We start from the raw sequence: 57,671 nt of genomic DNA, 5'->3' as shown, positions 1-57,671 counted from the left end.
TTTTTCAGCTCGTCACGATCCTGCATCCGCGCGACATCCATTGCGATAGCGTAAACATCCTCCGGCCCGCAACAGTGCGGGTCGCGCAGAGAGGCTCGAATATGTTCGAGCCGACGAATTTCCGGCATGGGTCCGGTTACTTCCTCGCCATAGCTAAACCCCAGCGGGTGATGATGCACCGCCATATCCAGTCCAAAACGTGATGAAGGTTCAGCCATTCTGCACCGTCCTCGCCAGCGGTTGCTGGTTCTCTTCAAACACCTGGACATTGAAGCCTTTTGCCAGCGCCTGATAATCATGCCCTGCCAGCGTCGGCCATACGGCCAGCGCTGAGAGTACCTCGTCTCCGGTGTTGATCAACCGGTGAGCGGTATAACCTGCGATGACATGGACCGAGCCGGTAAAGACCTTTTCCAGACGTACTTCGCCCTGTTCATTTTGCAGCAGCAACAACCCGACGCCGCGTAGCCCAAAATAGACCTCACCTTGTTCGCGATGGGCATGAAAATGACCGCGGGTCATAAAATATTCGTGACCGACACGACCGGGATAAAGGTGGGTTATCCCGGTATAAAGCTCGCCTTCGGCGGGAGACGTGTTCAGCATCTCAACCTCATACACAATGCGTTCCCCGGCCAGTGACTGGCGGGCGCGCTCATCGCTGAATATCCCAGTGAGATCCTGAATGCACGTTGACTTACGCAATAGCGGACCACCGGATAAATCGCCGGTAGTCCATTCCAGCCGCGGCGGCTGGCTAAAAGAAAGGTTCATATGTGTCTCCGGCCCGAGGAGAACAACATCGTCAGAGTAGCAGATTAATCGATTAACTTGCCAGTATGCGGCGAAAAAATGCCGGGTAACAAACCCGGCATTATCACGTCTGTCAGCACGAGAGAGGCTATTTGATTTCCTGCGCGTCGATACGCAGCTCTTTCGGGACTTCGAAGACAATATTCTCTTCGCGGCCTTCAAGCGGGACTGCCTCCCCGCCGCCAAGCTCCTGCAGGCGGGCGATGACGTTTTGCACCAGTATATCCGGCGCCGATGCGCCAGCAGTGACACCCACGCTTTCCGCGTCTTTCACCCAGGCTTCCTGGATGTCGGCGGCATCGTCGATCAAAAACGCCATTTTTCCCATCCGCTGCGCCAGTTCAGCCAGTCGGTTGGAGTTAGAGGAGTTTTTCGACCCGACCACCAGCACCACATCCGCCTGCTCCGCCAGGGCGCGCACCGCTTCCTGACGGTTGGTGGTGGCGTAACAAATGTCGTCCTTGCGAGGACCGACGATTTTCGGGAAACGCTGGCGCAGCGCGTCTATCACGTCCGAGGTATCGTCGACGGACAGCGTGGTCTGAGTCATGAAGGAGAGTTTGCCTTCGTTTTTAACGTCAAGCGTCCAGACATCATCCGGCGACTCGACCAGGTACATGCCCCCTTCCGGGTTGCTGTACTGCCCCATCGTCCCTTCCACTTCCGGGTGCCCCGCGTGACCAATCAGGATCGACTCTTCACCGCGGCGGCTGGCGCGCGCCACTTCCATATGAACCTTAGTGACCAGCGGACAGGTGGCGTCAAAAACGGTCAGATCGCGGCTTTTGGCTTCGTTGCGTACCGCCTGAGATACCCCGTGGGCAGAAAAAATCAGAATCGCGCCGTCCGGCACTTCGCTGATCTGTTCAATAAAGATCGCCCCACGTTCACGCAGGCTGTCGACCACGTAGCGGTTATGCACCACTTCGTGACGAACATAAATGGGCGCGCCGTAGATTGCCAGCGCGTTTTCAACAATGCTGATAGCGCGGTCTACACCTGCGCAAAAACCGCGCGGGTTGGCCAACAGGATCTGCATTTTACGCCTCCAGTGCCGGTTCGACTTCCAGCACTTCAATATCAAAATGAACGGTATGCCCGGCCAGCGGATGGTTGAAATCCACGGTGATCGAGTCGCCGTTGATCTCGCGGATCACGCCAGGCATTTCACTGCCGTCCATTGCGGTAAAGAGCATGATGGCCCCAATCTCAGGTTCGCCCGCGTCCATAAATTCACGACGAGAGAAATACTGGATCAGGTCAGGGGTCGGTACGCCAAACGCGGCATCCGGCTCCAGAGAAAAGGTGGTTTTATCGCCCGCCTTCAGGCCAAGAAGATGCTGCTCCAGTCCTTCAGACAGAGAGCCGTCACCCAGGCGAAAAAGCGCTGGCTTTCCGTTGTTACGGGTTGACTCAGCGGTGGAGCCATCGTCGAGCTTTAAAGTGAAGTGCACCAGCACCGCACTGTTACTCTGTACTGATTTAGACATGCAGGTTGCTCACTTATTGTCTTTCGCCAGGCCCGGTATGCGAAGCGTCACCGGGCCTGCTTAAACAGGCCTCTACCCAAAGGCCGGATACGGCGTTTATGCCGCCGTTTTTTGTCTGGAAGGTATAAATCCTTCCAGCACGATCAGCGCCGCGCCGATACAAATCGCGCTGTCGGCGAGGTTAAACGTGGCGAAATGCCAGTCCCCGACGTAGAAATCGATCATATCGACGACGAAGCCGTGCCACAGGCGATCAAACAAATTACCCAGCGCGCCGCCAATGATTAACGCATAGGCAATGTTATTTAGTTTCTGCGTCGCTTTTGAACGGTACATCATCACCGTCAAAATAAGGCAGATACCTATCGCAATACCGGCAAAGAACCAGCGCTGCCAGCCACCGCTGTCAGCGAGGAAACTGAACGCCGCGCCATAGTTACGCGCATAATGCAGATTAAGCGACGGGAACAGCGCCACCGTATCCCCCAGAGCAAAGTTCTGGAGGATCAGGTATTTGCTGCCCAGATCGATAATCAGCACGACCACCACCAGCCACAGCCAGCGTAGCCCTGTTGAAAAGATCGGTTTACTCATCAGGCGAACTTACGTTTTTCGCCATCACCGGCGACGTTGCTGACACAGCGGCCGCAGATATCTGCATGTTCCGCCACCTTGCCGACATCTGTAGTGTAATGCCAGCAACGCGGGCATTTATCACCTTCGGCTTTACTCAACGCGACTTTCAGTCCTTTAAGCAATTCGCTCTGCTGTGCGTCGGCAGAAGCCTCCGCATAGTCCGCGACTTTCGCGCCCGAGGTCAACAGGACAAATCGTAATTCGTCGCCCAGCGCGGTCAGCATGGCAGCCAGTTCCGGTTCCGCGTACAGGGTCACTGCCGCTTCCAGAGAACCGCCCACTTTCTTGTCCGCGCGCGCCTGCTCGATCACCTTGTTCACTTCGCCACGCACTTTCAGCAGCTCGTCCCAGAAGGCATCGTTCATTGGCTCGGTTTCACCTAAGCCAAACAGACCGTCGTACCACTCGCCGGTAAAGACGTATTTCTCACGCTCGCCCGGCAGGTAGCCCCAGATTTCGTCTGCGGTGAAGGACATGATCGGCGCCATCCAGCGCACCAGCGCTTCTGCGATATGGTACAGCGCGCTCTGGCAACTGCGACGCGCGACGCTGTCTGCCTTCGCGGTGTACTGGCGGTCTTTGATGATGTCGAGATAGAACGAGCCCATTTCAACGGAGCAGAAACGCATCAGACGCTGCACCACTTCATGGAAGTCATAGTCCTCGTAGGCTTTCAGGATGTCGTCCTGCGCGGTTTTCGCACAGCCGACCGCCCAGCGATCCAACACCACCATCTCTTCCGGTTTCACCATGTCTTTCACCGGATCGAACCCGTTCAGGTTCGCCAGCAGGAAACGCGCGGTATTACGGATACGACGATAGCTGTCGGCGGCACGTTTCAGGATCTCGTCCGACACCGCCATTTCGCCGGTGTAGTCGGTAGATGCCACCCACAGACGCAGAATGTCTGCGCCCAGTTTGTTCATCACGTCCTGCGGCGACACGGTGTTGCCGATGGACTTGGACATCTTGCGTCCCTGACCGTCAACGGTGAAGCCGTGGGTCAGAACCTGGCGGTAAGGCGCTTTGCCCTTCATGGCGGTGGAGATCATCAGGGATGACATAAACCAGCCGCGGTGTTGGTCAGACCCTTCCAGATACATGTCGGCAGCGTGACCGGCAAACTCAGGGCGCACGTCAACCACAGAGGCGTGAGTAGACCCGGAGTCAAACCACACGTCCAGGGTATCCGGGACCTTCACGTACTGGTCGGCTTCGTCGCCCAGGATCTCTTTCGGGTCGAGATCCCACCACGCCTGGATGCCGTCAACTTCAACGCGTTTGGCCACCTCTTCCATCAGTTCAACGGCGCGAGGATGCAGCTCTTCGGTATCTTTGTGAACGAACAGCGACATGGGTACGCCCCAGGTACGCTGACGTGAGATACACCAGTCTGGACGGTTAGCCACCATGGATTCGATACGCGCCTGGCCCCAGTCCGGGATCCACTGCACGCCTTTGATCTCTTTCAGCGACTGGGCGCGCAGACCTTTCTGATCCATGCTGACGAACCACTGCGGAGTGGCGCGGAAGATGATCGGCGATTTATGACGCCAGCAGCACGGATAGCTGTGCTGCATTTTCGCCACGTGCAACAGCGCGCCTTTCTCACGCAGTAGCTCAACGATCGTGTCGTTAGCTTTGAAAACGTTAACGCCATCCAGCCCAGGATAAGTCCCAGCCAGATACGCGCCGTCCGGCCCTACCGGGTTGGCGATTTCCAGACCGTATTTCAGGCTGATGGTATAGTCGTCAGGACCGTGACCACCAGCGGTATGTACGGCGCCGGTACCTGCATCCAGCGTTACGTGATCGCCGAGGATAGCCGGGACGTCAAATCCCATAAACGGGTGAGTGAAACGCAGCAGTTCCAGCTCCGCGCCTTTTACGGTGCCGAGGATGCGGTAGTCCGCCACGCCAATGCGCTGCATCACGCTTTCCACCAGATCTTTCGCCAGGATCAGCGCCTGACCGTCGATCTGCACCAACGCATAGTCGAAATCCGGCGCCAGAGAGATCGCGCGGTTGGCTGGCAGCGTCCACGGCGTCGTGGTCCAGATAACCAACGAGATCGGCCCACTGACGCCCGGCAGGCCAAACTTCGCCTGCACTGCATCCTGATCAACCGCACGAAACGCCACGTCGATGGAAGGGGACGTTTTGTCGTAATACTCGACTTCCGCTTCCGCCAGCGCGGAACGGCAGTCTACGCACCAGTGCACCGGCTTGGCGCCTTTATGCAGGTGGCCGTTGCCGATGATTTTACCCAGCGCGCGAATAATGTTGGCTTCGGTTTTGAAGTCCATCGTCAGATACGGATGCGACCAGTCACCCAGCACGCCCAGGCGAATGAAGTCTTTTCGCTGACCGTCAACCTGCGTAGCGGCATATTCACGGCATTTGGCGCGGAATTCGGCGGCGGTGAATTTCTCACCCGGCTTACCGTATTCTTGCTCCACTTTCAGTTCGATCGGCAGACCGTGGCAGTCCCAGCCCGGAACATAAGGCGAGTCGAATCCCGCGAGTCCTTTGGACTTCACGATAATGTCTTTCAGAATCTTGTTAACCGAGTGACCAATATGAATGCTGCCATTCGCATAGGGAGGGCCATCATGCAGAATGAAGGTTTTTTTGCCTTTTTTGGCCGCACGAATGATGCCGTACAGATCATCATCAGTCCAACGCGCCAGCATTCCCGGTTCGCGCTTGGCGAGATCGCCGCGCATCGGGAACCCTGTTTCCGGCAAATTCAGGGTTGATTTATAGTCACTCATCAGATTCTCGGTTCCGTATTTAATACATAGGCATTTAAGCCGGGTATCGCCCAAAAAACTCGCGGGCCGTTAATTCATCTCGCGCAATCTGCGCTTTCAGTTCATCCAGCGAAGCAAACCGCTGCTCGTTGCGTATTTTTTTACGCAGCACTACATCTATATGGCGACCGTAGAGGTCCATTGCAATATCCAGCAAGTGCACTTCTAACTGTTGGCGCACGCCCGACACCGTTGGCCGGGTTCCGATATTCGCCACACCGGGCAATGGCTTTTCGCCAAGCCCCCTCACTTCTACCGCATACACCCCTTTCACCGGGGAGACCTGACGGCGCAGCGGGATATTCGCCGTCGGAAAACCAATGGTGCGCCCAAGTTCATCACCGTGGACAACGCGTCCGGAGAGAGTAAACGGGTGCCCCAGTAAACTTTCCGCCAGCGCCAGATTGTCTTCCGCCAGCGCCTGACGCACGGCGGTGCTGCTGATACGCACGCCGCCTTCACAGAAGGTTTGGGTGCTGGTGACATCAAAGCCATACTCCAGGCCAGCCTTCTGTAATAACAAGAAATCGCCCGCCCGGCCAGCGCCAAAGCGGAAATCATCACCCACAGCCAGAAATTGCACCCCGAGGCGTTTGACCAGCAGATCGCTGATAAACGTCTGCGCGGTAAGCGCGGCGAAACGTCGGTCAAAACGCACGCACAGCACGTAATCGACGCCACATTCCGCCAGGTAACGCAGTTTCTCCCGCAGGCGAGTCAGCCGTGCGGGCGCTTTATCCGTCGCGAATAGCTCAAGCGGCTGCGGCTCAAAGATCATCACCATCACCGGTAAGCCACGTTTGCGCCCTTCTTCCTGCAAACCTTGCAACAGCGCGCGGTGACCACGATGCACGCCGTCGAAATTACCAATAGTCAACACACACCCGTGCGGGGCCTGACTAAGATTATGTATGCCGCGTATCAGCTTCATGTCTGGCTCAAAACAGTGAAAATCGCCAAAGTATACCTTGTACCGCGGTCAAGGTTAACCGGCGATTGATGCGCCAAAACGAAAAGCAGATGGATTTCATCACTATGAGGCAAACTCAGCGCCTAAACTGACAAAGCAATTCAATTTTTATCGTCGAAAAGCTGTATTCACGCCCCGCAAGCTGGTAGAATCCTGCGCCATCACTACGTAACGAGTGCCGCTAGATTAACGGCGCTTATTTGCACAAATCCATTGACAAAAGAAGGCTAAAAGGGCATATTCCTCGGCCTTTGAATTGTCCATATAGAACACATTTGGGAGTTGGACCTTGGCTAATATCAAATCAGCTAAGAAGCGCGCCGTTCAGTCTGAAAAGGCTCGTAAGCACAACGCAAGCCGTCGCTCTATGATGCGTACTTTCATCAAGAAAGTATACGCAGCTATCGAAGCTGGCGACAAAGCTGCTGCACAGAAAGCATTTAACGAAATGCAACCAATCGTGGACCGTCAGGCTGCTAAAGGTCTGATCCACAAAAACAAAGCTGCACGTCATAAAGCTAACCTGACTGCACAGATCAACAAACTGGCTTAATCGTCCGTTCGTTGTCGCTTTGTGAAAAAACCCGCTAACGCGGGTTTTTTTATGTCTGCGATCGGGCGTTTGCCTGTGCCGGATGGCGGCGGCGCGTTATCCGGCCAACGAGGTTTATTTCGCCACAGGCATAAACAACGCCGAATAGTTGCTGTTACAGATGCGCTGCACTGCCGGGTGTTGAATCATGCGCTCGGCAAATATCGCGTGATACTCCTCCATCACGTTCTCCACGCGTCCTATCTCAACGATTGAATCATCTGCATAAAAATCATTTGCATAGAGCGTAGGCGCGACGAAAATCGCGTTGTGCGTGGCACCAAAGGCTTTCATTAACGCCGCGTCGTCAAACTCACCTAAAATCTCGACGTTGAGCCCCTGAGAGTTAAACCAGTTCAGCAATTTGCGTCCCAGCATAGAACGCCGACCAGGCACTAACAGGCGGCGCTCCTCCAGGCAGGCCGGAAATGGCTTTTCCGGCAGCGGATTCGTGCACCAGAAGCTGACGCTGCATTCGCCAATTTTTACCGAAAACAGCCCCTCCTGCTGTGTCGAATCGATCGGGCAGTCGGAAATGATCATGTCCAGCTTATGCTGGCTTAATTGTTCCAGCAGCATTTCATGAGTGGACTCAAAACAGCGCAGATGAATTTGTTCATCTTCCACCACCGCCGCGTCCAGTACGCTGCTGACCAGACGTTTTGACAGCGCATCCGCAACGCCCACATCAAACAGCAGGTTCGACTCTTTGCGGTAGTTAACGATATCCAGCATCTCCTGGCTGAGCGTGAACATTTTATCGGCATAGCGGAATACCAGTTCGCCAAGCTCGCTGGGTTCAAGGCCACGCCCTTTACGCTTGAACAATTTGCCCTGCAAACGCTCCTCGAGCGCTTTGATCTGTCCGGTAATGGTTTGCGGCGTCAGATACAGCGCTTCCGCCGCGCCAACCACGGATCCCTCTTTATAAACGTGCCAGAAATAATAGAGATGGTTGTAATTGATATGGGACATACTCTCTCCCTGAAAAATGTCACAAAAAGGGGAGCTGACTGCGCTCCCCTGCGAATGCTTACGCTCAGGCCGCCGCGCTTAAACGCGCGCGTAGCCAGCTATAGCCAATTACTGCCGACAGCAGCGAACCAATCAGGATCCCCAGCTTCGCCCAGTTAATCAGTTCCGGATCAACGCTGCCAAACGCCAGGCTGGCGATAAAGATCGACATAGTAAAGCCAATGCCGCACAGAATGCCGACCGCCATGATCTGCGGGAAGGTCGTCCCCTGCGGTAATTGCGCCATTTTCAGACGCAGCGCCAGCCAGCAGAACAGACTAATGCCCAGCGGTTTACCTATCAGCAGGCCGGCAATAATGCCCAACGGCAGGATGGAGGTGAGCCCATCGATCGTCACGCCCTGCAGGGAAACCCCCGCGTTGGCGAAAGCAAACAGCGGCAGGATCATGTACGCCACCCACGGGTGCAAAACATGCTCCAGACGCTTCGCCGGAGAACGCCCGTGTTTCTCCTTGAGTGGAATAAAGAACCCGACAATCACCCCCGCTAACGTTGCGTGTACGCCAGACTTGAGCACCGCAGTCCAGAGCACGACGCCCACCAGAATATAAACCCCCGTTCGTCTTACCCCACACAGATTCAGCAGCGCCAGTACCGCAATGGCGCATGCCGCCACGCCCAGAGATACCATCGACAGATCGCTGGTATAGAACAGCGCGATAATCACAATCGCGCCCAGGTCATCAATAATCGCCAGCGCCATGAGGAAAATTTTCAACGCCAGCGGTACACGGCTGCCCAGTAACGCCAGTACGCCCAGCGCAAAAGCAATATCCGTCGCCGCCGGGATCGCCCAGCCCTCACGCGTTACCGGGTCGGCATAGTTAAACGCCAGATAGAGCACAGCCGGAACAATCATCCCACCAATAGCGGCAATAACGGGAAACGCCGCCTGACGCAAGCTGGCAAGGGAGCCTTGCATCAGTTCCCGCTTGACCTCCAGACCAATCAACAGAAAAAACACCGCCATCAGGGCATCGTTAATCCATAACAACATGTTTTTGTTGATTTCAAGCGCGCCAACGCGCAGTTGTACAGGAGTGTCAAGAAAAGCGTGGTACCACCCACTGGTGGCGCCGCTATTCGCCATTATCATGGCCAGCGCAGCGGCGATGATCAGTATGATGCCTCCGGAGGCGTCGCTGCTAAAGAATCGATGCAGATGTTTCACTTTTTATTCTCGCTTTCAGGTGAATACTTCGTAATGACCATCTTACTCCGCATGAATCATCGTTAAAATTAGATTATTTATGATGAATGAATCGGTTTTTACGAGTATAGACCAAAATAAAAAAGCCCGAGATCTCTCAATCTCAGGCTTGTTAAGCGAAATAACCGATGTGTCTTAGCGTGTCAGATCGTCGAAGAACTTTTTCACGCCGTCGAAGAAACTCTTGGAACGTGGGCTGTTATTTTCCCCTGTCGGTCCGCCAAAGCTTTCCTGCAGATCTTTCAGCAGTTGCTTTTGCTTTTCGTTCAGGCCTACCGGCGTTTCCACCACCACGCGACATAACAGATCGCCCTGCGCGCCGCCGCGAACGGACTTCACGCCTTTTCCGCGCATACGGAACAGTTTGCCGGTCTGCGTTTCGCCAGGGATTTTCAGCTTCACACGTCCGTCGAGCGTCGGAACTTCAATCTCGCCGCCGAGCGCCGCCATTGCAAAGTTGATCGGTACTTCACAGTACAGGTTATTCCCTTCACGTTCGAAGATCGGGTGCTGTTTCACCTGGACCTGAACATACAGATCGCCTGCCGGAGCGCCGTGCTCCCCTGCTTCGCCCTCGCCGGAAAGACGAATGCGATCGCCGGTATCCACACCTGCCGGGATTTTAACCGACAGCGTTTTGCTTTTCTCAACGCGACCATGACCGTGACATTTGTTGCACGGGTCTTTGATCAACGTACCCCGTCCCTGACAGTGCGGACAGGTTTGCTGAACGGCAAAAAAGCCCTGACGCATCTGCACCTGGCCGGAGCCGTGACAGGTTGGACATGTCTGCGGCTGAGTGCCCGCTTTTGCCCCGCTACCGTGGCAAACATCACACTCTTCCAGCGTCGGAATACGGATCTCTTTGGTCACGCCACGTACGGCTTCTTCGAGGGTGAGATCCATGTTGTAACGTAAATCGGCCCCACGCGCGGCACGTTGACGGCCCCGGCCACCGCCGAAGATATCGCCAAAAACGTCACCAAAAATATCGCTGAAGTCAGCGCCGCCGCCAAAGCCGCCGCCACCGCCCATTCCACCCTGCTCAAACGCAGCATGCCCGTACTGATCGTAAGCGGCGCGTTTTTGCGCATCGGTCAGCACTTCGTAGGCTTCTTTGATCTCTTTGAACTTGGCTTCGGCCTCTTTATCACCCTGGTTACGGTCCGGGTGATATTTCATGGCCAGGCGCTTGTAGGCCTTTTTGATTTCACGCTCTTCCGCTGATTTGGAAACGCCCAAAATCTCGTAATAGTCTTGCTTAGCCATCTCTTTTTATCTGCCCTTAACATGCGTGCACGGGCGGAGAGGAAACCTCTTCGCCCGTGCCAGTAATTACCCGTTCAAAGGGCGATTATTTTTTGTCTTTCACTTCTTCAAACTCAGCGTCGACAACATCGTCATCTTTCGCATTGTTTGCGGAAGCGTCAGCGGAGCCTGCCTGCTGCTGTGCGTGCTGCTGCTGGGCGATCTCCATCAGTTTCTGGGAAACCTGCGCCAGTTCCTGCATCTTCGCTTCGATAGCCGCTTTGTCTTCACCTTTCAGCGCCGTTTCCAGGCCGCTCAGCGCAGACTCAATGGCCGTCTTATCGTCAGCCGGCAGCTGATCGCCTGCTTCTTCTACCTGCTTACGCGTGCTGTGCAGCAGATGGTCGCCCTGGTTGCGGGTCTGAACCAGCTCTTCGAACTTACGGTCAGATTCTGCGTTCGCTTCTGCTTCGCGAACCATTTTCTGAATCTCTTCCTCGTTCAGGCCAGAAGATGCCTTGATGGTGATCTTCTGCTCTTTACCGCTGTTTTTGTCTTTCGCGGAAACGTGCAGGATACCGTCAGCATCGATATCGAAGGTGACTTCGATCTGCGGCATGCCGCGCGGCGCTGGGTTGATGCCATCCAGGTTGAACTGACCCAGAGATTTGTTATCAGACGCGCGTTTACGCTCACCCTGCAGCACATGGATGGTTACCGCAGACTGGTTGTCTTCTGCAGTAGAGAACACCTGGCTGTGCTTGGTCGGGATGGTGGTGTTTTTGCTGATCAGCGCAGTCATGACGCCGCCCATCGTTTCGATACCCAGCGACAGCGGGGTAACGTCGAGCAACAGAACGTCTTTCACATCCCCGGTCAATACACCGCCCTGAACGGCAGCACCGATAGCCACGGCTTCGTCCGGGTTAACGTCTTTACGCGGTTCTTTACCAAAGAACTCAGCCACTTTCTTCTGCACCATTGGCATACGGGTCTGACCACCAACGAGAATAACGTCGTTGATATCAGATACGGACAGGCCAGCGTCCTGCAGCGCAACTTTCAGCGGCTCGATAGAACGGTTCACCAGATCTTCGACCAGGCTTTCCAGTTTCGCGCGCGTCACTTTGATATTCATGTGTTTCGGACCGGTGGCATCTGCGGTGATATACGGCAGGTTCACATCGGTCTGCTGTGCGGAAGAAAGTTCGATTTTCGCTTTTTCCGCCGCTTCTTTCAGGCGCTGCATGGCCAGCGGGTCATTACGCAGGTCAATGCCCTGATCTTTCTTAAATTCTTCAACCAGATAGTTGATCATACGGCTGTCGAAGTCTTCACCACCCAGGTGGGTATCACCGTTGGTTGCCAGAACTTCGAAGGTTTTTTCGCCGTCAACTTCGTCGATTTCGATAATAGAGATATCGAAGGTACCGCCACCGAGGTCGTAGACCGCGATAGTACGGTTGCCAACTTCTTTATCCAGACCGTAAGCCAGTGCCGCTGCGGTCGGTTCGTTGATGATACGTTTGACTTCCAGACCTGCGATACGGCCAGCATCTTTGGTTGCCTGACGCTGAGCATCGTTAAAGTATGCAGGTACGGTAATAACCGCTTCCGTTACCGGCTCACCCAGGTAATCTTCCGCCGTTTTCTTCATTTTTTTCAGCACTTCGGCAGAGATCTGCGGCGGCGCCATTTTCTGGCCTTTCACATCAAGCCATGCGTCGCCGTTATCGGCGCCGATGATTTTGTACGGCATGATAGAAACATCGCGCTGGACTTCTTCGTCCTGGAAGCGGCGGCCAATCAGGCGTTTGATCGCAAACAGGGTGTTTTGCGGGTTTGTCACTGCCTGACGTTTAGCCGGCTGACCAACCAGAGTTTCACCATCCTGGGTATATGCAATGATAGAAGGCGTGGTGCGATCGCCCTCAGCATTCTCCAGCACGCGTGCCTGAGTGCCGTCCATAATCGCTACACAAGAGTTGGTAGTACCCAGGTCGATACCAATAATTTTACCCATCTAAACGTCTCCACTAAAAATTCGGTCAACATGTGGTTGTGAGTCTGTAATAAGGGCGAAACGTGCGGTTTCAACTACCCCTGAATCGTTTTTTTTCAGACTCGCCATTGCGGTTGACTACTAAGTGGGGTCGTAACCCACTTCATCAAGGGGGGAATGAAAAAAATTTTTGCTTTTGATGAGAAAAAAGCCTCCGACGGAGTTGTGATGTCAATCACGTCAAAAATAACGCCGTTTCCCCTGATGAGATCATAGACAGCCACCTCGCCCCTGATTATTATGCCGCGCCCCGAACGCGGAACCGTTTTTCGGGGAAACTATTTCACCATTCAATCAATGATGATTTTTGAGGATTTATGGGCAACACTAAGTTGGCTAACCCGGCACCGCTGGGCCTGATGGGCTTCGGCATGACCACCATTCTGCTTAACCTGCATAACGCGGGTTTCTTCGCCCTTGACGGTATTATTCTCGCGATGGGAATTTTCTACGGCGGCATCGCGCAAATATTTGCCGGTCTGCTCGAATACAAAAAAGGCAACACTTTCGGCTTAACCGCCTTCACCTCTTACGGCGCCTTCTGGCTGACGCTGGTCGCCATTCTGCTGATGCCGAAAATGGGTCTGACCGACGCGCCGAATGCGCAGTTCCTCGGGGTATTCCTCGGTCTGTGGGGCGTCTTCACGCTGTTTATGTTCTTCGGTACGCTGAAAGGCGCACGCGCGCTGCAGTTCGTCTTCCTGAGCCTGACCGTTCTGTTCGCCCTGCTGGCTGTCGGCAACATCGGCGGCAGCGAAGCGGTGATCCACATCGCAGGTTGGGTCGGTCTGGTATGCGGCGCCAGCGCGATTTACCTGGCGATGGGTGAAGTGCTGAACGAGCAGTTTGGCCGCACCATTTTGCCAATCGGCGACGCGCATTAATCATTTATCCCCCCGCCTGGGGGGATACTCTCACTGCCGTTGTAGCTCTGCCTGTATGTCCGTGTTGTGATAACACCTATCCTGCCGCAACCAAATTCCCAGTCCTAGCCCTACCAGCGACAGCGCCAGCACATACCATGCCGGGGCCATTGGCGATACGTTCATTAGCAACGTCACCGCAATGGGCGTCAGGCCGCCGAAAATGGCGTAGGAAACATTGTACGAAAACGAAATGCCGGTAAAGCGAACCTCCGCAGGGAACGCGCGTACCATTACGTATGGCACAGCGCCGACCACGCCAACGCACAATCCCACCAGCCCGTATAAAAGAAATAATCGCGCCGGGTGTTCACCCGCCAGGTGATAGAAGAGCCCACTGGAACAGGCCAGCAGAACACTGCCGACAATAAAGGTTTTGCTGGCGCCGACGCGATCGACAAGGTAGCCGGAGAGCAGGCAGCCGACGCAGAGCATGATGGTCGCCACGCTGTTGGCCTGGAGCGTCAGGGCGGGAGCCAGTCCATACTGTTTTTGCAGCCAGACCGGCGACATCAGTATGACCACCACAATACCCGCAGAGAGCAGCCAGGTCAGCAGCATTGAGACGATGACGGCTTTCTGATGCCTGACCACCACCGACTTCACCGGTAACTCCTGCGCCAACGCTTTACGCTGTTGCATTTCCAAAAAGACAGGCGTTTCCTGTAACCAGCGGCGCAGGTACATCGCCACCAGGCCAAACACACCGCCGAGCAGGAAAGGAATGCGCCAGCCATAGTCGTGGACCGCCTGGGAAGAAAAATGGGTATTGACCTGTGTTGCCACCACTGAGCCGAGCAGGATACCCACCGTCAGCCCCGCCGTTAGCGTGCCGCAGGCAATGCCGATACGATGTTCCGGCACATGTTCGGCGACAAACACCCACGCGCCCGGCACTTCCCCGCCAATCGCCGCCCCTTGCAGGATGCGCATCAGCAACAATAACAGCGGCGCGGCAATGCCTATCGCGGCATAAGTCGGTAACAGACCTATCGCCAGCGTGGGCACCGCCATCAGCAGGATGCTCAGAGTGAACATTTTCTTGCGCCCGACCAGATCGCCGAAATGCGCCATGATGATGCCGCCTAACGGACGCGCCAGATAGCCTGCGGCAAAAATACCAAAGGTCTGCACCTGACGAAGCCATTCCGGAATGTCTGCCGGGAAAAACAGCTCACCAACAACGGCGGCAAAAAAGACGAAGATAATGAAGTCGTAAAACTCCAGCGCGCCGCCCAGAGCGGCCAGCGTCAGCGTTTTATAGTCCTGACGATTCAAAGATCGGGCATGTTGTGACATAGCAAACCATCATTAAGGCGTGATTGGGCGATCGCGCATCGCCCTTGTAAAGTAAACCTTACTTTAACGTAAATAAATCAACACGCCAGATTTGCCGATGCTTATGTCACAAAAACATATAATTTAGCTATTTGTTTCGCGCCGCGCGCTTTTCGGACGAAATGCTGCTACAACTTCCGATGCTGTTTCGACGTAAGGCCCGTCAAGCAACTGTATACAATACGGTACACTGGCAAAAATACCCGCGACCACCACGCTGCCATCCGCTGCTTTGACCCCTTCCAGCGTCTCTTTAATCGATTTCGGCTGGCCCGGCAAATTGAGGATCAGCGCCTGTTTGCGGATCACCCCAACCTGGCGCGAGAGAATCGCTGTCGGTACAAAGTGGAGGCTAATCTGCCGCATTTGTTCACCGAAACCGGGCATCTCGCGGTCGGCAATGGCCAGCGTCGCGTCCGGCGTGACGTCGCGACGCGCCGGACCGGTACCGCCGGTAGTCAGCACCAGGTGGCAACTCATTTCGTCGACCAGTTCGCACAGCGTCTGCTCAATAATGGCCTGCTCATCGGGAATTAAACGCGTCTGCACGTCAAACGGCGTTGTCAGCGCTTTGCCCAGCCATTCTTCCAGAGCCGGGATGCCTTTATCCTGATAAACACCGCTGGACGCGCGGTCAGAAATCGACACTAAGCCGATGCGTAAGGTATTCATATTCATTCCATTCAACTGATGCATTTAGGGAATGATACACGCAGAGGGGATTTTCAGACAGAGGACGAGAGAGGTCGCGTGACCGGGGATCCGGTCACGCGGAATGATTACAGCAGATCGCCGATCATTTTTTCCAGTTTTTCCTGGTCAACGGCAAACTTACGGATACCGTCCGCCAGTTTGTCCACCGCCATTGGATCCTGGTTGTGCTGCCACAGGAACTCAGACTCGGTAATACGTTCCGGGCGCGCTTTCACTTCGCCAGAGAAGGACAGTTTACGTTCGACAGCGCCTTCGCTTTCAGCCAGTTCTTTCAGCAGCGCAGGAGCGATCGTCAGGCGGTCGCAACCTGCCAGCTCAAGGATTTCGCCGATATTGCGGAAGCTTGCACCCATTACTACCGTCTCGTAGCCGTGCTGTTTGTAGTATTCGTAAATTTCCGTTACGGAAACCACGCCCGGATCTTCTGCCGGAGCATACTCTTTCTTATCGGTATTGGCTTTGTACCAGTCCAGAATACGACCCACAAACGGGGAGATCAGGTAAACACCCGCTTCAGCACAGGCGCGCGCCTGAGCGAAGGAGAACAGCAGCGTCAGGTTACAGTTGATGCCCTCTTTTTCCAACTGCTCAGCGGCACGGATGCCCTGCCAGGTGGAAGCCAGCTTAATCAGAATGCGATCGTTGCTGATGCCCGCATCGTTATAGAGCTTAATGATGCGTTTTGCCTTAGCGATAGACGCTTCGGTGTCGTAGGACAGACGCGCATCCACTTCTGTGGAGATACGGCCCGGAACCAGTTTGAGGATTTCCAGACCGATGTTGACCGCCAGCTTATCGGTAGCGTCAACAATCTGCTGCGCGTGGTCGCTGCTCTGCTGCTTAGCCCAGGCAACAGCGTCATCAATCAACTTGCGGTATTCCGGGATCTGCGCTGCGTTAAGAATGAGAGAAGGGTTGGTTGTGGCATCCTGCGGCTGATACAGCTTCATTGCCGCGATGTCTCCGGTGTCGGCCACCACGGTGGTGAACTGACGAAGGGAGGTCAATTTGTCCGTCATGATAGTGTTTCTCTTTAAACAGCTTGTTAGGGGGATGTAACCGGTCTGCCCTGATGATAACACGACGCAGTGTCAGCGCAACCGCAGACAATGCGGTTATCCCCGTCGCGCCGCCAGGGTCAATTTTCAGCGCTTGTCTTGATGTCACGCGCGATTCGTGCGCTCAACCTCATGTATGATTGATGCCCGCTACCCGTTGTCCAGCAGCGTATATACTATTCGACAATTGGTAACGCTTACACGGGATTGTTAAAGCGTACCGGCAGCAACAAGAGGGATGTTAATGCCTGACTTCTTTTCATTTATCAACGACGTGCTCTGGGGATCGGTCATGATCTACCTGCTCTTTGGAGCAGGCTGCTGGTTTACCTGGCGCACGGGATTCGTTCAATTTCGCTATATCCGCCAGTTTGGCAGAAGTCTGAAAAACAGCGTGAACCCGCAACCGGGCGGGCTAACCTCGTTTCAGGCGTTATGCACCAGTCTTGCCGCGCGGATAGGGAGCGGCAACCTGTCCGGCGTCGCGCTGGCGATCACCGCCGGCGGGCCGGGCGCGGTTTTCTGGATGTGGGTCGCTGCCGTTATCGGCATGGCCACCTCCTTCGCCGAAAGCGCCCTTGCCCAACTGTATAAAGAGCGCGATCGCCACGGCCAGTTTCGCGGCGGTCCGGCGTGGTATATGGCGCGCGGTTTAGGCATGCGTTGGATGGGCGTGCTGTTCGCCCTCTTCTTGCTGATAGCGTATGGGATGATTTTCAATGGCGTGCAGGCAAACGCCGTTTCGCGCGCGCTCCATTTTTCGTTTGATTTCCCGCCCCTGGTCAGCGGCGTGGTCCTCGCCGGCGCCGCGTTGCTGGTCATCATCAGGGGCATCCGGGGCGTGGCGCGAATGATGCAGTGGTTTGTTCCGATGATGGCGCTGCTATGGGTGGTGACCAGCCTGGTGGTCTGTGCAATCAATATCGACCTGATCCCTGACGTGGTACTGTCCATCGTGCAGAGCGCGTTTGGCTGGCAGGAAGCCGCAGGCGGCGCGGCAGGGTACACGCTGAGCCAGGCCCTTACCAGCGGCTTTCAGCGCAGCATGTTTTCTAATGAAGCCGGAATGGGGTCAACGCCGAATGCCGCCGCCGCGGCAGCCTCCTGGCCGCCGCACCCCGCAGCCCAGGGCATCGTACAGATGATCGGCATTTTTATCGACACCCTGGTGGTCTGCAGCGCCACCGCCATGCTGGTTTTGCTGGCTGGCAACGGCACGACCTATGCGCCGATGGAAGGCATACAGTTGATCCAGAAAGCGATGAGCGCGCTGGTTGGCGAGTGGGGTGGCGATTTTGTCGCCATTGTGGTGACGCTGTTTGCCTTTAGTTCGATCGTGGTGAACACCATTTATGCCGAGAACAATCTGTTCTTTCTGCGAATGGATAACCGGCGGGCCATCTGGACATTGCGGTTTGCGGCCTGTTCTACGGTGATCGCCGGGACGCTGATGAGTTTCCCCGTTTTGTGGCAACTTGCCGACATCATCATGGCCTGCATGGCGATAACCAACCTGACCGCGATTCTGCTGCTGTCGCCGGTGGTGCATACCCTCGCCAGCGATTATTTACGCCAGCGTAAACTGGGCGTGCGTCCCGTCTTCGATCCGCTGCGGTACCCGGATATTGAACCGCAGCTGGCGCCGGATGCCTGGGACGATATCCCACGGAACTAATCGCAACTATCGATCAACTCTGTCGCGTTTTTTGCTAAAGTCGCAGAAAATTTCCTGCAAGGACTGGATATGCTGATTCTGATTTCACCTGCAAAAACCCTCGACTATCAAAGCCCGCTGGCGACAACGCGCTTTACGCAACCCGAGCTGCTGGATCACGCCCAGCAGCTTATTCATGAGGCGCGCAAGCTGTCGGCGCCGCAAATCGGCAAGCTGATGGGCATCAGCGATAAACTTGCCGATCTGAATGCCACCCGCTTTCATGACTGGCAGCCCGACTTTACGCCGGAAAACGCCCGCCAGGCTATTCTCGCGTTTAAGGGCGATGTGTATACCGGTTTGCAGGCGGAAACCTTCAGCGACGCGGATTTCGAGTTCGCCCAGCAGCATTTACGTATGCTGTCAGGGTTATACGGCGTCCTGCGCCCATTGGATCTGATGCAGCCGTACCGTCTGGAAATGGGGATTCGTCTGCAAAACGCCAGAGGGAAAGACCTGTATCAGTTTTGGGGCGACGTGATTACCAACAAGCTAAACGACGCGCTGGCGGCACAGGGAGACCGGGTGATTATCAATCTGGCGTCGGACGAATACTTTAAATCGGTGAAACCGCAGAAATTGAATGCTGAATTAATCAAGCCGGTGTTTCTTGATGAGAAGAACGGCAAGTTTAAGGTGATCAGCTTCTACGCCAAAAAAGCGCGCGGCCTGATGAGCCGGTACATTATTGAAAATCGCCTGACGAAACCGGAACAATTGACCGGTTTTAATCGTGAAGGCTATTTCTTTGATGAAGCCGCATCGGGGGATGGCGAATTGGTGTTTAAGCGCCACGAGCAGTAATGGGCGATGGTCTGATGGCGGCACGCCGCCATCAGACATTGCAGATACAGCCGCGATTATCCCCGGCTCATCATCAGCTTACGCAGAGCGGCGAAATCCGCCGGAAGCGAATGGGAAAGCAGCGGCAGATCGGCCCTTTCCGCCAGCGCTTTCGGCAGATCCAACGTTTCGCCCAGGATCGCTTCCACGCTCTCTTTAAATTTCGCCGGATGCGCCGTACCGAGAAACAGACCGTACTCGCCCGGATTCAGGCGATCGCGCAGGGCGCGGTACGCTACCGCCGCGTGCGGCTCCGAGGTATATCCCTTCGCTTTGAGCTCACGCAGGGTCTCTTTGGTGGTTTCATCATCCACTGCGGCATAGCCCAGCTCATTCAGACGCCAGATCTTACGACGGAACAGCTCCTCAACGCGCGGCCAGTTGTTCGGCTGGCTGACATCCATGGCGTTCGACAAAGTCGCCTGCGTCGCTTTCGGCGCCCATTTGCCCTCTTGCAGGAATCTCGGTACGGTATCATTGACGTTGGTCGCCGCGATAAAGCGCTTCACCGGCAGGCCAAGCGACTTCGCCAACAGGCCCGCCGTCAGATCGCCAAAGTTTCCGCTCGGTACAGAGATGACCAACTGATTGCGCGCGTCTTGCGGCAACTGCGCGACGGCTTCAAAGTAATAACAAATCTGCGCCAGCAGACGGCTGATATTGATCGAGTTCGCCGAGTTCAGCCCCAGCGCGACTTTCAGTTCCTCATCATCGAACGCCTGCTTCACCAGCGCCTGACAAGCATCGAAATCGCCATCAATCGCCACGGTTTCAATGTTGCCGCCGAGGGTGCAGAACAGTTTTTCCTGTAGCGGGCTGATCTTGCCGCGCGGATACAGAATAACGACGCGCACGTTCGGCAGACCGTAAAACGCATGGGCCACGGCAGCGCCAGTATCACCTGATGTCGCCGTCAGAATGGTCACCGGCTTGTCGCCGCTGATTTGGGTCAGCATCTGCGCCATAAACCGGCCGCCGAAATCCTTAAACGCCAACGTTGGGCCGTGGAACAGCTCCAGACAGCCGACGTCGCCTTCAACCTGTGTGACCGGCGCCGGGAAGGCAAACGCGGCGCGCACGCGCTCTTCAAGGAGCGCCTGCGGGATCTCATCGCCAATAAAAGCGGAAAGAATCTTCGCGCTCCGGCTGACGAAATCCTGGTTCAGCATGTCATCGACTTCTGTCAGGCTAAATTCCGGCAGGTCGTGCGGAAAAAACAGCCCCTGATTTTTGCCCAGCCCCTGCGTGACGGCCTGCGCGAAGTTAACCTGTTCGTTATGATCTTTAAGATTGTAGAGTTTCATTAATTATCCCAATACCCGTGCGCCTGCCGTGTCCAGCCGGCAAATATGAACAAAGCCTTCCTGATTTTGCAGATAGTTTTTCTCAAGCCAGTCAGCCACCCGCTGTGCGGTATCCGGCTTATCGCACAGCGCGAACAGCGTCGGCCCTGATCCGGAAATCCCGCTCGCCAGCGCGCCGATTTCCGCCACCGCCTGACGCGCCAGGCTGAAGCCCGGCAGTAAACGCTCGCGGTACGGTTCGGCAATCACGTCCTTCATCAGTTTTGCCGCCAGCCCTGGCTGACGGGAATAACAGGCATGAATAAATCCGGCCAGATGACGCCCGTGGGCGATGCAGTCCTGACGACGATATTGCGCAGGCAAAATCGCGCGCGCTTCCGCCGTAGAGACCTTAATGCCCGGATAAGCCAGCACCCACAGCCATTCATCAAAGCCTGGCACCTGCTGGCTGATAATGCCGTTTTCTTCAATCATCAGCTGCATGCCGCCGAGAAAACACGGCGCCACATTATCGTAATGAATACTGCCTGAGATACGGCCTTCCAGCTCGCCCATGATCGCCAGCAGCCGGGTATCGTTCAGCGGCTTTCCGCAGTGCGCGTTCATCGCCACCAGCGCCGCCACCACAGAACAGGCGCTGGAACCTAAACCGGAGCCAATCGGCATATTCTTTTCCAGGGTCATCGCCACCGGGATCGGTTTACCCAACTCCTGGCAGAAACGCTCCCAGCATTGATACACAATGTTTTCGCGTGGCTCGGTCGGCAGTTTGTCGGCGAAATGGCCGCGATTTTGCAGACTGAAGCTTTCCGCCGCGTCAACCGTTACCACGTCGCCTAACAGTGAACCATCAACCGGCGTTACGGCCGCCCCGAGCACATCGAAGCCAACGCTCATATTGGCGCTGGAAGCCGGGGCATACACTTTAACCATCTTAGACTCCTAACTTCCATGAGAGGGTGCGCAGCAGGTCGGCAAATACCCCTGCCGCCGTCACGTCGTTACCGGCGCCGTAACCACGCAGCACCAGCGGCAGCGGCTGGTAATAGTGGCTGTAGAAGGCCAGCGCGTTTTCGCCGTTTTTCACTTTATATAACGGATCGTTGCCATCCACTTCAGCAATTTTCACCCGGCACACGCCGTCTTCTTCGATGTTGCCAACATAGCGTAAGACGTTGCCCGCATCACGCGCTTTTGCCACTCGTGCGGCAAAGGCGTCATCCAGTTGCGGCAGGTTCGCCATAAACGCCGCGACATCGCCGGAATCGTCAAATGTTTCCGGAAGGACTGGCTCAATTACGATGTCAGACAGCTCCAGCTCACGCCCGGTTTCACGGGCGAGGATCAGCAGCTTGCGCGCAACGTCCATCCCGGACAGATCGTCACGCGGATCCGGCTCGGTATAGCCCATTTCGCGCGCCATTTTGGTGGCGTCCGAAAGGCTCATCCCTTCGTCCAGCTTACCGAAAATAAACGACAGCGAACCAGACAGGATGCCGGAAAATTTTTGCAGTTCGTCACCCGCGTTGAGCAGGTTTTGCAGGTTCTCGATTACCGGCAAACCCGCGCCGACGTTAGTGTCGTAAAGGAATTTACGCCGTGACTTCGCCGCCGCGAAACGCAACTGGTGGTAGTAATCCATCGACGAGGTATTCGCCTTTTTGTTCGGCGTAACGACGTGGAAACCTTCACGCAGGAAGTCTGCATACTGATCCGCCACCGCCTGGCTGGAGGTGCAGTCGACAATCACCGGGTTCAGCAGATGGTAGTCTTTCACCAGCCGAATTAAGCGTCCCAGGTTAAACGGCTCTTTCGCTTCCGCCAGCGCCGCCTGCCAGTTTTCCAGGTTCAGACCGTGTACGTTAGTCAACATTGCCCTGGAGTTCGCTACGCCGCAGACGCGCAGATCGATATGCTTGTTCTTAAGCCAGGTTTGCTGTCGCTTAAGCTGCTCCAGCAGTGCGCCGCCGACGCCGCCGACGCCGATGACAAATACTTCAATCACCTGGTCGGTATTGAACAGCATCTGATGGGTCACACGGACGCCCGTAGTGACATCGTCATTGTTCACAACAACCGAAATGGAACGTTCGGAAGACCCTTGAGCGATTGCGACAATATTGATATTGGCGCGAGCCAGCGCGGCGAAGAATTTAGCGGAGATCCCGCGCAGCGTGCGCATGCCATCCCCCACGACCGAAATGATCGCCAGACGTTCTGTGACTGCCAGCGGTTCCAGTAGCCCTTCTTTCAGCTCAAGATAGAACTCGTCCTGCAACGCGCGCTGGGCGCGGGCGCAGTCTGCCTGCGGCACACAGAAGCTGATGCTGTATTCCGATGATGACTGGGTGATCAGCACCACCGAGATCCCGGCGCGTGACATTACCGCGAAAACGCGCGCCGCCATCCCCACCATGCCTTTCATTCCAGGGCCGGAGACGTTGAACATCGCCATATTGTTGAGGTTAGAAATGCCTTTCACCGGCAGGTCGTCTTCGTCACGGCTTGCGCCAATGAGCGTGCCCGGCGCCTGCGGGTTACCGGTATTTTTAATCAGGCAAGGGATCTGGAACTGGGCGATTGGGGTGATGGTACGGGGGTGAAGGACTTTCGCGCCAAAGTAGGAGAGCTCCATCGCTTCCTGATACGACATCGACTTCAGCAGCCTGGCATCCGGTACCTGGCGCGGATCGCAGGTATACACGCCGTCAACGTCAGTCCAGATCTCGCAGCAGTCGGCGCGTAAGCAGGCGGCCAGTACCGCGGCAGAGTAATCGGAACCATTGCGGCCCAGCACCACCAGCTCCCCTTTCTCGTTCCCGGCGGTGAAACCGGCCATCAGAATCATGTGATCGGCCGGGATGCGTCCGGCGGCGATACGACGCGTCGATTCGGCAATATCAACGGTAGATTCGAGGTAGTGACCGACAGCCAGCAATTTCTCGACGGGATCGATAACGGTCACGTTGTGGCCGCGAGCTTCCAGCAGGCCCGCCATGATGGCAATTGACATTTTTTCGCCACGGCAGATAAGCGCAGCGTTGATGCTGTCCGGGCACTGGCCGAGCAGGCTGATCCCATGCAGTACATGTTTAATCTGGGCAAACTCTTGCTCAACGAACGCTTTCAACTTCGCCACCGGGAAGCCCGGTTGCGCCTCAGCGAGCCCAGTCAGAAGTTCGGCAAAAATACGTTCGGCATCGCTGATATTGGGCAAAGCGTCCTGGCCGCCGATAGTCTTTTCAATCATGGCCACCAGATGGTTCGTTATTTTCGCCGGGGCAGAAAGTACGGTCGCTACCTGCCCCTGCCTGGCATTGCTCTCCAGAATATCGGCAACCCGCAGAAAACGTTCTGCATTTGCCACTGATGTACCGCCGAACTTCAACACTCGCATGGTTGTTACCTCGTTACCTTTGGTCGAAAAAAAAGCCCGCACTGTTCAGGTGCGGGCTTTTTTCTGTGTTTCCTGTACGCGTCAGCCCGCACCGTTACCTGTGGTAATGGTGATGGTGGTGGTAATGGTGGTGCTGATGCGTTTCATAGATGTTGTGTGCTCTGTCATTTTTATCTGTCTGTGCTTGTCTATACCCTGAATACGTCGAGTTGCACGAAGGCGGCAAATGAGCAATGTCCGATGAGCCTGGCTAAGCGATTTCGCTGGGCGACCGCTGAGAGCACACCTGCAACGTGAAGTATGACGGGTATATATTGGTTAAAGTATCTGATGACCTAAGTCAATAAATAATTGATTTACTCACCTTACGAAACTTGTTCATGTGCTGCTGCCGTCAGGTTTACTTTTAACCGATAAACCAGGTTAACCCCTCTTGTTTTCAGCAAAAATAACCACAAGTTAGATAATTAACGAACAATTATTCTGTGATATTTTTTCCGATATCATGCACCAGTCGATGCAACATGGCGGTGTCTCGCTGACCTAAAAGTCCCAAACGCTGTTGTAACCAGTCGACCAGCTTTTGGTCATCTGCGACATCTAAGGTCATCAGCAACTGCATAAGGCGGGAACGTAACGCCTGTAACTGAAATTCATCAGATACGTCGATATTTTTAGCCGGTTGTTGCATTAAACCTGCTAATTGATAGCAATAAACCATGACGGCCTGCCCAAGATTCAGGGAGGGATAATCCGCCACCATTGGCACGCCGGTCAGCACGTCCGCCAGCGCCAGCTCCTCATTGGTTAAGCCGGAATCTTCACGGCCAAACACCAGCGCAGCATGATTCATCCAGCCTGCTTTTTCGTCCAGCAACGGCACCAGTTCTGCCGGCGTGGCGTAGTAATGGAATTTCGCCCGGCTGCGGGCGGTCGTGGCGATGGTAAAATCGACATCCTGAATCGCGTCAGCAAGCGTGGGAAAAACAGCAATATTATCAATAATATCGCCGGAACCATGCGCGACCCAGCGCGTTGCTGGCTCCAGATGCGCCTGACTGTCCACAATACGCAACTGGCTGAATCCCATTGTTTTCATCGCGCGTGCCGCCGCGCCGATATTTTCCGCTCTCGCCGGGGCAACAAGGATAATTGTGATACGCATTTAGCTACTCTTTAGATATGCCCGCGCAGAATAACGTGACCAATGTCAACTTATTACGCAGAGCGAATTTACAAAATTTTAACGAAAAAAGCTGAAAAACCGTTTCACCTTCAATAAAAGACGCTAAACTATTTCCTGACTTTACTAACATTTTTTATGTTAACAGAAACAGTATATCCTGCTGTTTATCTAAGACAATTTGATTTAAAATGAAACGCATTCATCGGATTCATTGCGTTAATTAGTTTTCCTGTGCAACTAGTTGGATTATTGCAAATTTGTGATGAACGCTAGCATTTGGATACGATGATTTCATCAAACTGTTAACGTGCTACAATTGAACTTGATATATGTCAACGAAGCGTAGTTTTATTGGGTGTCCGGTACGTCTTAGCCTGTTATGTTGCTGTTAAAATGGTTAGGATGACAGCCGTTTTTGACACTGTCGGGTCCAGAGGGAAAGTACCCACGACCAAGCTAATGATGTTGTTGACGTTGATGGAAAGTGCATCAAGAACGCAATTACGTACTTTAGTCATGTTACGCCGATCATGTTAATTTGCGACATGCATCAGGCAGGTCAGGGACTTTTGTACTTCCTGTTTCGATTTAGTTGGCAATTTAGGTATCAAACATGCAGACCCCGCACATTCTTATCGTTGAAGACGAGTTGGTAACACGCAACACGTTGAAAAGTATTTTCGAAGCGGAAGGCTATGATGTATTCGAAGCGACAGATGGCGCGGAAATGCATCAGATCCTCTCTGAATATGACATCAACCTGGTGATCATGGATATCAACCTGCCAGGGAAAAACGGCCTTCTGCTGGCGCGTGAACTGCGCGAACAGGCGAACGTTGCGCTGATGTTCCTGACGGGCCGCGATAACGAAGTCGACAAAATCCTCGGCCTCGAAATCGGTGCGGACGATTACATCACCAAACCGTTTAACCCGCGCGAACTGACTATCCGTGCCCGTAACCTGCTGTCCCGTACCATGAACCTGGGTACTGTCAGCGAAGAACGTCGTAGCGTAGAAAGCTATAAGTTCAACGGTTGGGAACTGGACATCAACAGCCGTTCTCTGATCGGCCCTGATGGCGAGCAGTACAAACTGCCGCGCAGCGAGTTCCGCGCGATGCTGCACTTCTGTGAGAATCCAGGCAAGATCCAGTCTCGCGCAGAACTGCTGAAAAAAATGACCGGTCGCGAGCTGAAGCCGCATGACCGTACCGTTGACGTGACCATCCGCCGTATTCGTAAGCATTTCGAATCCACGCCGGATACCCCTGAAATCATCGCCACCATTCACGGTGAAGGTTACCGTTTCTGCGGCGATCTGCAGGACTAAACGGGTTACCACCGTCATTGAAAAACGGCGCTTTGTGCGCCGTTTTTTATACCGGGAAGAAAAACTCTTTATTTCCAGAGACGCAATGCGTCGTCCTGATTATCTGGCGTCACCGGCGGCACAGGCTTTGCACGGGAAAACGTATACCAGTCCAGATGGCGTGTCAGGAACATCACCCCGCCCAGCGCCAAAAGCAGTACCGCCGTCCCCAACAGCAGCGCGCTATCCTCGGAGCGCAGCAGCACCCACATCACCCCATCAAGCAAAAGTAAAGCCAGCGTGAAAACGATACTGATACGCCAGCCTTTCAACACCGCCTGCAAATAGACGCCATTCATCATCGCCCCGACCAGGCTCGCCGCTATCCACGCTGGCGTAAAGCCAATGTGTTCGGACAGCGCCAACAGCAGCAGGTAAAACATGACCAACGAAAGCCCCACCAGCAGATACTGCATGGGATGAAGCCGTTTTCCGGTCAGCGTTTCGAAGACAAAGAACGCCATGAACGTGAGACTGATCAGCAAAAGCGCATATTTTGTCGCTCTGTCCGTTAACTGATATTGATCGGCGGGTGTCGCAACGGCGACGCTGAACGAAGGCAAACGGTACCAACCGTCTTTTTGCGTAGCGACAAACTCTTCGCCGAGATTGTTAGCAAACCAGCTGCTTTGCCACTGGGCCTGAAACCCGGACGGGCTGATTTCACGTTTACCCGGCAGGAAATCACCGAGGAAATTCGGATGCGGCCAGTTGCTGGTGAGCGTCATTTCACTGCTGCGCCCGATGGGCACCACTGAAAAAGAGCCGGTTCCGCTTAAGTTTAGCGACATCGCCAGGTTCAGGTCGCGCGTCGCCCACTGTTCATCCGGCAGGGGAATGTGGATCCCCGCCCCGCTCCCGGTTAACCCCGTCCCCGGCTCGACGGCGAGTGGGATGCCATTGACCGTCGGCGCTTTCACTGCGCCAATCCCCCGCGCGTCGCCGACGCCCATCACAATAAACGGTTTCCCCAGGCTAATCGAGGGCTTGTTCAGCGCATTCAGGCGCGCAACATCAAACTTCGCGTTGATCGCCAGGTCGGTATGCCAGACCTGCCCCTGGTAAATGCCTACCTTGCGTGCTTCGACATTCTGATTGCCTTCCACCATCAGCGACTCCGGTAGCCAAAAGTGGATAAAACTGCGGGTGCGCTCTACTTTTTTGTCATCTTCCATCACCGTGTACAGTTCGCTGACGGGTACTGCAATCAATGGCCCCACCACTTTTTGCGGGCCGCTGGTGCTCTGCCGAATGGCATCCTCCACCGTATCGCGGTAATCAGCGCGTTCAACAATAATCTGCCGGACCATCATCAGCGGGATCAGCAGTAACACGATCGCGCCACCTAAGGTGACGACTTTCCAGAACAGGGGGGATTTCAACATAGCGTTCTCCTTTTGCAATACCCGCAAGAGTAAGTCCGCTATGTGGGGAGATGTTGAAGTTATGTGAAGTGACGGTGAAGTGTGAACGAGGCCTCCACACCGCCTTGCGGACGGTTACGCAGTTCAACATTCCCTTTTAACAAACGCGCGACCTCGCTGACGAACGCCAGCCCCAGGCCACTGCTTTTATGCCCGTTTTCGCGCGGCAGCGAATAAAACCGCTCGAAGATACGCGGCAGCGCAAAGTCCGGGATCCCTGTCCCGGTATCGGTAACCGTCAGCGTGACCCGATCAGCCTGCGCCCGCGCGCTCAGGGTAATGGTTCCCCCCTCGGGAGTAAAATCAATGGCGTTATCGAGCAAATTGCCCAGCGCCTGCTCCAGCAAAGCGGGCTCCGCCGCAACGGTCAATGTCGATGGCATCATCTCCAGTGCGATCTTCTTTGTGGCGAGCTGGATGGCGCGCGCCTCGCTGACGTGTGTAAACAGCGCGTCAACCGCCACCGGCGAGAGTGTAATTTCCTGACGGTTCTCCAGCCGCGCCTGGCGCAGCAGCGTTTCTACCAGCACCTGCATTCGCGCATTCTGGCTGAGAATGTTGTCGGTGAAACGCTGCACGATGTCCGGAGGCGGGCCTTCGCGCAGGATTTCCGCCGCGCCGCGGATCGCCGCCAGCGGACTTTTTAGCTCATGGGTTAACGCGTAGACATACTGTTCGATGTAATTCTTCCCTTCCAGCTTCAGACGCATACTCTCCAGCGCCTGCGCCAGCTTGCGCAACTCACTGCTTCCCAACGCCGGCAGCGGCATTGGCTGATTTTCCGTCACCGAATCCGCATAGCGTGTCAGGCGGGCGATCGAGCGGTTAATCCACCAGACCATACCCACGCCAATCACCAACGCAATACCGAGCAGGATCGCGCTCGCCCAGAGGATCCGCCGTTCACTGCGTTTAATGACCGGCGCCATCGCCGCATTTGGCTTACCCACGCTCAGTACGCCAATGATTTTACCGTCGTCCAGCACTGGCGCCGCGACATACATAACCGAACTTTCCGGGTCCGCGGGATCCTGTGGGGTACTGCGCGCGCCGTATTGTCCGCGCAGGGTTAACCAGACGTCGTTCCAGCGCGAATAGTCCTGCCCAACGGCCTTATTCGCAGAGTCGAACACCACTTTGCCCTGCGCATCGGTCATGTAGACGTGGTACTCGTTACGCACTTTATAGATACCGCTGATATTGGCGCGAAAGGGGCGATCGTGCAGCAGCGTGAACGCCTGCGCCAGCTGGCCGCGCGCCGGATCGCCAGACAGAAGATCGTCGCGCGCCAGCGCCGCCAACAGCGTCGCGGTGTCAATCAACGTTCCCTCGGTTGCGCGTCGGACGCCCGGTTTGATTTCCTGCACGAAAATCGACAGTACAAACCAGGCGGCAACGGCGACAATCAGGAAGTAACCGAGCAGCAGACGCATGCCAATGCGCATCAGAGGCTCCTCAGGCTGTAGCCCATCCCGCGATGCGTATTGATAGGCGAAAGATCCGGATTAATCGCGCGTAATTTAGCGCGCAGCGTTTTGATATGCGTATCGACCGTGCGGTCAAAAGTATCCTGCGCATCGGCCCAAACGATATCCATCAGTTGCTGGCGCGAGTAAACCCGGCCGGGTGACTGTAGCAACGTTTTCAGCAGTAAAAACTCATAGCGTGTGAGCGTCAGCGGCGTGCCAAACCAGGCAATCCCGGCGGCCAGTTCATTCAGTTCAAAATGACCAATAGTGACGACGGGAGATGGCGTGGAGAATTTTTTCACCCGGCGAAGCAGCGTTCGCACCCGGGCGCACACTTCCCGCGGCGAGAAAGGTTTCGCCACATAGTCATCCGCGCCGATTTCCAGGCCTAACAGGCGATCGACTTCATCACTGCGCGCCGTCAGAAAGAGAACCGGTAAGGCCGGATACCGTTCCAGCAGGCGTCGGCACAGTTCAAAGCCGCTGATATCCGGTAGGCCGACGTCAAGAATCGCGACATCCGGACAACGCTGCCGCGATTTTTCCAGCGCGGGCAAGCCGCGCTCAAAGGCTTCAACGCGAAAACCTTCCTGCTGGAGCATGTAAATCAGGGTATCCGCAATGCCCTGTTCATCTTCCACCAGCCAGACCGAAACCTGCTGCATAATGCTTCCTTGTTACTGTCGCCACGGCATGATCGGCACCGCGCTAATGGCGTTTTTTGGCGACCCATCGACCACCTTGTCCGAGTAGGCCAGATACGCCAACGCGTTGCGTTTGGCGTCATAAAAGCGCACAACCTGTAAAGACTTGAAAACCAGAGAAGTGCGTTTTTTAAATACCACTTCGCCCTGCGCTTTGCCGTTTTTGATTCTTTCGCCAAGCTCAATCGGCCCCACCTGCTGACAGGATATCGCCGCGTCGGAGGTATCTTCGGCCAGCCCTAACCCGCCTTTAATTCCCCCGGTTTTGGCGCGACTGACGTAGCAGGTCACATTTTTCACGTCGGGATCGTCAAAGGCCTCCACGACAATTTTATGATCCGGGCCAAATATTTTGAATACCGTATCGACAGAACCAATCTGCTCGGCCTGCGCCGTTTGCCCCAACAGCAGCAGAAGTGAGGAAAGTACTAAGCTCTTATATTTCATATTGTTACCATTATTAAACATTACGCTGCGTAATTATTCGGCATTGTAGAATAAACTGTTTGTAGATCACAGGATTACAATAATCCCGCGTTAATAAGTCCGGAAAAAGCATTTATACGCAAAAAAAAACACTGAATGCTAAAACAGCAAAAAATGCTATTATCCAGGTACCTGATGTCAGGTGCTCGTAGTTGAAAGGATGAGGAAATTTTATGGATCAGGCCGGCATTATTCGCGACCTTTTAGTCTGGCTGGAAGGTCACCTGGACCAACCTCTGTCGCTTGACAATGTGGCGGCAAAAGCAGGGTATTCCAAGTGGCATCTGCAAAGAATGTTTAAGGACGTCACGGGCCACGCCATTGGCGCGTACATCCGCGCGCGGCGTTTGTCGAAATCCGCTGTGGCCCTTCGCCTGACGGCGCGACCGATCCTGGATATTGCCCTGCAATACCGCTTCGACTCTCAACAAACGTTCACCCGCGCCTTTAAAAAACAGTTTTCCCAGACGCCTGCGCTGTACCGCCGTTCGCCGGAATGGAGCGCGTTCGGTATTCGCCCGCCTTTGCGCCTGGGCGAGTTTGCCCTACCTGAGCATAAGTTCGTCACTCTGGAAGAGACGCAGCTGGTTGGCGTCACCCAAAGTTATTCCTGCTCGCTTGAGCAAATTTCTGACTTCCGCCATGAAATGCGCGTCCAGTTCTGGCGCGATTTCCTCGGCCACGCCCCAGCGATTCCCCCGGTGCTGTACGGCCTGAACGAAACGCGTCCGAGCCTGGAAAAAGACGACGAGCAGGAGGTGTTTTATACCACCGCGCTCACGCCTGAGCAGGCGAACGGCTACGTGCAGTCGGCACAGCCAGTGCAGTTACACGGCGGCGAGTATGTGATGTTTACCTATGAAGGTCTGGGTACTGGCGTTCAGGAATTTATTCTGACAGTTTACGGCACCTGTATGCCGATGCTGAATCTGACGCGCCGCAAAGGTCAGGATATCGAGCGGTACTACCCGGCCGAAGATGCCAAAGCCGGTGACCGCCCCATCAATCTGCGCTGCGAATTCCTGATTCCGATTCGCCGTTAACGCTGCAGTTCATCCAGCGCAGGGGCGTCCAGATGTGACACGTCCCCTGCCGTTTCCACGACCCAGCCCGGCGCCAGCCACAGGCTTTCCTGATAATCCACCCGCGAAATCGAACAGTTGCGCAGGCGCAGACGACGCTCCGCCCAGGCGGGCAGACCGAGAATGGTGCTCACCAGGCAACCCAGCGCGATACCGTGACTCACCAGCAGTGGACGGCTCCCCTGCGGCAGCTCAAGGCACGATGCGAGCGCGGCATTCACCCGGACGCCCAGTTCCTGCATCGATTCGCCATCCGGGATACGTCCATCCACCGTCCCGTTAACCAACTGGCGACGCCAGTTTTCTTCTTCTTCGGTCAGGGAATCAATATGACGTTTTTCCAGCACGCCCATGTCCAGTTCGCGCAGCCGGGCGTCAAAGCGGATATCGCAGCCACATGCCTGGGCGATAATTTCTGCGGTGCGGCGGGTGCGCCCTAAATCGCTACTGATAATGTGGGTGATGCCGAGGGTTTTCGCGCGCTCACCGACCTGCATGGCCTGCTGTTCACCTTTAGCGGTCAGTGGACTGTCTGACTGGCCTTGAATGCGTCGCTCGGCGTTCCACTGCGTTTCACCGTGGCGAACAAGGTATACCTGTAACATGCTTTTTTTCCGTTATATACTCAAAATAATTTGAGCAGACTGCGATAAATTTTTTAAACCGAGCTTAATTATGCACCATGTCGTCTCAGCAACAACCAATCCTGCCAAAATTCAGGCAATTCTAAAGGCATTTGAGGAGATCTTCGGCGAAGGATCCTGCCATATCGAGTCCGTTGCCGTCGAGAGCGGCGTGCCGGAACAACCCTTCGGAAGTGCTGAAACGCGTGCTGGCGCACGAAATCGAGTAGACAATGCGCGTCGCGCGCGGCCAGACGCCGACTTCTGGGTGGCGATTGAAGCGGGTATTGATGACGACGCCACCTTTAGCTGGGTCGTGATTGATAACGGCAGCCAACGCGGTGAAGCGCGTTCCGCTACGCTGCCCCTGCCTGCCGCGATCCTCGAAAAAGTGCGGCAGGGAGAAGCGCTCGGTCCGGTGATGTCGCTTTATACCGGCATCGATGAAATAGGCCGAAAAGAAGGCGCAATTGGTGTGTTTACCGCCGGCAAACTGACCCGCGCCAGCGTCTATCATCAGGCGGTGATTCTGGCGCTCAGCCCGTTTCACAACGCAGTGTATTGATAGTCTCTGGGCCGGTTCAGGCGTCTTTCAGCAGCACCTGCTCCAGCCACTGGCGCAGTTCGACCGGAGCGGATTTCAGGCTGTTTGAGCCGCGGGTGATCGTCGCAATGCCCGCTCCCAGCTCGTTTTTCAGTTCACGCTGACTCATCTCGCCGCGTAAAAGTTCTTCAATAATTCGCACGCGGGTGCCCAGCGCTTCGCGCTCGTCCGGCGTCAGCATCAGCTGCAGCAGCGGCAGATGCAAATCTTCTGTATAAGACTGGCGGAGCAACTCCACAAAACGAAGCCACTCCTGATGACGTTGTTCGGCCATCGCCGATGAATAAGGGGAATGCTGGGTCATGTTATGCCGCCATTTGTACTCTTACACGAGTACAAATCATAACATAACCCGTCTGATTAATAACGTCTCTGCCACTCAGAATCGCTCATCAGCGTCTCTTTCTGCCCCATGAAATGGCGGTAGTACGCATCGTAAGCCAGCACGTTCTTCACGTAACCGCGGGTTTCCGAAAACGGAATGCTTTCGACAAACGCCACGGCATCAATACGTCCGGCGCTGTTGCCAAGCCAGGTCCGCACGCGGCCCGGTCCGGCATTGTAAGCTGCCGAAGCGAAGATGCGGTTATTGCCAAACTGCTCGTACACATACTGGAGATAGTGCGTGCCGATATTGATATTGGTTTCCGGTTCGAGCAACTGGCTCTGGCTGTTATAACCGGGAATCGAGAACATCTTCACCGTATGCGTCGCCGTGCCCGGCATGATCTGCATCAGACCACTGGCGCCCACCGGCGATTTCACCTTCGGGTTCCAGGCGCTCTCCTGACGCGCTATCGCCATCGCATAGCTCTGCGGGATGTCTTTACCACGGGTATAGCGGGCAAACAGATCGTTGTAAGCCAGCGGGAAACGTTCTTCCAGATGATCCCACAGCTTGCCGGCGATCGTCGCCTGCACGCTCAGATCCCACCAGTGATTGTTGAAGGCGTAGCGTGCCAGCTGCGCCTGTTCGGTTTTGCTCCGACTGGTTACCAGATTCGCCCACTCGCTGCGCGCCGTGTTATCCAGATTCCAGTACATCAGCTCGCGCACCCGCGCCATTTCGGGTCCACGGGTCAGGTCGTTATCGACATTCGCCGGGGCTTTGTCGATTTTCAGAACATACTCTTCCCCCAGACGTTGGGCGACCACCATCGGGTAGAAGCCACGCTGCTGCATCAGCGCATGGAGGATCTCTTTGGCTTCAGCTTCACGCCCACGCTCCAGCAGTAAATCCGCCTGCCAGTAGCGCCACTCATCTTTCTCTTTCGCGTCCATCGGCAGCCGCGCAAGCCAGGTATTCAGCCCGCGACGATCGCCGGTTCCCAGCGCCATCCGTACACGCCGCTCCACAAGCGTAGTGGACTGCGAGCGCATGATCGCATCGTCGCGCCATTTTGCCTGCTCGTCAGTGACGTCATTCCCCATCAGTCGCCAGGCGACGATGTCACGCAGTTCCTGGGTTTGTTCTTCATTAAGCTGCTGCGCCTGCGCCAGCGACGGGATCATCAGCCGCGCGTTCTCGGCGTCCTGGCGAGCGACGCTGGCAAAGGCGACGGCAGCCATCTGACGGGTGAAATCCGTCGCGCCGGTGGTACGGGCGAAGGTCAGTACAGTATTGGGATCGTTAGCCAGCGAGATAATGGATGAGGCGATAGTCTGGTAGTCAGCGGGCATCTGCCCCGCCAGTACCGTCACCAGCCCGGTATTGCCCGCTTTCATCGCCAGGCGGATCCGCTCCAGGTAAGCCAGCGGATCCTGGGTTCCCGATGCGCGCCAGACGCTGAACAATTTGTCGCAGGCGTTCGGCTGGCTTTTTCCCGTCAGCCAGAGTTCTTTCGCCCCTTGCCAGGCCTCTTCCGTTTGCCCGGTGCTCCACCTGGCGTAATAGTAATTACACTGAGCTTCAGTGGTTCTCGGTTTATCAGGGCTGAAGGCTAGCAGCCCGCGCCAGTCTTCACGTCGCGCCAGTTCATTGACAAAGCGCGACTGCAGCGTGCGGGCCGGGGGCAGCGTTGGGTTGGCGCGCACAAAACGGGTCACCGTGATGGTCGGCTGGTTCATGAGATCGTCTGTAATCTGGCGGTATTCCAGGTAGGGGTACAGCGGATAATTCTTCAGGCCCGGCATCATCTGTTCCACCACGTCCATTTGCCGGTTATCCCAGGCCTGCTTAATCTGCGCATAACGGATACGCTGTTCGTCCAGGGAGTCGGCTCGCGCCGCCTGGCTTACCGCAAGCAGGCATACGCTGGCGGCAATAAAACGCCAGGTGAATGATTTGGCTTTGTCCACAAGCTCGTCCTCTGTTTGTCATTATTTCTGTGCAGCATCATGCCGCCTGATGGTTTTATGCTAACCAGTCATTGCCGTTTACGCCACGTCACGAACACTTTTTTACTTTTACTGAGAGTACGATCTGCTGGCTGGGCTTAGGGAGGGAAAAAGGCTACACTTCGCCTTTAACTACGATTACTCATCACGACAGAGAAAGAGGCGAGTCCAAAGTGGCCCAATTCGTTTATACCATGCATCGTGTCGGCAAAGTTGTTCCGCCGAAACGTCACATTCTTAAGAACATCTCTCTGAGCTTCTTCCCCGGAGCAAAAATCGGCGTGCTGGGTCTTAATGGCGCCGGTAAGTCCACTCTGCTACGCATCATGGCGGGCATTGATACCGACATTGAGGGTGAAGCACGCCCGCAGCCGGGCATTAAAATCGGCTATCTGCCGCAGGAACCGCAGTTGAATCCTGAGCATACCGTCCGTGAATCCATCGAAGAAGCCGTGGCCGAAGTGGTCGGCGCGCTGAAACGTCTGGACGAAGTGTATGCGCTGTATGCCGATCCGGATGCCGACTTTGACAAACTGGCCGCTGAACAGGGCAAGCTGGAAGAGATTATCCAGGCGCATGACGGGCATAACCTGAACGTCCAACTGGAACGCGCCGCAGACGCCCTGCGCCTGCCGGACTGGGACGCCAAAGTCGCGAACCTTTCCGGTGGTGAACGCCGCCGCGTCGCGCTGTGCCGCCTGCTGCTGGAAAAACCAGACATGCTGCTGCTCGACGAACCGACAAACCACCTGGACGCCGAGTCCGTAGCCTGGCTGGAGCGCTTCCTGCACGACTTTGAAGGCACCGTGGTGGCGATTACCCACGACCGTTACTTCCTCGATAACGTCGCGGGCTGGATCCTTGAGCTGGACCGCGGTGAAGGTATTCCGTGGGAAGGCAACTACTCCTCCTGGCTGGAGCAGAAAGATCAGCGTCTGGCGCAGGAAGCCTCTCAGGAAGCGGCCCGTCGCAAGTCAATTGAGAAAGAGCTGGAGTGGGTGCGTCAGGGCGCGAAAGGCCGTCAGTCTAAGGGCAAAGCCCGTCTTGCGCGCTTTGAAGAGCTGAACAATACCGAATACCAGAAACGTAACGAAACCAACGAACTGTTCATTCCACCGGGACCGCGCCTGGGCGATAAGGTCGTGGAAGTGAGCAACCTGCGTAAATCCTACGGCGATCGCGTCCTGATCGACGATCTGAGCTTCTCCGTACCGAAAGGCGCTATTGTCGGGATCATCGGTCCGAACGGCGCGGGGAAATCCACCCTGTTCCGCATGATGTCCGGTCAGGAACAGCCTGACAGCGGCACCATCACGCTGGGTGAAACCGTCAAGCTGGCGTCCGTTGACCAGTTCCGTGACGCAATGGATAACAGCAAAACCGTGTGGGAAGAAGTGTCCGGCGGACTGGATATCATGCGTATCGGCAACACCGAGATGCCAAGCCGCGCCTACGTAGGTCGCTTTAATTTCAAGGGCGTCGATCAGGGCAAACGCGTGGGCGAACTGTCTGGCGGTGAGCGCGGTCGTCTGCACCTGGCGAAGCTGCTGCAGGTTGGCGGCAACATGCTGCTGCTCGATGAACCGACCAACGACCTGGACATCGAAACCCTGCGTGCATTAGAAAACGCCCTGCTGGAGTTCCCGGGCTGCGCCATGGTTATCTCGCACGACCGTTGGTTCCTGGACCGTATCGCGACCCATATTCTGGATTATCAGGACGAAGGGAAAGTGGAGTTCTTCGAAGGGAACTTCACCGAATACGAAGAGTATAAGAAACGCACGCTGGGCGCCGATGCGCTGGAGCCGAAGCGTATCAAGTACAAACGTATTGCGAAGTAATCAGTCAGTGTGCCGGATAAGACGCCGCAAGGCCTTATCCGGCTACAGGGATTAGTGCGCTTTCGCCGCCGTTGCCTGCTGTTGTCCTGCCGCAGGTTCCAGTTGGAACACCACATCAACCTGATCGTCAAACTGAATGGTCGCCTGCTCGTAGGTTTCCTGCGCGGAAGCCGGCGCCGCATCGGCTTTCATCATCCGTACCATCGGGCTTGGCTGATAGTTTGATACATGGTAACGCACGCTGTAAACCGGCCCCAGCTTGCTGTTAAAGCCTGCCGCCAGTGCCTGCGCCTGATGGATCGCATCGTCAATCGCCGCTTTACGCGCTTTATCTTTATATGCATTCGGCTGCGCCACGCCTAACGACACGGAGCGAATTTCGTTCAGTCCCGCTTTCAACGCGCCATCCAGCAGCGAGTTAAGTTTGTCTAACTGACGCAAAGTGACTTCCACGGTACGCACCGCACGGTAGCCTTTCAGAATGCTTTTGCCGTTCTGATAGTCGTAGTCGGGCTGGGTACGCAGATTGGCGGAACTGATGTCTTTTTTCGCAATCTGGTTTTGCTCCAGGAAAGAGAGATACTGCGCAACACGCTCATCGGCCTGCTTCTTCGCCGTCGCCGCGTCTTTCGCCGCCACGTTAACCTCGATGGCCAGAGTGGCGATATCAGGCACTGCATCCACGCTTGCCGTTCCGGAAGTCACGATGTGCGGTCCGTCAGGCAATTCGCTCGCCTGCGCCGACAGTGCACTTAAACCAACTAATGCCGCCAGGGCCATCACTTTGAACTTCACAGTCGTTCCTCCTTGTTACGTAGGTTGCCCTGGGTTTCAGGGCGCATGCAGGCAAGCTTAGCGCGAAACGCCCCAATGTCCATCAGACAACGCTTAGATGAACAAAGCGTGCACGTGTGCGACCCCTTCCTTTGCTAACTGGAAAGCGATAAACCACATTATCAGACCGACCAACGTGTTGATAATTCGCTGCGCTTTCGCCGTACGCAGACGCGGCGCGAGCCACGCCGCCAGCAACGCGAGACCAAAGAACCATAAGAAGGAAGCGCTAACGGTGCCAAGCGCGAACCAACGTTTTGGCTCTACCGCCAGCTGCCCGCCGAGGCTGCCCAACACCACAAAGGTATCCAGATACACATGCGGATTCAGCCAGGTTACCGCCAGCATTGTGGCGATGATTTTCCAGCGCCCCTGTTTCATCACCTCCGCGCTGGCCAGCGCCAGATTGCTGCTCATGGCCGTCCTTAAGGCGCCAAAGCCATACCACAGCAGGAAGGCCACACCGCCCCAGGTCACCAGCGCCAGCAGCCATGGCGACTGCATCAGCAGCGCGCTTCCGCCGAAGATCCCGGCACAAATCAGCAGCAGATCGCTCACCGCGCACAGGAACGCAATCATGATGTGGTACTGGCGGCGAATCCCCTGATTCATGACAAAAGCATTTTGCGGGCCCAGGGGTAAGATCATGGCCGCGCCCAGAGCAAGCCCTTGAAAATAATACGATATCACGTCAAATATTCCTGAAGAAAGTCGCTATGGCAAAACTATAGCGCGGGAAGATTATTAGCGATAATTGAAAATTTTAATCGGGTATAAGAAAGGGTAATAGCAAGAGGGGAAATTGCCGAATGGCGGCTAACGCCGGCGCCGGCCTGGAGACTGACAGGCCCGGTAAGCGTTAGCGCCACCGGGCACGTTTTACTCTGCCGTGTGTTCTTTTACACGTTTAAAATTAACGTCCATTTGCGGATACGGGAAGCTGATACCCGCGGCGTCAAACTCGCGCTTAATCCGCTCCAGTACGTCCCAGTAGACATTTTGCAGGTCGCCGCTTTTACTCCACACGCGCACCACAAAATTAATCGAGGACGCGCCCAGTTCATTCAGTCGCACCGTCATTTCGCGGTCTTTCAGAATGCGCTCATCGGATTCGATAATCCCGGTCAGGATTTTCTTCACCTGATCGATATCCGAATCGTAAGCCACGCCAATAATAAATTCATTCCGGCGGACCGGCTCGCGGGAGAAGTTAATAATATTGCCCGCGATGATTTTGCCGTTCGGGATCACCACGATTTTGCCGTCGATGGTGCGCATAGTGGTAGAGAAAATCTGCACGTTCAGCACTGTCCCCGCCACGCCGCCAAGATCGACATATTCACCCGCACGGAATGGACGGAACATCACCAACAGCACCCCTGCGGCAAGGTTTGACAACGAGCCCTGCAGCGCCAGACCGACAGCTAAACCGGCGGCGCCGAGAACGGCGATAACCGAGGCGGTTTGTACGCCAACGCGCCCCAGCGCAGCAATCAGCGTGAAGGCGATAATGCCATAACGCACCAGCGCAGAGAGGAAGTCGGCAACGGTGGCGTCAATATGGCGCGCCAGCATCAGACGGTTTACCGTGTTCGAGACGATACGCGCCACAATCATCCCGATGATGATAATGGCGATAGCCGCAACGATGTTGACGGCATAGCTCAGCAGCAACGCCTGATTACGGACCAGCCAGGTCCCCGCGCCGTTGATGCTGTCGACAACATTCAAATCTTCCATTCGATGTTCCTTGGTCATGACAAAAAAGAGCAAATGAGATCAATCTCACGAAATAACCTCTTAAAGGTAAACAAAAACAAGTCAATATTCCATTTTCGTTACGTTCTTGTTTGAGGGAAGGCTACTTCTGGCGCTCTGCGGGGCGATCGACCATACGTAAATAGCCCCCAACCAGGGGCTGACGCTGTTTAAAAATATTGGCGATTTCGCTGACCACCTTTCCACTACCCGCATTTTTCCACGCCAGAGAAAGCGGAGAGGGCTGGCGAGGATTTGCGACGGATCGCGCCACCAGCGCTCCGGACTCCACGTACGGGCGGCATAAACGTTCAGGCAGAAAACCGACGCCCAGTCCGCTTAAATGACAGGCCAGCTTGGTGCTGAGATCCGGCACTTTGATCTCTTTTTGCCCGCTTAACAGCCAGGCCACGCGCCGGGTGAGCGTCCGCGAGGTGTCTTCAATATTGATAGCCGGGTAGCGCCGCAGCACATCATCCGATAATACCGCCGCCGGATGGCTGGCTAACGGATGTTGCTGCGCCACCACAAACTGCCAGGTGATATCCCCCAGCGGCAACAGCGAAATGTTGTTCGACAACGACTCAGAGCCAGTGACGCCAATCGCCAGTTGATAGTCGTCATACAGCAGCGAGTCCCAGACGCCCATATAGACCTGACGGGAAATCTGGAAGCGGGTAAAGGGAAAGTGTTGATGCAGCCAGGTTAGCAAATCGGCGGTGGTTTGCGGTTGATAAAGGAGATTATTGATGACGATATTGACCTGCCGCTCTACGCCCGCGTTAATTTGCTGCAACTCATCGGGCATCGCATCAAGCCAGTTAAGCCACTGGCGACAATGTTCCAGCAAATGCTGACCCGCCAGCGTCAGGCTGACAGAACGCGTGGTGCGCAAAAACAACTGTGTTCCCACCTGCTCTTCCAGCGTTTTAATGCGATAGCTGATCGCTGCTGGCGTTTTATGCAGCGAGCTGGCCGCACGGGAAAAACTCTCCGTTTCAGCAACGCGAATAAAGGTACGAATGGTTTCCTGATCGAGCATGTTTACCCCTTAAATCAACGGCCTGTAACCAGCGCTGCGCAATGGCGATCCCTAACATCATGTCGGCGCCAGAGGTGTGTCCCGTCGCCAGCAACCGACCAATCGCACGCTGTGGCGAACGCCCGGACTGTAAACGGCGCATAACCCGCAGTACGGGGGTAGAAAATTCCCCTACCCTGGCGCTGTTCAGATAGCTACAGCTTACCGAAGTTGTCAGCGAAGCGAGTTGATCGTTCGGGGGTAAAAAAAGCCGAACCGGCAGCGCGACGGCGTGAAAGACCGCCAACATGCCGGTTAACATATCATCTCCGCTGGGCGTTAACCCCGGCCCACAGCCAATTAGCCAGCGCCAGTCAGGCGCAACACCGGCCTGCCAGCGCGACAGCTGCGCGGCTATTTGCGGGAAAACAGACAGTGACGCGACGGCATGATTAAGCGGGCCGCCAAGACCGGTTGGCGAGGTAAAAGGTGAGAGATCCGCTGGCTGTAAGCTCCCGGGCGTCAGGCGCAGCGTCAGTTGCCGCAGTGGTCGTAAGGTCAGTCTCCGTCCATAAAGCTGTGCGTCCCGCTTGATCATTGTTGCATGCTGTGCGCACCGGGAGAAGACATCATCAGCCAGCAAGACGCCCGACGGCCCCATGCCTTTACCGTAGCGATACAATGTCAGCAGTTCGCCTCCGGCATGGATGAAATTGATCGCCTGCGAAAAACGGCTATGCAGCAGCCATTCGCCGTCAGGAAGTCGATTAAGCCCGGCACTGGCCAGCGCATTAAAGGTGACCATAACTTTGCTCCGCTATGCCGGATGGCGGCTACGCCTTGTCCGGCCTCCAACAGCATTGCCATGCAGGCCCGGTAAGCACTGCGCCACCGGGCCATGACACTACGCGGTGATGTGATGTGCTTCCGCCAGCGCTTCCAGCGCTTTTTCAAAACAGAGCAGCGGCGCACGTACAGTGCCCGCGCCGACCTGACCGATCCCCGCCTCACGGTGCGCAATCCCGGTATTGATCAGCGGCGTAATCCCCGTTTCCACCACCCGACGAATATCCAACCCCAGGCACGCGCCTTTGAAATCCCAGGATGGGATCTGGAACAGCGGGTTGTGATCCAGATAAATTTCCGCCATCTCTTCAGAGGTTTCCAGCGCCGCGCCCATACCGCCCGCGCCGACAAATCGCGTCACGCCGGGGGCGGCAATCATCGCCGCGCCGCCAATGCCCAGCGTTTCGGTAATGGCGCTGTCACCGATATCCGGGTTGGCGTCAGCCTGGCTGTAGCCGGTAAAAAACAAGCCCTGCGGCGTGTTCACCGGCGCAGTAAACCACCGATCCCCCGTGCCGCTAACGCGAATGCCAAATTCGCGACCGTTACGCGTCATCGCCGTGACAACGGAACCGGCCTTAATCTCTGCTGCCGCGTCCATGACCGCTTTGCTGTAGGCCATCGCCAGATTAAGAAAGAACTGGTCGGTGACGCTGAGGAACTGCATCACGTCGACAATCCCGGCCTTTGGTCGGTCCAGTCCGGCGATCGCCGGTGACAACGTGCGAAGCAGCAGCGAAGAAGCGGCGATATTGCGCTGATGGAATTCGTCGCCCATGGTGATCGCCTGAGCCATCAACGCGGTCAGATCAACGCCGTTTTCCATGCGTGATAACGCCTCCTGCAGCACTGGCGCCAGCGTATCGCGCATCCAGCGAAGGCGGGTCTGGACGTCGTCGCCGTAAGCGCCAAAGCGCATCACTTTACCGATCCCTTCGTTCAGATTGCAGTACGACTGATTGCCGTGTACCGTGTCGCGCACCACCAGGACGGGCATATTTGCAGAGGTGATCCCTCCCATCGGCCCGACCGCGCCAACGTGATGACAGGGAATGAATGCCACTTCGCCCTTGTTTAACAGCGCCAGCGCCTCTGCTTCACTGGCCGCCCATCCTTCAAACAGCGACGCGCCAATACACGCGCCACGCATCGGGCCGGTCATCTCTTCCCAGGCGATCGGTGGCCCCGCGTGAAGCAGTTTTCGGCCTGTCGCCAGCGTCTCTATGACCTCTTTCGCCGGACGGACGGCAATCCAGTGCGGGCGAGCAGCTTTAATGCGTTCAATAATGGCGTCGTTGGCCTGAGCAATAGATGAATACATATCGGTACCTCTGAAATTAATGTAACTGCTTGAGTAAACTGGCGAGACGGGCGTTGCCACCGGCAACGGGCGCCCACTGATAATGCACAACCGGCGTGCCGCTGCTTTGCAGATCCAGTGCGAAGCTGCGTAGCCCGGCGTTAATCACCTGAATGCCGTCCAGCAGAGCGCTATGACGGGTTGCAGAACCGACGTCCTGATGGCGCGTCAGGCTAACGGCAAGCAGAACGGCTTCTTCGAGGGTTTCCACCACCGCGATACCGGCAGCGCGCAAGATGTCGGTTTGATCACTACGTCCCTGCGGATCGCCGTCGGTACCGGTCAGGGTGGCAATGGTGACCAAAGGCGCGTCGCGTTTCGCGCGGACTTGCTCAACGGCCTCAACAACCGCGCCTGCCGGGTCAGCACAGGCGCCATAGCCCAACACCACGTCCAGTAGCAGCACGCCGACCTCCGACATTGCGGCCAGTTTTTCAATCTCAATACTGCGGGTGGTCGGGTCGATCATGGGATGTGGCCGGCCCAGGGTGTAGCTGTCATCGCCAAGATCGACAATGCGATGCCCTTCGGCTTCCAGCATGACGCCGTCGGCGTGCGTTTCGCTCACCGGGACGCCAAGCCCGGCAGACAGCAACATTGCGGCCTCTGCGGCAAGGGTGCCGCCGGCATACAGACCATAAATGGTTTTGCCCACCACCGCGGGCTGGCTGACGCGCTGTTGCGCAACGCGCATCAACAGCACCGCCAACTGCGCGGCATCTGACAGCGAATTTGCCAACCAGACGTTTCCTTCCCTGCGCCGTTCCGGCTTACTGCCGAGAAACAGCGCAACCACCGGTTTTCCAACCTTTTGCATCGCAGTAATAATGCGTGTTCTGACCTGCGGCGACGGCGGCTTGGAGACAAAAGCGATGACTCGTGTGGCGTCGTCACCTGCCAGCATCTCAAGAGCGGTTAAGGCGCTGATCCCGCCGACTTCCGCGCTGAGATCGCGCCCCCCCAGACCAATGGCGTGGCTGATCCCCTGATGGCGCAGCGCAATCTGCGACGTCACTTCCTGAATACCGGTGCCAGACGCGCCAATAACCCCGATTCCGCCTTCCGGCAGGACGTTGGCAAACGCCAGCGGACTACCGGCAATCATCGCCGTCCCGCAGTCCGGTCCCATCACGATCAGCCCACGCTCGCGCGCCAGCGTTTTCAGTTCGACCTCCTGCGCCAACGGCACGTTGTCCGAAAACAGCATAACGTTCTTACCTGCCAGCAGCCCTTCTCTGGCAACTGACGCCGCGTACTCTCCGGCAACGGAAACCAGCAGCAGATTGGCCTGCGGCAGCTTCTGGCAGGCGCTTTCCCAACGGCGCGCTTTCAGCAATTGTTGCGAACTGCCTGACGCGTTAGCGATCGCGCTGAGTTCTTTTTCCAGTTGCTCACGAACGAGGTCAAGGATCCCCGGACGCGCCTCCTGAGTTCGCACCGCCACGCAAATATCGTTCGGCGTGGCCTCGGCAAAATCGTCGTGCCAGAAACCGGTGGAGTCCAGCATGGCTTTATTGGCTGGCGTTCCCATCATGACCGATACCTGATCCACTTCCGGCCGTTCGCTCAATTTGCGGGAAATAATCATCAGGCTGACCGAGTCCTGAAAACTTCCCTTTTTAATAAAGGCGTAAATCATTACCGCTACCTCTTATGTGCGTTTTTCTTTCAAAAACAGCATGGCAATCAGACCAATGCCCAACAGAATGGCTGAAACATAAAAACTGGAGGCCAGGCTACCGGTAATATCGCGCGCGGCCCCGGCAATAATCGGTGCAAGGATCGATGAACTCATGCCGATAAAATTAAATAAGCCAAACGCGGTGCTGTAATTATTTTCATCGACGCTGTCAGCAACCAGTGCCACCAGTACCGGATCCAGCGCCAGTTTGCCGACAAGGCCGTAAACGCACAGTGCGATCACTACCCCGGTCATATTGGGCATCCAGATAATTGACAGCATGCTGATAATCGCAACCGGCACGAGGAACATAATTAACGGTTTGCGCTTACCTAATTTGTCAGACAGGCTGGAGAATAACAGCGCGCCAGGAATTGAAATCCACGCCACCAGCGACGAAATAAAACCCGTTTCGCTACCGGCGATTCCACGTTCACTTTGCAGATAATACGGAAGCCAAGTCAGGATAACGAAGAATCCAAACAGGCTGCAAAACACCATAATATACGTCAACAGCAGATTACGGTTTTTCAGCAGGTCGCTGAATTTGCCTTTTTTAGCCTGTGTGCCATCGGTATCGGCGGTGCGTTTTTTTTCTTTGACCAAAAACCAGATCGCCAGGCCAACCAACACCGAGGGGATTGCCATCGCATAAAACGGCATCCGCCATGAATATCCCTGATCGTACACCAGCCAGCTCGACGTCATCAGCCCCAGCGCAATACCAAACGCCATGCCGCTGTTGATAATGGCGCTCCCCAGTGAGCGGTATTTTTTCGGGATCTGCTCGGAAGATAAGCCATACTGCGGACCATAATAGGTGCCTTCTCCGGCGCCTGTTACCACGCGGGCAAACAGCAAGGTGTACCAGCTTTTCGCCCAGCCGGTAACGGCCGTAAAAACGCCAAACAGAATAAATCCGGGCACCAGCACTTTTTTCTTGCCGATTTTGTCACCGAGAATACCGGCCGGAACCTGTAATAACGCATAAGAAAAATAGAACACCGAGTTGAGAATACCTAATTGCGTTCCGCTCAGGCCAAACTCTTTTTCCAGCTCGCCCATAACCGGATTCAATATTGTCCGGTCGGCATACCTAAAAATCCATCCCAGCCAGAACAGGAAAATAGTGACCCACCAGGCCGGTATTCCTTTTTTATTTGTGACATCAGTCACTTCACATGAACCAGACATAAACTGTCTCCCGGTATTAAATTCCCCAAACGATGAGGGTTGATGTTTAAACTGTCATTACCTTATCGGGCAAATCCCCCTTTTCTTTTGAACAAAGTCACACAAAACTCATTGTTATAAATTTCTGGGGACTGGCGTCTTAATTATTAAAAAATATCTAATAATCATTTTTAAAGGATTTTAAATAAACACGTGACGCATTAATCAGATATTTTTTGGGGTAACAGCTTTGTCGACGCAATCACAATATCCGTTCTCAATATCGCTATTTTTGCCGCGAGATAATTTATTTATTGAGGCTAAAATGAAAAAGAAACTGGTTATTGCTCTGGGCGGCAATGCGCTTTTGCAGCGCGGAGAGGTTTTGAGCGCGGAGAATCAGCAGCGGAGCATTGAGCTTTTTGCACAAACCGTGACAAGCCTGGCGCGTGACTATCAGCTGGTGATTGTTCATGGCAACGGACCGCAGGTGGGTTTACTGGCGCTGCAAAATGCGGCGTACACCGGCTCTCCCGCCTGGCCGCTGGATATTCTGGTGGCTGAAAGCCAGGGCATGATCGGCGTCGCTATTGCCCAGGCATTAACGCAATGTGCAGGCGGAACGCCCGTGACGACGCTGATGACGCGCGTGGAAGTCGATCCTGATGACGCAGCGTTCGCCACGCCCGGCAAATACATTGGGCCGGTATATCCTCCCGAACAGCAGAGCGAACTGGAGAAGCGTTATGGCTGGACGATAAAAGCCGACGGTCAGCACATTCGTCGGGTTGTACCTTCCCCAGCGCCAAAAAACATTGTCGACGGTGATGCTATTCAAACGCTGCTGGCGGCAGGCCATACGGTAATCTGCTGCGGCGGAGGCGGCGTCCCGGTTGTGGCGCAGGGAGATAGCTATCGGGGAACCGAAGCGGTGATCGACAAAGATTTAACGGCAGCGGTGCTGGCATGTACTCTCGACGCCGATCATCTGCTGATCCTCACCGATGCCGACGCGGTGTATGAGCACTGGGGCAAGCCGCAAGCGCGGGCATTGCGTCACGTCACGCCAGAGGAACTGGCTCCCTTCGCTGCGCCGGACGGCGCGATGGGCCCGAAAGCCGCCGCCGTGATCCAGTTTGTCAAGCAGAGCGGGAATGCGGCCTTTATTGGCGCGCTCAAAGATGCGCCGCAGATCCTGGCTGGCGAAAAAGGAACCTGCGTGACGCGATAATGTCTGCGTGCAGGATGACGCTATCACTTCACGGGACGGATGAGGTGATAGCCCCCTCCGGCTGACGGACAAAAAAATGGCTTCCCGAAGGAAGCCATTTCAACAATCTGCGAGGCTGAAATTACAGAACGTCTACCGCGTTCAGTTCTTTGAAAGCCTGTTCCAGACGGGTGATCATGGAAGTCTGGCCTGCACGCAGCCATACGCGCGGATCGTAGTATTTCTTGTTCGGCTGATCTTCGCCTTTCGGGTTACCCAGCTGCCCCTGCAGATACGCTTCGTTATCTTTGTAGTACTTCAGAACACCTTCCCAGGTTGCCCATTGGGTATCGGTATCGATGTTCATTTTGATAACACCGTAGCTTACGGAATCTTTGATTTCCTGAGCAGTAGAACCGGAACCGCCGTGGAAAACGAAGTTCAGGCTGTTGTGCGGCAGGTTGTGTTTCTTAGAAACGTATTCCTGAGAGTCGCGCAGGATGGTCGGGGTCAGAACCACGTTACCCGGCTTGTAAACGCCGTGTACGTTACCGAAGGAAGCCGCGATGGTGAAACGCGGGCTGATTTTGCTCAGTTCGGTGTACGCGTAATCAACGTCTTCCGGCTGGGTATACAGAGCGGAAGCGTCCATGTGGCTGTTATCCACGCCGTCTTCTTCGCCGCCGGTGCAGCCCAGTTCGATTTCCAGGGTCATGCCGATTTTGGACATGCGCGCCAGGTATTTGGAGCAGATTTCGATGTTCTCTTCCAAAGACTCTTCAGACAGGTCAATCATGTGAGACGAGAACAGCGGTTTACCGGTCTCCGCGAAGTGTTTCTCACCCGCGTCCAGCAGACCGTCGATCCACGGCAGCAGTTTCTTCGCGCAGTGGTCGGTGTGCAGAATAACCGGAACACCGTAGTGTTCAGCCATCTGGTGAACGTGATGCGCACCGGAGATCGCACCCAGGATAGCAGCGCCCTGAGGAACGTCAGTTTTTACGCCTTTGCCCGCGATGAAAGAAGCGCCACCGTTGGAGAACTGAACGATAACCGGCGCTTTCACTTTTGCAGCGGTTTCCAGAACGGCGTTGATGGAGTCGGTGCCGACGCAGTTTACTGCTGGCAGAGCAAAGTTGTTTTCTTTAGCTACCTGGAAAACTTTCTGTACGTCATCGCCAGTGATAACGCCAGGTTTTACGAAATCAAAAATTTTAGACATGTTGCGAGTCCTGTTTCTGTATCTTCGACCGTTAAAACGGGGGAGCGGGCCTTTCAGCGCGCTGAAAAACAGGCGGGTTTCCCCGCCTGAACAAATTTACTGCTTCGCGCGCTCCTCGAGCATCGCTACGGCTGGCAGAACTTTGCCTTCCACGAATTCGAGGAATGCGCCGCCGCCAGTGGAGATGTAGGAGATTTTGTCTGCAATACCGAACAGATCGATAGCCGCCAGAGTGTCACCGCCGCCAGCGATAGAGAACGCTTCGCTGTCTGCAATAGCGTTAGCCACGATTTCAGTCCCTTTACGGAAGTTCGGGAATTCAAATACGCCGACCGGACCGTTCCACAGAATGGTTTTCGCATTCTTCAGGATCTCAGCCAGTTGCTGTGCAGACGCGTCGCCGATGTCCAGGATCTGCTCGTCTTCTTTCACGTCAGAGACAGATTTCAGCGTAGCCGCAGCGGTTTCGGAGAACTCGGTGGCAACGCGAACGTCAGTCGGCACCGGGATATCACAGGTGGTCAGCAGACGTTTTGCTTCGTCAACCAGGTCAGCTTCGTACAGGGATTTCCCTACGCTGTGGCCCTGAGCGGCAACGAAGGTGTTGGCGATACCGCCGCCCACGATCAGCTGGTCAGCGATTTTGGACAGGGAGTCCAGTACCGTCAGTTTGGTAGAGACTTTAGAACCGCCGACGATAGCGACCATCGGACGAGCCGGTTCTTTCAACGCTTTACCCAGCGCGTCCAGTTCAGCCGCCAGCAACGGGCCGGCACAGGCTACGTCAGCAAATTTGCCGATACCGTGAGTAGACGCCTGCGCACGGTGAGCCGTACCAAATGCGTCCATGACGAACACGTCGCACAGCGCCGCGTATTTTTTGGACAGCGCTTCGTCGTCTTTCTTCTCGCCTTTGTTAAAGCGAACGTTTTCCAGAACCACCAGCTCACCGGCCGCCACTTCAACGCCGTCCAGGTAATCTTTAACCAGACGAACCGGGTTGGACAGTTTGTCTTTCAGGTAGTTAACAACCGGCAGCAGAGAGAATTCTTCGTTGTACTCGCCTTCGGTAGGACGACCCAGGTGGGAAGTGACCATCACTTTCGCACCCTGTTTCAGCGCCAGTTCGATAGTCGGCAGGGAAGCACGGATACGCGCGTCGCTGGTTACTTTCCCTTCTTTAACTGGCACGTTCAGATCCGCACGGATGAAAACGCGTTTACCAGCAAGATCCAGATCGGTCATCTTGATTACAGACATGGTGAATCCTCTCGTTGATTCTTAAAGTTTTGCAAGCGCTTACGCGCTTTACCTGAAACCAATAGCGGCCATGGCTAACGTGGTGTCGAGCATTCTGTTAGCAAAGCCCCATTCATTATCGCACCAGACCAGCGTCTTTATCAGGTGCCCACCACTGACTCGCGTTTGTGTGCCATCGACGATGGCGCTGTGCGGGTCATGGTTAAAATCTACTGAGACCAACGGTAAATCCGTATAGTCAACTATATCATGAAATGCACCTTGTGCCGCTTTTTGCAGCAACTGGTTGACTTCATTGGCTTTTACCGGTTTCTTCACCGTGACGCTTAAGTCGATTGCCGTGACGTTTATCGTGGGAACACGCACCGCAATGGCCTCAAAACGATCGTTAAACTGCGGAAAAATACGGGTAATGCCTGCCGCCAGTTTGGTATCGACCGGAATGATCGACTGACTCGCCGCACGCGTACGCCGCAGGTCAGGATGGTATGCATCGATAACCTGCTGATCGTGCATGGCGGAGTGTATTGTGGTCACCGTACCAGACTCGATGCCATAGGCATCATCTAATAATTTGATGACGGGAATGATGCAGTTCGTCGTGCAGGACGCGTTTGACACAATGCGGTCTTGTGCCCGCAGGCGATCCTGATTGACGCCAAACACAACGGTGGCGTCGAGATCGTGGCTGCCAGGATGTGAAAAGAGCACTTTCTTCGCGCCTGCGGCGATATGCGCTTCGCCGTGTTCGCGGCTGCCGTATACGCCCGTGCAGTCGAGGACAATATCAACGCCCAGTTCACGCCAGGGCAACGCGGCAAGCGAAGGCTGATGCAGGATGCGGATCGAATCGTCGCCGACAATGAGCTGCTCGCGCTCATGGCGAACGTCCCATGCAAAACGTCCATGGCTGGTGTCATATTTCAACAAATGCGCCATGCCTGCGGCATCCGCCAGTTCGTTGATGGCCACCACGGTGATTTCCGCCCGACGTCCGGATTCGTATAAAGCGCGAACCACGTTACGTCCGATGCGACCGAAGCCATTAATCGCTACGCGTACGGTCATAGATCTCCTGCAAGGCTATCCTGATTCAGATGTGGCTGACAGAGTAATCCAGCGCATCGTTCAGGGAAACCTTACCTGTCGCAAACTGCGACTGATTGATTATTTGTCGAACATTTAATCGACTGAAACGCTTCAGCTAGAATAAGCGAAACGAGGAATAAAAGGAATGATTGTCCAGTTGATTAAGCCAGCTATATGACTTACATCACATTTCACGCCCCTGGTTCGCAGAAATTATTCCACCCAGGAGTAATAGCGGTTGCCCCGGCGCCGATTCCAGGAATCGTACGCCAGGCGGTCCTCTTAGCAGAGCCGATACTCACCTGTCGGCGTCATGATTAACGTAAGGTCGGCCGGTCGACTGTTTTGCAGAACCCGACGCACGTTCGGCCCATCAGTGCGTTCATAGAACGCTTCGGCATCACCCTGAGACGATCCTCCCGCCAGTTTACGGGCGATCAGGCGCGATCGAAGCGCCTCTTCCGGTGCGCGTATAAAGATCGAATAATCGCAAAACTCCGCCAGTGCCTGCCAACGCGGTTCCTTCAGCAAAAGCCAGTTTCCTTCAACAATCACCAACGACGCGGTTACCGGGATGGCATTTTCAACCGGCTCATGGGTTTGCCGATCGTACTGCGGCCAGGCGCCTTCCGCTTCCCTGATCTGACGCAGATTGCGCGCCAGTTTATCAACGTCAAAGGTGTCCGGCGCGCCTTTACTGGCTCGCAAGTTATGCGCCTCCAGCCACGCGTTGTAATGATGAAAGCCATCCATCGGCAGAGTCTGGATCGTTGGCAGACTGGCATCCTGTTGACAGAGATACTCCCAAAATGTGGTTAGCGTGGATTTGCCGGTCCCGGGAGGGGCGCAGAGAAAAATAAGGGTTCGTTGTCCAGTATGCGTAGCGTTTATTTTCGCCAGCTGTCGCAATAGGGGTTTATGGACGATTTCAATTTCATCGTCGTGGTAATGCGCGGTAACGTCCAGCCCATTAACCGTCAGTCCGATTTTCACGGCGTTAATTCCTTTAAAATTGTCGTTACCGCCAGCGTCATCGCCGTCTTGATCATGCCGGTAAAGCGAACCTCGGACCAGGTGGCGAAGTCGGCAAACTTCATCGACTCAAGCGCGCCATATAAGGTTGCATTACGGGTAATACTGTTTACGTTACTGACAAAATCCCAGGTGATGTCATCCGTAAAGCCCGGGATCGTGTCCTGTTCCTTAAGGTAGCGATAAAACTGGGAAAAATGGGTGATGTCGGCATACAGCCATTTTTCCATTTTTCCCAACGCATAAATCAGGCGTAACGCAACGTCGATATCATCAAGCGGCCCACTCTGCGCGAGTAACGGCTTCACTGCATACTCCACGATCTCTTCATCATTATCGACAAACAGCGACGGCAGAAAGCGTTTAATGCCCTGAAGCAAAATGTCATGTGCCGTCGTCATAAACGAAAGTAAATTGGTCTGAGCGTCCAGTTGCTCAAGCACATCGTCTTCTGTCAGCGTCGTCATTTGTGTCCCGATAAATCACCATGAATGCAGAGAGTCTATTATATTACACGTTCGATCCGCGCCGCCGATCAGTAAAGTTTGCGGGCGCACACCCTTCTCAACCTGTTGGATCCCCTTCAGAAGGTCTCCCCCCGTCACGCCCGTTGCACTAAAGAGAATGTCATTTCCCTTTACTAACGTGTCGATCGCATAGACGCGGTTAATCTCGACGCCCATCTCCGCACAGCGTTGTCGTTCACGGACAGCGATCACGCGATTATCTGCGGTATCGCCTTTCGCTTCACAAAAGTCGATCAGCTCTGCCTGCATATCGCCCCCGAGCGCTTTTACCGCACAGGCGGAAATCACCCCTTCCGGTGCACCGCCGAGCGTATACATCAGGTCATACGGATTGTCCTGCAGACAGGTCAGAACGCTGGCCGCCACATCGCCATCGGGCAGGGCAAAAACCTTTACGCCGAGCTGTGTTGCCTCGGCAATCGCCGGATGAAGCCGGGGTTTGTCCAGCGTGACCATGCGCAAGCGATCCAGCGGTTTTCCCAGCGCCGCCGCCACATTGCGTAAATTGTCGGCTAACGGAAGCGCCAGATCGATCGCGCCTTTTGCCTGGGCATTAACAACCAGCTTTTTCATATACATGTCAGGTGCGTGAAGCAAACTGCCGCGCGGGGCGAAAGCCATGACCGCCAGCGCATTGCTCTGCCCCATTGCGACCATACGGGTTCCTTCAATAGGATCGACAGCGATATCCACCTCCGGCCCGCTGCCTGTTCCGACCTCCTCACCGATCCATAACATCGGCGCACAATCGATTTCCCCCTCGCCAATGACAATTCTTCCACGGATAGCCACCTCGTTCAGAGCCTGTCGCATCGCGCTGACCGCGAGACCATCGATCCGGTTTTTGTCGCCGCATCCGGTTTGCGGCCAGGCTGCCAGCGCCGCCCGTTCCGTTGTGCGAAATAGCGGCCATGTCAGAGAGATCATGCAGCAGCCTCCCCTACGTCCACGCCAAATTGCGCCAGCAGGAATCTCTCAGCCTTTTCGTTCCAGATACCGTGCGTCTCTTCAACCAGACGCGCCAGTTCACGAAACAACGGATCGGTTTTGCCTTTTTCCGCGAAATCAGCGATCGCCGTCAGCGGCATCGTGACACCGTTATAAATCAGCTTTTTGCCGCCCGGAATATCGGGAAGATTGAGGACCGTATCCGGCACCGCATCCAGCCCGCCGATATGGGTGACCATAAAAGACGGTTGCAGTTGTCCCGTAGCGCTTAATGCAATCGCCTCTTTCATATCGTCGGTGGAACCGCCGGATGTTCCGACCACATGTGTACTGTTGTAATGCACGTTGTAAAAGTTGAACGGCACCCTGAAGCGACTGTCCGTCGGCCCGGCAAAAAAGTTCAGGCAACCGTCTTCCGCGAGAAGCTCATCCGCCAGTTCGACAAGGGCCGGAACAGCGGCATAGACAAATACGTCATCAAAACCGCTACCGTCCGTAAGATCGCGAAGCATGGCTGCGGGCTCTTTTATTCCGGCGGTATTCACATAAATAAGCTCAATGCCCTTACTGGCCGCGTGCTCAACCGTTAGCAAGCGGCTGGCCTGGGCCAGTCGCGTTTCATCGATATCCACCACCACGACCCGCGACGGCTGGATCCCGCCATTAATGGCATAGTCAATGGCGCCTATCCCCATCGGCCCGGCACAGGCTAATAGCGCGATATTGCCGCCAGGTTTAATGCCCATCCGGTGATCGTAAACGTAAGGCGTAGTGTGATAATTGGCGTTATAAGCGCCAATTATGCAGCACATCGGTTCCGCCAGCGATGCGGCGGCGAAATAAGAGCCGTGATAGGGTAAAACGCAGCCCAACTTAATCGCGATCTCCGGGATAATCATATACGTCGCATTACCGCCAAAATATTCATAGCTGTATCCGGCAGAATAACCACTCGGCAAGCCCATTGCGGGTTGTAAAACGAAGCGCTCGCCCTTTTTATATTTATCGGTTAGATTTTTCCCGACGTCGACAATGATCCCGGCACATTCATGACCGGTAATCACCGGATGATTCTCCAGATCATCTGGCACACGTTTATGTTCGCTGCCTAATGTTGCCGCTTTCCAGGTAGACAAACAGACGCTGTCAGAAATAACGCTGACTAATAATTCATTATCCGTAATGTCAGGTAGTTCAAATTCACGGATACGGACATCCCGCTTGCCATAGATGGCTGCCACTTTCGTTTTCATATTTACTCCAGAAACCAGAAATATTACTTCGTCGTAAGGTGATGAAATAAATCGTCGAGCAACGGGTCGCCAATATAGTTTTTAATCAGAACGACGGGTTTGTCGCTAACCCGTTTAACGCGCCCTTCCAGGCTGGCATGCGTCACGATAATATCGGCATCCTCGGGAACATTTTCGATCGCATAATGTTTGACATCGACCGTTAATCCCGCTTTTTCCAGGCGTTTACGAAACGTCGTTGCCCCCATAGCGCTCGACCCCATTCCCGCATCGCAAACAAATGCTATTCGTTTCACATCACGGTAAGAGAATTTACCCTCCTGCTTCATTGCCTGGACGGCTTTCGTGGAATCACTGAAGGTATCTTCACTTTCGCCAGCGCTATTTTTTTCCATTTTTAATATGAAAGAGGTCACCACAAAGGTCACCAGCGTTCCCGCCGTAACACCGGCAATCGTCGCCAGGAAAGCCCCCTTCGGCGTCAGCGCCAGGTAAGCGAAAATCGACCCAGGGCTCGGCCCGGCGACCAGCCCGCCGCCTAATACATTAAAGACCCACGTTCCGCTCATCCCGCCCGCAATCATGCCGATCAGCGTCAACGGTTTCATCAGCACATACGGGAAATACAGTTCATGGATACCGCCCAGGAAATGGATGATCATGGCGCCGGGTGCAGACTTCTTCGCCATCCCTTTACCAAACAAGGTGAACGCAAGCAGTAAACCCAGACCCGGCCCCGGGTTAGACGCCACCATAAAGAAAATGGATTTTCCTGTCTCCGAGGCTTGCTGCATACCCAGTGGATAATAAACGCCCTGGTCAATCGCATTGTTTAAAAAAAGGATTTTTGCTGGTTCATTAATTAACGACAGTAGCGGCAGGTAGCCCGCATGTACCAACGATTCAATACACTCCTTCACAAAGTTATTGGCAACCAGTACCGCCGGGCCAATGACCTCAAACCCCAGCAGACACAAGATCATCCCGGCGATACCCAGGGAGAAGTTATTAATCACCATTTCAAAACCGGCAGGAATGCGCCTGTCCAGCAGTCGGTCAATATATTTAATCACCAGCCCGCCTAGCGGTCCCATGATCATTGAACCGAGGAACATTGGGATATCCGCGCCAATAATGACGCCAATCGTACCAATGCCTCCCATCACCGCTCCCCGTTTGCCCCCCACCAGATGTCCACCGGTCGAACCAATCATCACCGGCAGTAAATAGGTAATCATCGGGCCGACAATTTTGGCGAAATGTTCGTTCGGCAACCATCCGGTTGGAATAAATAATGCGGTAATAAAGCCCCAGGCAATAAAGGCGCCGATATTCGGGATGACCATTGCAGTCAAAAACCCGCCAAAAGCCTGGACCTTAGCACGAGCAGACTTGTGTTCCATATTAATATCCTGTCAAGGAGAGAATAATTATGCGTGAGCGATAATATCCGCTAACTGTTTTTCTGACTTTGCCGCTAACAGCGCGTTTATCGTTTGTTCTTCACATAACAGCTCGCTTAATGCCTGGATAGCTTCAATATGTGAATCGGCATTTGCTGCCGATAAACCGATTAATAACCTGATACCTTCTTCACCTTCACTGAACTGCACTTCCTGTTTGAGTAACGTTAACGACATTCCTGTTTTTAACGCTCCATACTCTGGTCGCGCATGAGGCATAGCCACGCCGGGAGCCAGAATATAATAAGGGCCGTTGCTGAGAGTCGAATCTTTAATAGCCTGAATATAATTTGAATTAATATAATGGTTAGTCAGCAGGGAAGACATGCAAAAATCAATGGCCTGCTGCCAGTTTTCTACCGATGACTTTATCGAGATAGATGCTTCAGGAAAATAATCAATCAACCGCATACGTAATCCTTATTTTATTTTTAGGGTACAATGTTGCGCTGAAAATAAAATACGCGCGCGATAAAATGAAAGCAACAGGGGTCAACGTCAGGGCGAGAAAGAAGCGTGTTTTATAAAATCAAATAAAAACAATGATATAAAAACAAAAAATTAAAAAGCAACTGTAATTACGTGATGTGAATTGCAATTTTTGAATATGAATTAATGTTCATTTTGCAATGGTGATCACAAATGCGCTATTGCCATCATTAAAAAATTACCACTCTCCCTGAAGCCGTTACGCATTAATCGCGTAAAAAAAAGGCCATCTGTGAATACAGACGGCCTAAGGGGGTAATGTGTAAATTCCCGCCAGACGATATGGCGGGGAAAGGGACGACTTAGCTCAAGAGCGAGTGATCAAATTGAATGATGACAGTGGCGTAGGCGTCGATGGTGGTTTCACGCATCAGAGGTACCCAGCGCGGCATGTCGCTATGGCGCGTGACGCCGGACATGCTCATGTCGCCATTCCACTGCTTGTGCTCCGGCGTTTTCGGCATGTCCATACCCGTCTGACCGGTTGCAGACCCAGGAGAAAGCTTCACGTCACTGCCATCACCGGAAGACGGCGCCACGCCGTTGGTCATGTCACCGTTCGCCTGCTTGTGCTCTGGCGTTTTCGGCATATCCATCCCGGTCTGACCGGTAGACGATCCCGGGGACAGCTTCGCACTGTCGCCGTTGCCGGAAGACGGCGCCACGCCGTTGGTCATGTCACCGTTCCACTGCTTGTGCTCCGGCGTTTTCGGCATGTCCATCCCGGTCTGACCGGTAGACGATCCCGGGGACAGCTTCGCGCTGTCACCGTTGCCGGAAGACGGTGCCACGCCGTTGGTCATGTCACCGTTCCACTGCTTGTGCTCCGGCGTTTTCGGCATGTCCATTCCGGTCTGACCGGTAGACGATCCCGGGGACAGCTTGGCACTGTCGCCGTTACCGGAAGATGGCGCCACGCCGTTGGTCATGTCACCGTTCCACTGCTTGTGCTTCGGCGTCTTCGGCGTGTCCATTCCGGTTTTGCCGGTTGCGGAACCTGGAGACAGCGTCGGGTAGTTCGTATTCGGAACAGGCCATTTCTTAGTCGGCGTCGTAGTATCAGCCGCGGCTGGCGTCGGCGTGGTGTCCGATTTCGTTTCGCTGTCTGCCGGTTTCAGATCGTCTGCTTTCTGCGGCGTGACGGCCGGAACGTCTTCACTGTGCGCGGTCTGCGACGGCGTGGTATCCGTCTTCGTTTCGCTGTCTGCCGGTTTCGGCGC

At 55.0% G+C, this 57,671-nt stretch carries 54 protein-coding genes, 1 pseudogene and 1 other annotated feature (1 of these 56 cut by a window edge); of the genes and pseudogenes, 9 read left to right on the top strand and 46 right to left on the bottom strand.

What is annotated here, in order from left to right:
• The 8 genes and pseudogenes from OGY07_RS16165 to OGY07_RS16130 all read right to left on the bottom strand — a co-directional run.
• Positions 1-218 carry the beginning of a glucose-6-phosphate isomerase family protein gene (locus OGY07_RS16165; RefSeq protein WP_199956948.1) on the bottom strand. 565 nt of this gene lie to the left of the window's left edge, so the window shows 218 of its 783 coding nt (coding positions 1-218); its start codon is at positions 216-218; the stop codon falls past the left edge of the window.
• Entirely contained in the window at positions 211-774 is a 564-nt protein-coding gene (locus tag OGY07_RS16160; RefSeq protein WP_286601683.1) for a glucose-6-phosphate isomerase family protein, read from the bottom strand. The genes OGY07_RS16165 and OGY07_RS16160 overlap by 8 nt, the downstream gene beginning before the upstream one ends.
• A gap of 127 nt (positions 775-901) precedes the next feature.
• On the bottom strand, positions 902-1,852 hold the full coding sequence (gene ispH / locus OGY07_RS16155) for a 4-hydroxy-3-methylbut-2-enyl diphosphate reductase (RefSeq protein ID WP_286601680.1): 951 nt from the start codon (positions 1,850-1,852) through the stop codon (positions 902-904).
• Position 1,853: 1 nt separating this feature from the next.
• Positions 1,854-2,303, bottom strand: a complete 450-nt coding sequence (fkpB, locus tag OGY07_RS16150; RefSeq protein ID WP_042290212.1) for an FKBP-type peptidyl-prolyl cis-trans isomerase — start codon at positions 2,301-2,303, stop codon at positions 1,854-1,856.
• A gap of 96 nt (positions 2,304-2,399) precedes the next feature.
• Positions 2,400-2,897 (bottom strand): signal peptidase II, encoded by a 498-nt coding sequence (gene lspA, locus OGY07_RS16145; RefSeq protein ID WP_042290214.1) that lies wholly within the window; start codon positions 2,895-2,897, stop codon positions 2,400-2,402.
• Entirely contained in the window at positions 2,897-5,713 is a 2,817-nt protein-coding gene (gene ileS, locus OGY07_RS16140; RefSeq protein WP_042290217.1) for an isoleucine--tRNA ligase, read from the bottom strand. The genes lspA and ileS overlap by 1 nt, the downstream gene beginning before the upstream one ends.
• A gap of 34 nt (positions 5,714-5,747) precedes the next feature.
• Positions 5,748-6,683, bottom strand: coding sequence for a bifunctional riboflavin kinase/FAD synthetase (gene ribF, locus OGY07_RS16135; RefSeq protein ID WP_042290220.1), 936 nt, complete (start codon positions 6,681-6,683; stop codon positions 5,748-5,750).
• 7 nt (positions 6,684-6,690) lie between these two features.
• A pseudogene (locus OGY07_RS16130) lies at positions 6,691-6,903 on the bottom strand (DUF2575 domain-containing protein); the annotation flags it as partial.
• A gap of 108 nt (positions 6,904-7,011) precedes the next feature.
• Between OGY07_RS16130 and rpsT the strand changes: the two are divergent.
• Positions 7,012-7,275, top strand: coding sequence for a 30S ribosomal protein S20 (rpsT, locus tag OGY07_RS16125; protein WP_002887965.1), 264 nt, complete (start codon positions 7,012-7,014; stop codon positions 7,273-7,275).
• A gap of 114 nt (positions 7,276-7,389) precedes the next feature.
• Here rpsT and nhaR read toward each other — a convergent pair whose 3' ends face one another.
• The 4 genes from nhaR to dnaK form a co-directional block, all read right to left on the bottom strand.
• Entirely contained in the window at positions 7,390-8,289 is a 900-nt protein-coding gene (nhaR, locus tag OGY07_RS16120) for a transcriptional activator NhaR (RefSeq protein ID WP_042290226.1), read from the bottom strand.
• Positions 8,290-8,353: 64 nt separating this feature from the next.
• On the bottom strand, positions 8,354-9,520 hold the full coding sequence (gene nhaA / locus OGY07_RS16115; RefSeq protein WP_042290227.1) for a Na+/H+ antiporter NhaA: 1,167 nt from the start codon (positions 9,518-9,520) through the stop codon (positions 8,354-8,356).
• A 174-nt stretch (positions 9,521-9,694) separates the two neighbouring features.
• Positions 9,695-10,828, bottom strand: coding sequence for a molecular chaperone DnaJ (dnaJ, locus tag OGY07_RS16110; RefSeq protein WP_042290231.1), 1,134 nt, complete (start codon positions 10,826-10,828; stop codon positions 9,695-9,697).
• 85 nt (positions 10,829-10,913) lie between these two features.
• A complete protein-coding gene (gene dnaK, locus OGY07_RS16105; protein ID WP_042290234.1) occupies positions 10,914-12,830 on the bottom strand; it encodes a molecular chaperone DnaK in 1,917 nt (638 codons plus the stop codon).
• A gap of 356 nt (positions 12,831-13,186) precedes the next feature.
• On the opposite strand from dnaK, the gene satP reads away from it, so the two are divergent.
• Entirely contained in the window at positions 13,187-13,753 is a 567-nt protein-coding gene (satP, locus tag OGY07_RS16100; protein WP_060570764.1) for an acetate uptake transporter, read from the top strand.
• Positions 13,754-13,783: 30 nt separating this feature from the next.
• On the opposite strand, the gene OGY07_RS16095 is transcribed toward satP, so the two are convergent.
• From OGY07_RS16095 to tal, 3 genes are all read right to left on the bottom strand, one after another.
• On the bottom strand, positions 13,784-15,091 hold the full coding sequence (locus tag OGY07_RS16095) for an MFS transporter (RefSeq protein ID WP_286601671.1): 1,308 nt from the start codon (positions 15,089-15,091) through the stop codon (positions 13,784-13,786).
• A gap of 123 nt (positions 15,092-15,214) precedes the next feature.
• Positions 15,215-15,802 (bottom strand): molybdopterin adenylyltransferase, encoded by a 588-nt coding sequence (mog, locus tag OGY07_RS16090; protein ID WP_286601668.1) that lies wholly within the window; start codon positions 15,800-15,802, stop codon positions 15,215-15,217.
• 107 nt (positions 15,803-15,909) lie between these two features.
• Positions 15,910-16,863, bottom strand: coding sequence for a transaldolase (gene tal, locus OGY07_RS16085; protein WP_286601666.1), 954 nt, complete (start codon positions 16,861-16,863; stop codon positions 15,910-15,912).
• A gap of 283 nt (positions 16,864-17,146) precedes the next feature.
• On the opposite strand from tal, the gene OGY07_RS16080 reads away from it, so the two are divergent.
• Positions 17,147-18,577, top strand: a complete 1,431-nt coding sequence (locus OGY07_RS16080; RefSeq protein ID WP_042290245.1) for an alanine/glycine:cation symporter family protein — start codon at positions 17,147-17,149, stop codon at positions 18,575-18,577.
• Positions 18,578-18,646: 69 nt separating this feature from the next.
• Positions 18,647-19,420, top strand: coding sequence for a peroxide stress protein YaaA (gene yaaA, locus OGY07_RS16075; RefSeq protein WP_205612791.1), 774 nt, complete (start codon positions 18,647-18,649; stop codon positions 19,418-19,420).
• Between the two features lie 56 nt (positions 19,421-19,476).
• On the opposite strand, the gene thrC is transcribed toward yaaA, so the two are convergent.
• From thrC to yjjY, 6 genes are all read right to left on the bottom strand, one after another.
• A complete protein-coding gene (gene thrC / locus OGY07_RS16070; protein WP_286601662.1) occupies positions 19,477-20,763 on the bottom strand; it encodes a threonine synthase in 1,287 nt (428 codons plus the stop codon).
• 3 nt (positions 20,764-20,766) lie between these two features.
• Positions 20,767-21,696: a homoserine kinase gene (thrB, locus tag OGY07_RS16065; RefSeq protein ID WP_042290253.1), complete on the bottom strand. Its 930-nt coding sequence runs from the start codon at positions 21,694-21,696 to the stop codon at positions 20,767-20,769.
• Position 21,697: 1 nt separating this feature from the next.
• Positions 21,698-24,160 (bottom strand): bifunctional aspartate kinase/homoserine dehydrogenase I, encoded by a 2,463-nt coding sequence (thrA, locus tag OGY07_RS16060; RefSeq protein WP_042290336.1) that lies wholly within the window; start codon positions 24,158-24,160, stop codon positions 21,698-21,700.
• Positions 24,161-24,185: 25 nt separating this feature from the next.
• Positions 24,186-24,306: a sequence feature (Thr leader region), on the bottom strand.
• On the bottom strand, positions 24,242-24,307 hold the full coding sequence (gene thrL, locus OGY07_RS16055) for a thr operon leader peptide (protein ID WP_001386572.1): 66 nt from the start codon (positions 24,305-24,307) through the stop codon (positions 24,242-24,244). Its footprint overlaps the feature before it by 65 nt.
• Positions 24,308-24,638: 331 nt before the next feature.
• Positions 24,639-25,325, bottom strand: coding sequence for a tRNA/rRNA methyltransferase (locus tag OGY07_RS16050; protein ID WP_286601658.1), 687 nt, complete (start codon positions 25,323-25,325; stop codon positions 24,639-24,641).
• Positions 25,326-25,723: 398 nt separating this feature from the next.
• Complete coding sequence (gene yjjY, locus OGY07_RS16045) at positions 25,724-25,864, bottom strand: YjjY family protein (protein ID WP_001541509.1); 141 nt, start codon at positions 25,862-25,864, stop codon at positions 25,724-25,726.
• Between the two features lie 95 nt (positions 25,865-25,959).
• On the opposite strand from yjjY, the gene arcA reads away from it, so the two are divergent.
• On the top strand, positions 25,960-26,676 hold the full coding sequence (arcA, locus tag OGY07_RS16040) for a two-component system response regulator ArcA (protein WP_001194359.1): 717 nt from the start codon (positions 25,960-25,962) through the stop codon (positions 26,674-26,676).
• Positions 26,677-26,744: 68 nt separating this feature from the next.
• On the opposite strand, the gene creD is transcribed toward arcA, so the two are convergent.
• The 4 genes from creD to creA are packed head-to-tail and all read right to left on the bottom strand — an operon-like array spanning position 26,745 to position 30,759.
• A complete protein-coding gene (gene creD / locus OGY07_RS16035) occupies positions 26,745-28,100 on the bottom strand; it encodes a cell envelope integrity protein CreD (RefSeq protein ID WP_181822016.1) in 1,356 nt (451 codons plus the stop codon).
• Between the two features lie 59 nt (positions 28,101-28,159).
• Positions 28,160-29,584 carry a two-component system sensor histidine kinase CreC gene (gene creC, locus OGY07_RS16030; RefSeq protein WP_286601655.1) on the bottom strand — a complete coding sequence of 475 codons (1,425 nt, stop codon included), beginning with the start codon at positions 29,582-29,584 and terminating at the stop codon, positions 28,160-28,162.
• The gene (gene creB / locus OGY07_RS16025; RefSeq protein ID WP_042290262.1) at positions 29,584-30,273 is read right to left on the bottom strand and encodes a two-component system response regulator CreB; all 690 of its coding nucleotides are present in this window, start codon (positions 30,271-30,273) and stop codon (positions 29,584-29,586) included. The genes creC and creB overlap by 1 nt, the downstream gene beginning before the upstream one ends.
• 12 nt (positions 30,274-30,285) lie before the next feature.
• Complete coding sequence (gene creA, locus OGY07_RS16020; protein WP_042290339.1) at positions 30,286-30,759, bottom strand: protein CreA; 474 nt, start codon at positions 30,757-30,759, stop codon at positions 30,286-30,288.
• A gap of 212 nt (positions 30,760-30,971) precedes the next feature.
• Here creA and robA point away from each other — a divergent pair, with 212 nt between their 5' ends.
• On the top strand, positions 30,972-31,841 hold the full coding sequence (gene robA, locus OGY07_RS16015) for an MDR efflux pump AcrAB transcriptional activator RobA (RefSeq protein ID WP_211934792.1): 870 nt from the start codon (positions 30,972-30,974) through the stop codon (positions 31,839-31,841).
• Here robA and gpmB read toward each other — a convergent pair.
• Positions 31,838-32,485 carry a 2,3-diphosphoglycerate-dependent phosphoglycerate mutase GpmB gene (gene gpmB, locus OGY07_RS16010; RefSeq protein WP_042290266.1) on the bottom strand — a complete coding sequence of 216 codons (648 nt, stop codon included), beginning with the start codon at positions 32,483-32,485 and terminating at the stop codon, positions 31,838-31,840. The two genes, robA and gpmB, sit on opposite strands and share 4 nt — an antisense overlap.
• A gap of 70 nt (positions 32,486-32,555) precedes the next feature.
• Here gpmB and yjjX point away from each other — a divergent pair, with 70 nt between their 5' ends.
• Positions 32,556-33,068: an inosine/xanthosine triphosphatase gene (yjjX, locus tag OGY07_RS16005; protein WP_042290268.1), complete on the top strand. Its 513-nt coding sequence runs from the start codon at positions 32,556-32,558 to the stop codon at positions 33,066-33,068.
• Between the two features lie 16 nt (positions 33,069-33,084).
• Here the strand turns inward: yjjX and trpR are convergent, their stop codons facing one another.
• Both trpR and sltY read right to left on the bottom strand, forming a co-directional pair.
• Positions 33,085-33,411, bottom strand: coding sequence for a trp operon repressor (gene trpR / locus OGY07_RS16000; RefSeq protein ID WP_042290272.1), 327 nt, complete (start codon positions 33,409-33,411; stop codon positions 33,085-33,087).
• A gap of 56 nt (positions 33,412-33,467) precedes the next feature.
• Positions 33,468-35,405: a murein transglycosylase gene (gene sltY / locus OGY07_RS15995; RefSeq protein ID WP_286601650.1), complete on the bottom strand. Its 1,938-nt coding sequence runs from the start codon at positions 35,403-35,405 to the stop codon at positions 33,468-33,470.
• A 212-nt stretch (positions 35,406-35,617) separates the two neighbouring features.
• Here sltY and ettA point away from each other — a divergent pair, with 212 nt between their 5' ends.
• On the top strand, positions 35,618-37,285 hold the full coding sequence (ettA, locus tag OGY07_RS15990; protein ID WP_042290279.1) for an energy-dependent translational throttle protein EttA: 1,668 nt from the start codon (positions 35,618-35,620) through the stop codon (positions 37,283-37,285).
• 51 nt (positions 37,286-37,336) lie between these two features.
• On the opposite strand, the gene OGY07_RS15985 is transcribed toward ettA, so the two are convergent.
• The 8 genes from OGY07_RS15985 to OGY07_RS15950 all read right to left on the bottom strand — a co-directional run bounded on the left by OGY07_RS15985 (position 37,337) and on the right by OGY07_RS15950 (position 45,979).
• Positions 37,337-38,080, bottom strand: a complete 744-nt coding sequence (locus tag OGY07_RS15985; protein WP_042290281.1) for an oxidative stress defense protein — start codon at positions 38,078-38,080, stop codon at positions 37,337-37,339.
• Between the two features lie 93 nt (positions 38,081-38,173).
• Positions 38,174-38,809: an arginine exporter ArgO gene (argO, locus tag OGY07_RS15980; protein WP_060570776.1), complete on the bottom strand. Its 636-nt coding sequence runs from the start codon at positions 38,807-38,809 to the stop codon at positions 38,174-38,176.
• Positions 38,810-38,998: 189 nt separating this feature from the next.
• Positions 38,999-39,859, bottom strand: a complete 861-nt coding sequence (locus OGY07_RS15975; RefSeq protein WP_042290286.1) for a small-conductance mechanosensitive channel MscS — start codon at positions 39,857-39,859, stop codon at positions 38,999-39,001.
• Positions 39,860-39,980: 121 nt separating this feature from the next.
• Positions 39,981-40,919 (bottom strand): HTH-type transcriptional activator AllS, encoded by a 939-nt coding sequence (allS, locus tag OGY07_RS15970; RefSeq protein WP_042290289.1) that lies wholly within the window; start codon positions 40,917-40,919, stop codon positions 39,981-39,983.
• On the bottom strand, positions 40,876-41,703 hold the full coding sequence (locus tag OGY07_RS15965; protein ID WP_286601642.1) for an oxamate carbamoyltransferase subunit AllH family protein: 828 nt from the start codon (positions 41,701-41,703) through the stop codon (positions 40,876-40,878). The genes allS and OGY07_RS15965 overlap by 44 nt, the downstream gene beginning before the upstream one ends.
• 99 nt (positions 41,704-41,802) lie before the next feature.
• Positions 41,803-43,065: a YlbE family protein gene (locus OGY07_RS15960; RefSeq protein ID WP_042290295.1), complete on the bottom strand. Its 1,263-nt coding sequence runs from the start codon at positions 43,063-43,065 to the stop codon at positions 41,803-41,805.
• A gap of 16 nt (positions 43,066-43,081) precedes the next feature.
• Positions 43,082-44,743, bottom strand: a complete 1,662-nt coding sequence (locus tag OGY07_RS15955; protein ID WP_286601640.1) for an acyl-CoA synthetase FdrA — start codon at positions 44,741-44,743, stop codon at positions 43,082-43,084.
• 12 nt (positions 44,744-44,755) lie between these two features.
• Positions 44,756-45,979 (bottom strand): MFS transporter, encoded by a 1,224-nt coding sequence (locus tag OGY07_RS15950; protein ID WP_286601638.1) that lies wholly within the window; start codon positions 45,977-45,979, stop codon positions 44,756-44,758.
• A 304-nt stretch (positions 45,980-46,283) separates the two neighbouring features.
• Between OGY07_RS15950 and OGY07_RS15945 the strand changes: the two genes are divergently transcribed.
• Positions 46,284-47,189, top strand: a complete 906-nt coding sequence (locus OGY07_RS15945) for a carbamate kinase (RefSeq protein WP_286601636.1) — start codon at positions 46,284-46,286, stop codon at positions 47,187-47,189.
• A gap of 121 nt (positions 47,190-47,310) precedes the next feature.
• Here the strand turns inward: OGY07_RS15945 and fbaA are convergent, their stop codons facing one another.
• From fbaA to OGY07_RS15895, 10 genes are all read right to left on the bottom strand, one after another.
• Positions 47,311-48,390 carry a class II fructose-bisphosphate aldolase gene (fbaA, locus tag OGY07_RS15940; RefSeq protein ID WP_042290302.1) on the bottom strand — a complete coding sequence of 360 codons (1,080 nt, stop codon included), beginning with the start codon at positions 48,388-48,390 and terminating at the stop codon, positions 47,311-47,313.
• Positions 48,391-48,486: 96 nt separating this feature from the next.
• Positions 48,487-49,650, bottom strand: a complete 1,164-nt coding sequence (gene pgk / locus OGY07_RS15935) for a phosphoglycerate kinase (RefSeq protein WP_042290304.1) — start codon at positions 49,648-49,650, stop codon at positions 48,487-48,489.
• 48 nt (positions 49,651-49,698) lie between these two features.
• Positions 49,699-50,718, bottom strand: a complete 1,020-nt coding sequence (gene epd / locus OGY07_RS15930) for an erythrose-4-phosphate dehydrogenase (RefSeq protein WP_286601633.1) — start codon at positions 50,716-50,718, stop codon at positions 49,699-49,701.
• Between the two features lie 303 nt (positions 50,719-51,021).
• Complete coding sequence (locus OGY07_RS15925) at positions 51,022-51,732, bottom strand: nucleoside/nucleotide kinase family protein (protein ID WP_286601631.1); 711 nt, start codon at positions 51,730-51,732, stop codon at positions 51,022-51,024.
• Positions 51,729-52,238, bottom strand: coding sequence for an MltR family transcriptional regulator (locus OGY07_RS15920; RefSeq protein ID WP_042290313.1), 510 nt, complete (start codon positions 52,236-52,238; stop codon positions 51,729-51,731). The genes OGY07_RS15925 and OGY07_RS15920 overlap by 4 nt, the downstream gene beginning before the upstream one ends.
• Positions 52,239-52,253: 15 nt before the next feature.
• Positions 52,254-53,225, bottom strand: coding sequence for a class II fructose-bisphosphatase (gene glpX / locus OGY07_RS15915; protein ID WP_286601629.1), 972 nt, complete (start codon positions 53,223-53,225; stop codon positions 52,254-52,256).
• Positions 53,222-54,499, bottom strand: a complete 1,278-nt coding sequence (locus OGY07_RS15910; protein ID WP_286601628.1) for a zinc-binding dehydrogenase — start codon at positions 54,497-54,499, stop codon at positions 53,222-53,224. The genes glpX and OGY07_RS15910 overlap by 4 nt, the downstream gene beginning before the upstream one ends.
• Positions 54,500-54,522: 23 nt before the next feature.
• Entirely contained in the window at positions 54,523-55,902 is a 1,380-nt protein-coding gene (locus tag OGY07_RS15905; protein ID WP_042290321.1) for a PTS mannitol transporter subunit IIBC, read from the bottom strand.
• A gap of 27 nt (positions 55,903-55,929) precedes the next feature.
• Complete coding sequence (cmtB, locus tag OGY07_RS15900; protein ID WP_286601624.1) at positions 55,930-56,373, bottom strand: PTS mannitol transporter subunit IIA; 444 nt, start codon at positions 56,371-56,373, stop codon at positions 55,930-55,932.
• Between the two features lie 380 nt (positions 56,374-56,753).
• A partial coding sequence (locus OGY07_RS15895) for a hypothetical protein (RefSeq protein ID WP_502872433.1) occupies positions 56,754-57,671 on the bottom strand: 918 nt, incomplete at its 5' end.

This window comes from Citrobacter sp. Cs237 (assembly GCF_030332325.1).
GTDB classification, from domain to species: domain Bacteria; phylum Pseudomonadota; class Gammaproteobacteria; order Enterobacterales; family Enterobacteriaceae; genus Citrobacter_A; species Citrobacter_A sedlakii.
This window is presented reverse-complemented; position numbering and strand designations above follow the sequence as displayed.

What these genes read in the sequence shown, in the direction of transcription:
- thrA (WP_042290336.1), bottom strand. Translation starts at nt 24,160, where the DNA reads ATGCGAGTGTTGAAGTTCGGCGGTACATCAGTGGCAAATGCAGAACGT.
- OGY07_RS16050 (WP_286601658.1), bottom strand. Translation starts at nt 25,325, where the DNA reads ATGCGTATCACAATTATCCTTGTTGCCCCGGCGAGAGCGGAAAATATC.
- robA (WP_211934792.1), top strand. Translation starts at nt 30,972, where the DNA reads ATGGATCAGGCCGGCATTATTCGCGACCTTTTAGTCTGGCTGGAAGGT.
- lspA (WP_042290214.1), bottom strand. Translation starts at nt 2,897, where the DNA reads ATGAGTAAACCGATCTTTTCAACAGGGCTACGCTGGCTGTGGCTGGTG.
- creB (WP_042290262.1), bottom strand. Translation starts at nt 30,273, where the DNA reads ATGCAGCAGGTTTCGGTCTGGCTGGTGGAAGATGAACAGGGCATTGCG.
- gpmB (WP_042290266.1), bottom strand. Translation starts at nt 32,485, where the DNA reads ATGTTACAGGTATACCTTGTTCGCCACGGTGAAACGCAGTGGAACGCC.
- yjjX (WP_042290268.1), top strand. Translation starts at nt 32,556, where the DNA reads ATGCACCATGTCGTCTCAGCAACAACCAATCCTGCCAAAATTCAGGCA.
- OGY07_RS15960 (WP_042290295.1), bottom strand. Translation starts at nt 43,065, where the DNA reads ATGTATTCATCTATTGCTCAGGCCAACGACGCCATTATTGAACGCATT.
- OGY07_RS15905 (WP_042290321.1), bottom strand. Translation starts at nt 55,902, where the DNA reads ATGGAACACAAGTCTGCTCGTGCTAAGGTCCAGGCTTTTGGCGGGTTT.
- creD (WP_181822016.1), bottom strand. Translation starts at nt 28,100, where the DNA reads ATGTTGAAATCCCCCCTGTTCTGGAAAGTCGTCACCTTAGGTGGCGCG.
- OGY07_RS15975 (WP_042290286.1), bottom strand. Translation starts at nt 39,859, where the DNA reads ATGGAAGATTTGAATGTTGTCGACAGCATCAACGGCGCGGGGACCTGG.
- OGY07_RS15955 (WP_286601640.1), bottom strand. Translation starts at nt 44,743, where the DNA reads ATGATTTACGCCTTTATTAAAAAGGGAAGTTTTCAGGACTCGGTCAGC.
- thrC (WP_286601662.1), bottom strand. Translation starts at nt 20,763, where the DNA reads ATGAAACTCTACAATCTTAAAGATCATAACGAACAGGTTAACTTCGCG.
- creC (WP_286601655.1), bottom strand. Translation starts at nt 29,584, where the DNA reads ATGCGCATTGGCATGCGTCTGCTGCTCGGTTACTTCCTGATTGTCGCC.
- yaaA (WP_205612791.1), top strand. Translation starts at nt 18,647, where the DNA reads ATGCTGATTCTGATTTCACCTGCAAAAACCCTCGACTATCAAAGCCCG.
- OGY07_RS16095 (WP_286601671.1), bottom strand. Translation starts at nt 15,091, where the DNA reads ATGTCACAACATGCCCGATCTTTGAATCGTCAGGACTATAAAACGCTG.
- pgk (WP_042290304.1), bottom strand. Translation starts at nt 49,650, where the DNA reads ATGTCTGTAATCAAGATGACCGATCTGGATCTTGCTGGTAAACGCGTT.
- yjjY (WP_001541509.1), bottom strand. Translation starts at nt 25,864, where the DNA reads ATGACTAAAGTACGTAATTGCGTTCTTGATGCACTTTCCATCAACGTC.
- ileS (WP_042290217.1), bottom strand. Translation starts at nt 5,713, where the DNA reads ATGAGTGACTATAAATCAACCCTGAATTTGCCGGAAACAGGGTTCCCG.
- mog (WP_286601668.1), bottom strand. Translation starts at nt 15,802, where the DNA reads ATGAATACCTTACGCATCGGCTTAGTGTCGATTTCTGACCGCGCGTCC.
- glpX (WP_286601629.1), bottom strand. Translation starts at nt 53,225, where the DNA reads ATGATCTCTCTGACATGGCCGCTATTTCGCACAACGGAACGGGCGGCG.
- fbaA (WP_042290302.1), bottom strand. Translation starts at nt 48,390, where the DNA reads ATGTCTAAAATTTTTGATTTCGTAAAACCTGGCGTTATCACTGGCGAT.
- OGY07_RS16080 (WP_042290245.1), top strand. Translation starts at nt 17,147, where the DNA reads ATGCCTGACTTCTTTTCATTTATCAACGACGTGCTCTGGGGATCGGTC.
- thrB (WP_042290253.1), bottom strand. Translation starts at nt 21,696, where the DNA reads ATGGTTAAAGTGTATGCCCCGGCTTCCAGCGCCAATATGAGCGTTGGC.
- creA (WP_042290339.1), bottom strand. Translation starts at nt 30,759, where the DNA reads ATGAAATATAAGAGCTTAGTACTTTCCTCACTTCTGCTGCTGTTGGGG.
- OGY07_RS16160 (WP_286601683.1), bottom strand. Translation starts at nt 774, where the DNA reads ATGAACCTTTCTTTTAGCCAGCCGCCGCGGCTGGAATGGACTACCGGC.
- satP (WP_060570764.1), top strand. Translation starts at nt 13,187, where the DNA reads ATGGGCAACACTAAGTTGGCTAACCCGGCACCGCTGGGCCTGATGGGC.
- dnaJ (WP_042290231.1), bottom strand. Translation starts at nt 10,828, where the DNA reads ATGGCTAAGCAAGACTATTACGAGATTTTGGGCGTTTCCAAATCAGCG.
- epd (WP_286601633.1), bottom strand. Translation starts at nt 50,718, where the DNA reads ATGACCGTACGCGTAGCGATTAATGGCTTCGGTCGCATCGGACGTAAC.
- nhaR (WP_042290226.1), bottom strand. Translation starts at nt 8,289, where the DNA reads ATGTCCCATATCAATTACAACCATCTCTATTATTTCTGGCACGTTTAT.
- tal (WP_286601666.1), bottom strand. Translation starts at nt 16,863, where the DNA reads ATGACGGACAAATTGACCTCCCTTCGTCAGTTCACCACCGTGGTGGCC.
- ribF (WP_042290220.1), bottom strand. Translation starts at nt 6,683, where the DNA reads ATGAAGCTGATACGCGGCATACATAATCTTAGTCAGGCCCCGCACGGG.
- OGY07_RS15910 (WP_286601628.1), bottom strand. Translation starts at nt 54,499, where the DNA reads ATGAAAACGAAAGTGGCAGCCATCTATGGCAAGCGGGATGTCCGTATC.
- trpR (WP_042290272.1), bottom strand. Translation starts at nt 33,411, where the DNA reads ATGACCCAGCATTCCCCTTATTCATCGGCGATGGCCGAACAACGTCAT.
- dnaK (WP_042290234.1), bottom strand. Translation starts at nt 12,830, where the DNA reads ATGGGTAAAATTATTGGTATCGACCTGGGTACTACCAACTCTTGTGTA.
- ispH (WP_286601680.1), bottom strand. Translation starts at nt 1,852, where the DNA reads ATGCAGATCCTGTTGGCCAACCCGCGCGGTTTTTGCGCAGGTGTAGAC.
- cmtB (WP_286601624.1), bottom strand. Translation starts at nt 56,373, where the DNA reads ATGCGGTTGATTGATTATTTTCCTGAAGCATCTATCTCGATAAAGTCA.
- OGY07_RS15950 (WP_286601638.1), bottom strand. Translation starts at nt 45,979, where the DNA reads ATGTCTGGTTCATGTGAAGTGACTGATGTCACAAATAAAAAAGGAATA.
- OGY07_RS15945 (WP_286601636.1), top strand. Translation starts at nt 46,284, where the DNA reads ATGAAAAAGAAACTGGTTATTGCTCTGGGCGGCAATGCGCTTTTGCAG.
- arcA (WP_001194359.1), top strand. Translation starts at nt 25,960, where the DNA reads ATGCAGACCCCGCACATTCTTATCGTTGAAGACGAGTTGGTAACACGC.
- allS (WP_042290289.1), bottom strand. Translation starts at nt 40,919, where the DNA reads ATGCTCGATCAGGAAACCATTCGTACCTTTATTCGCGTTGCTGAAACG.
- OGY07_RS15965 (WP_286601642.1), bottom strand. Translation starts at nt 41,703, where the DNA reads ATGGTCACCTTTAATGCGCTGGCCAGTGCCGGGCTTAATCGACTTCCT.
- fkpB (WP_042290212.1), bottom strand. Translation starts at nt 2,303, where the DNA reads ATGTCTAAATCAGTACAGAGTAACAGTGCGGTGCTGGTGCACTTCACT.
- OGY07_RS15920 (WP_042290313.1), bottom strand. Translation starts at nt 52,238, where the DNA reads ATGACGACGCTGACAGAAGACGATGTGCTTGAGCAACTGGACGCTCAG.